A 57,028-nucleotide genomic window follows, 5' to 3' on the forward strand; every position below is an offset into this window, starting at 1 on the left:
GAACACGGCGGTGACCAGCAGCCAGAGCTGCGTGGCGCCCTTATTGTTCTTCTCCATGGCCAGCATCGAGAAGCCGTAGGTGATCGACGAGAACAGCAGCATGGCCGTGTTCAGCGCGACCAGCGGCAGGTCGAAGAGATCCTTCGGCCCCGGGCCGGCGGCAAAGCTGCCGCCGAGCACGCCATAGGCGGCGAAGAGCATCGCGAAGATGAGGCAGTCGCTCATCAGGTACATCCAGAAGCCCAGCATGGTGCTGCCGCCTTCGGGATGGTCGTGCTCGTCCAGGTCGTAGAACGCGGCCTGGAGTTCAGGCTGGCTCAGCTTCATTTCAGCAGTGGCAGTCATCGATCAGGCTCCCGCCGCTGCAAGCTTGCGCGTGCGTTCGGCCTCGGTCGCTTCGACCGTCTCGACCGGGATGTGGTAGTCGCGCTTGTAGTTGAAGGTATGGAAGATGGCGTAGCCGAGGATCCCGACGAACGAGACCGCCGCAAGCCACCAGATGTACCAGATCATCGCGAAACCGAGGGCGACCGACAGGCCGGCCAGGATCAGGCCCGTGCCCGTGCCCTTGGGCATGTGGATCGGACGGTAGCCGGAGGTCGGACGTTCCACGCCGCAGCGCTTCATGTCGTCCCAGGCGTCGATGTCGTGGACGATCGGGGTGAAGGCGAAGTTGTACTCCGGCGGCGGCGACGAGGTCGACCATTCCAGGGTACGGCCGTTCCACGGATCGCCCGTCTCGTCCTTCAGTTCCTCGCGCTTCCAGATCGACACCGCGAACTGGATGAGCATGGCGCCGATGCCGCCCGCGATCATCGCCGCGCCGAAACCGGCGATGACGAAGAAGATCTGCAGCGACGGATCGTCGAACACGCGCATGCGGCGGGTCACGCCCATCAGGCCCAGGATGTAGAGCGGCATGAAGGCGAACCAGAAGCCCGGAACCCAGAGCCAGAAGCTGACCTTGCCCCAGAATTCATTGAGGCGGAAACCGAAGGCCTTGGGCCACCAGAAGTTGATCGCCGCGAAGATGCCGAACAGCACGCCGCCGATGATGACGTTGTGGAAGTGGGCGATCAGGAACAGCGAGTTGTGCAGCACGAAGTCGGCAGGCGGCACCGCGAGCAGCACGCCGGTCATGCCGCCGATCGTGAACGTCAGCATGAAGGCGATCGTCCACATCATCGGCAGTTCGAACCGGATGCGGCCACGGTACATCGTGAACAGCCAGTTGAAGAGCTTCGCGCCGGTCGGGATCGAGATCACCATGGTGGTGATGCCGAAGAACGAGTTGACGCTCGCGCCCGAACCCATGGTGAAGAAGTGGTGCAGCCAGACGAGGTACGAGAGGATGGTGATGACCAGCGTCGCGTAGACCATCGACGAGTAGCCGAACAGGCGCTTGCCGCTGAAGGTCGAAGTGACTTCCGAGAAGACGCCGAACAGCGGCAGGATGAGGATGTAGACTTCCGGGTGGCCCCAGATCCAGATCAGGTTGACGTACATCATCGGCGAGCCGCCGAAGTCGTTCGTGAAGAAGTTGAAGCCGAGGTAGCGGTCGACCGTGAGCATCGTCATCACTGCCGTCAGCACCGGGAAGGCCGCGACGATCAGGATGTTGGTGCAGAGCGAGGTCCAGGTGAAGATCGGCATGCGCATCATGGTCATGCCCGGCGCGCGCATCTTGACGATGGTCGCGATCAGGTTGACGCCCGAAAGCAATGTACCGACACCCGCGATCTGCAAGGCCCAGATGTAGTAATCGACGCCGACCCAGGGGCTGTACGCGAGGTTCGACAGCGGCGGATAGGCCAGCCAGCCGGTCTGCGCGAACTCACCGATGAACAGCGAGGCCATGACCAGCACCGCGCCCGCCGTCGTCATCCAGAAGCTGAAGTTGTTCAGGAACGGGAAGGAGACGTCGCGCGCGCCGATCTGCAACGGCACGATGTAGTTCATCAGGCCGGTGACGAAGGGCATCGCCACGAAGAAGATCATGATCACGCCATGAGCGGTGAAGATCTGATCGTAGTGGTGGGCGTTGAGGTAGCCCTCGTTGCCGTTGAAGGCGATCGCCTGCTGGATACGCATCATGACCGCGTCGGCGAAGCCGCGCAGGAACATGATCAGGCCCAGGATCATGTACATGATCCCGATCTTCTTGTGGTCCACGCTGGTGAACCACTCCTTCCAGAGATAGCCCCAGAGCTTGAAATAGGTCAGCCCGGCCACAAGCGCCGCGCCGCCGAGGGCGACGACGACGAACGTGGCGAGCACGATCGGTTCCTGTGGCATGGCGTCCCACCACAGGCGGCCCAATAACGGGCTCCAGTGAGAATGGTCTACAACTTCCATTGTTCTATCAGTTCCGGGAAATCTGAGAGGAGTGCGCGGCGTCGTTGACGGCTACCGGCTCGGTCTTCGGTTTCGCGAGCGCCTGCTCGCCCTTGCCGAAGAGCGGCAGCGACTGCGGTGCCGCCATGCCGGCGCCGGTCAGCGAACGCAGGTTGTCCGGCGCCTTCACCGTATTGTCGGGCGCGGCGCCCGGCATCTGGCGGCAGAGCGCGCGAACCCAGGCCAGCTCGCGCTGGACGGCGGCGTTCGGATTGGCATTGGCCTTGGCGACGACATCGCGGCCATGCTTGTCGTAGGCGAGCATCTCGACGTTGCGGATGCCGGCCTTGCCCAGGCCGCCGCGCGCGTCGAGCGCCATCATTTCGCTCATGCACATCTTGCCGGGCTCGACGCACATGTCGACGATCGCGTCATAGAGATCGGGCGAGACCGTGGCGAAACGGGTGACCGGAACCTTCTCGCTCGGCTTTTCGAGCTGGAGATAGGCGGCGCGGTCGAGAATGCCGCCGTCCTTGTTGCCCTTCACCTCTGCCGTCCACTTGGCGAAGTCCGCATCGGTGACGGCATGCGTGGCGAAGCGCATGTTGGAGAAGCCGGCGCCGGAGTAGTTGGCCGAGAAGCCGACAGTCTCGATCGGCTTGTTGATCACGGCGTGCAGGCGGGTTTCCATGCCCGGCATCGCGTAGATCTGGCCGGCCATGGCGGGCACGTAGAACGAGTTCATCACGCTAGACGAGGTGATCTTGAAGTGAAGCGGACGGCCGGTCGGCACGACCAGCTCGTTTACGGTGGCCACGCCCTGCTCGGGATAGATGAACAGCCACTTCCAGTCGAGCGCGACGACTTCGACTTCCAGCGGCTTGGCACTGGCGGCGACCGGCGTCGTCGCGTCGATGCGGCCAAGGGTGCGGTAGGGATCGAGAAGGTGGGTCGTGACCCAGGTCAGGGCGCCGAGGCAGATGATGATGAGAAGCGGCGCGGTCCAGATCAGCAGTTCGAGCTGGGTCGAGTGATCCCAGTCGGGCTGGTAGACGGCCTCCTTGTTGGACGCGCGGTAACGCCACGCGAAAAGACACGTCGCGGCCATGACCGGAACGATGATGAGCAGCATCAGCAGCGTGGAGATGACCACAAGGTCACCCTGCTGACGCGCGACATCCCCGGCCGGGTTGAGCACGACGGTGTTGCAAGCGGAAAGCGCGCCAGTCAGGGACAAGGCGGCAAGGACTTTGGCGAGCGCGGTCAACTGCCGCGGCTTCGGTCTGGACTCGGGTGGGCGCATGGGTGGAGCGCCTAGGCCCATGCCGCGAGTGCGAACATAGGACATTTTGTCCAATCCCCTTGAAGGCCGGCAATGACGATACGCCCCCCTATATGTAGCCGGGCGTCTCGCGCGCCCGCCTTGATTCGTCCGCGTCCGGCAGGCTTTCCAGGGCCCGCCGCCCGCGGACCCGAAACGAAGGCCGCAGAATCGAAATGACCAGCACCCCCCAGCCCCGCGAAGCCCTGGGACTGCCGACGTTCAAGGAGCATCACCAGCCCTCGCCGGGTGAGATCGCCATCGGCGTGATCATCGGCCGAACCTCGGAGTTCTTCGACTTCTTCGTATACGCCATCGCTTCGGTGCTGGTGTTCCCGAAGCTGTTCTTCCCCTTCGTGGACGCGCTGACCGGCACCATCTACTCCTTCGCCGTCTTCGCGCTGGCCTTCATTGCCCGCCCGGTCGGCTCGCTGGCCTTCATGGCGCTCGACCGTGCCTATGGCCGCGGTACCAAGCTGACGATCGCACTGTTCATGCTCGGTGGCTCCACCGCGGCAATCGCGTTCCTGCCTTCCTATGAGTCGGCCGGCAGCAATGCGATCATCCTGCTCTGCCTGTTCCGCCTGGGCCAGGGCTTCGCGCTGGGCGGCACCTGGGACGGCCTCGCTTCGCTGCTGGCGCTCAACGCGCCCGAGCACAAGCGCGGCTGGTACGCGATGATTCCGCAGCTCGGCGCGCCGTTCGGCCTGATCGTGGCCTCCACGCTCTTCGCCTTCATGATCGCCGCCCTGCCCGCCGAGGACTTCCTCGACTGGGGCTGGCGCTATCCGTTCTTCGTGGCCTTCGCGATCAACGTCGTCGCGCTGTTCGCGCGCCTGCGCATCGTCGTCACCGAGGAGTTCGAGAACCTCTTCGCCAGCCGCGACCTTCAGCCGGTCAGCGTCGGCGCGACGCTTCGCACCGAGTGGAAGACCATCGTTCTGGGTGCCTTCGCCCCGCTCGCCAGCTTCGCGCTGTTCCACATGGTCACCGTGTTCCCGCTTTCGTGGGTCTTCCTGTTCACCCCCGATTCGCCGATCGGCTTCCTGCTGATCGAAGCGCTGGCAGCCGCGTTCGGCGTGGTCGCCGTGATCGCCTCGGGCCGGATCGCCGACAAGTTCGGCCGCCGCAACCTGCTCGGCACCTGCGCCGTCGCCATCGCCGTGTTCTCGGGCTTCGCCCCGCAGCTCCTCGATGCCGGCCCGGCAGGCGAGATCGCCTTCATGATCGTGGGCTTCATCCTGCTCGGCCTCGCCTTCGGCCAGTCCTCGGGCGTCGTCGCCTCGGGCTTCGCCAGCGAGCACCGCTACACCGGCTCGGCGCTTACGAGCGATCTTGCCTGGCTGTTCGGCGCCGGTTTCGCACCGCTCGCGGCGCTGCTGCTGTCGAGCAACTGGGGCCTGATCGCCTCGGGCGGCTATCTGCTCTCGGGCGCGATCGCCACGCTGGTGGCGCTCTGGCTGAACAAGGGTCTGGCCAGCCGCAACTGAGCGGGTCGCTGCCGAGGATGCCGATCCGGCATTCCGGTCCGAAACGAGAAAGGGGCGCTACGGCGCCCCTTTTTTTATGCGACTCGCCGGCAGGAAGGCTGACGGCGATGATCTCCCGGCGAATCGGCTGTTCTCAGCTTCTTACGGCGATGTTGATCATGTGTTCAAATAACGCCATGCCGTAGTTTGCACGAAATGAAGGCATTTCATTTGACAACTCAGGCGTTCAAACAGCACCTGATCCCGACAAGATAGCAAAGACATCGGAGGGAGAGTTCATGCGTGCGTTCAAGCAGCTTATGCTGTGTTCGGCGGGCCTGTCGGGCATCTGCGGCATCGGGTTAGGCGCCCCGGCACTGGCGCAAACGGCACCTGCGGCCGACGCCGGATCCGCAAGCGAAGCCAACGTCATCATCGTCCAGGCACGCCGCCGCGATGAAGACGTGCAGGACGTTCCCGCCGTGATCGATACCGTCACCGCCGACGAGATCGGCAAGCTCAACCTTCGCGACTTCCGGGAAGTCTCGACGCTGGCGCCGGGCCTCCAGCTCGACACCAACGCGAACGGCATCGGCGGCAACGCCAAGCTGCGCGGCGTCAACTTCGACGTGAACGCCAGCGGCAACAATCCCACCGTCGAATTCTACATGAACGACGCGCCGATCACCGCCGGCGTCGTGCTCCAGCAGATGTACGACATCGGCCAGATCGAAGTGCAGCGCGGCCCCCAGGGCACCCTGCGCGGTCGCGCCTCGCCCTCGGGCTCCATCACCGTCACCACCAAGAAGCCCGACCTCTATTCGCTGGGCGGCTTCATCGACATGACCGCCAACGACATCGGCACCCAGAACGTCAAGGGCGCGCTGAACATCCCGGTGATCGAAGGCATCGCCGCGATTCGCGCCGCCGGCGTCTGGGACGAAAACGAAGTGGACCGCGTCCGCTCGATATATACCAACCGCGATCCCTGGTCCCGCACCAAGAGCGGCCGTATTTCGGCGCTCGTGACCCCGACAGACTGGCTGCGCTTCGAAGGCACGTACCAGCGCCTCGACCGCGAACAGCGCAGCTACGACCAGATCGCCTCGTTCTCGGAAGTGAACCCGGACGCGCCCGCCAGCCCGGTCTACATCTCATCGAAGGACCGCCGCTCGAACTACGAGCAGCCGCGCCTCGTCAACCAGGCGTTCGACGTCTACAACTGGCGCGCGGAAGCGGCCCAGTGGGGCCAGCGCCTGATATACCAGGGCCAGTACTACAAGCAGAAGATCTTCTCGACCGAGAACTTCGATCGCGGCAATCGCTTTGCGGGCGACATCCTGCAGCAGACCAACACGCGCTCTACCTCCAAGTCGCATGAAATCCGCTTGCAGAACGAAGAACGCCTGTTCGACATGGTCGACTATGTCGTCGGCTTCTTCGACAGCCGCAACCAGCCGCACACCGATCTCACCAACCCCACCGCGGTAGCCCTGCCGGCCGCGCTCGGCGGCGGTCTGGCGCAAGTGGTGCAAACGCCGATCACCAGCCAGGGCAAGACCCACGAGCAGTCGATCTTCGGCAACCTCACCGTACACATCGGCGATTCCACCGAAATCTCGGGCGGTGCCCGCCACATCGACTATCAGGACGAGAGCCAGCTGATCGTCAACGGCGCAACGATTGCCAACAATGCCCAGAAGGCGAAGAAATGGATCTACAGCGGATCCATCAAGCACAACTTTACCCCGGACCTGATGATCTACGCCGCCACCGGCAGTTCGTGGCGCCCCGGCATCAACGTGGTGGGTGACTTCAACATCACGCCCTCGCCGCTGGAAAATTCGTTCCTGCAATTGCCGGCCGAGACTTCGGAATCCTATGAGATCGGCTTGAAGTCCACGCTGATGGACGGGCGCCTGCGCTTCAATCTCACCGGCTACCACCAGAAGTTCAAGAACTACCCCTACCGCGTGCCGGGATCGGGCGTGTTCTACGTCAACACGGTGGCCCTGCAGAACGCCAGCGGCGCGGTCACCGGTCTGGCGCAACAGGTCAACAACTTCAACTTCGTGGGCGCCGTGCCAGTCGAAGTGAACGGTGTGGAAGGCGACGTTTCGTTCGACATCACGCCGACATGGAAGCTCAATGCCTCGGCCAGCTACTCGCTGGGCAAGATCAAGAACGGCACCATCCCGTGCAACGATCTCAACGGCGATGGCGTGCCTGACGCAACCACCAACGCACCCAGCCTTGCGGAATTGCAGGCCGCCGTCGGCGCCGATAATATCGCCGCATGCCAGGTGAACCAGCGCGCCTCGTTCATGGCGCCCTTCTCGGCCACCCTCCAGAGTGAGTACTCTTTCCCGGCGTTCGGCGACACCGATGCCTATGTGCGCGGTCTCATGACGTACACCGGCAAGTCGCAGGGCGATCCGGGCAATGCCTGGGACGACGTGAGCGACTACGCCCTGGTCAATCTGTTTGCTGGCCTGCGTGCGCAGGACGGCGCGTGGGAAATCGGGTTCTACGCCAAGAACGTGTTCGAGACGACCAAGACCCTCACCCGCACCAATCCGCTGTTCACCGCCTATCAGCAGTTGGGCTTCGGTGGCATCCAGAATGGCGCGCCGGTCTTCACCGGGCCGACCGCGGCAACTTACACCAGCACCTACACCGGCGTGACGGTAACGGCGCCGCGTGAGTTCGGCATCAACGTCCGCTACGCTTTCGGCTCGCGCTGATCGGATTAGCCGGACAGGAAAGAGGGGCGGCAAGGATCACCTTGCCGCCCCTTCTTTTTGCCTGCCATCCCTGTCGGATCTTCTGCCCGTCAGGTCTGCTGCCAGCTTCCACCGAGCGCCCGGAACAGGTCCACTTGCGCGAAGGCCACCGCGCGGGTCGCCGCCGCATAGTCGGCCTCGGACTGGGCCAGCGTGCGCTGGGCATCGAGTACGTCGAGAGCATCGATCTGCCCCCTGCTCTCGCGCGCGAGGCTGACATTGGCGGCCCGCTCCGCCGCATCCCGCGCCGAGCCGAGCCGCTCCTTGCGCAACAGGGCATTGCGATAAGCCGAAAGGGCGGTCTCGGTCTCTTCCAGCGCCCGCAGCACCGTGCCGTCGAAGCTGGCGAGATCGGCCTTGGCATCGGCCTTGGCGCCGCCGATCCGGGCCCGGATCGCTTCCTGGTTGGGGAAAGCCCAGGAGATCATCGGCCCGAGCAGCCAGCGCAGCGGCCCTCCGCCGAACACATCGGTCACGCCGACCGCCGTGGTGCCCACCGAGCCGCCCAGCGTGATCTTCGGGTAGAGGTCCGCCGTCGCCACGCCCACGCGGGCCGTAGCGGCCGCCAGACGCCGCTCGGCCGCCTTCACGTCGGGGCGGCGCGCCAGCAAAGTGGCGCCGTCCCCCACCGGGATCGGCTTGCCGACGTCCGGCGTGGTCGTGCGGGTGCGCGCCGCCTCGGGCAGATCCTGCGGGGTCCGGCCCGTCAGGGTAGCGAGACGGAACAGCGCCGCGTCGCGCGCAGCCTGAAGGCTGGGGATAGCCGCCGCCTGCTGCTCGCGAAGCTGGGTCACCCGGATCACGTCGAGCTTCTGGTTGAGTCCCCGCTCGAAGCGGGCGTTGGTGATCCGCGCCGAACGGTCGAGCAGATCGACGGTCCGCTGGGCCACACCGAGCTGGTCGGCGGCGCTGGTGGCATCGACATAGGCCCGCACGGTGTCGGCCACCACCGTCACCCGCACCGCGTCGGCATCCTCCTGCGCGGCGGCGAGATCGGCGCGCGAAGCCTCGATCCCGCGCGAGACGCGCCCGAACAGGTCGAGTTCGTAGCTGACCGCGAACTCGCCGTCCACGCGGCGCCCCTCGCGGTCGAAGCCGGGAAGAACCTGCGCCTCGGAAACGCGGCCATAAGTGCCGGTGGCGCTTATGTCGGTCTGCGGGAGCCGGTCCGAACGCGAATCGCGCAGGCTGGCGCGGGCCTTCTCGATCCGCGCGACCGCCACCCGCACATCGGTATTGGCAGCGAGCGCATCGGCGACGAGACCATCGAGCACCGGGTCTTCGTAAAGCCGCCACCAGGTAGCGTCGGGCGCGGCGCTGGTCACTTCGGCGGTCTGGACGCCCACGAAGGGCGCCCCCGCCGCGACCGGCGGCGTCGGCGCGACATAGTCGGGTCCGACGGCGCAGGCCGAGAGGCTGGTCGCAGTGAGAAGTCCCACAGCGAAGGTTTTGATATTCATGGACATCATCGGTCCTTTCATTCCGCCGGGACGACCGCATGGCTGGCGTGCGGCTCCTTGGGCTTGCGCCTCAACGAGACCGCCAGCTTGCGGCAGACGACGTAGAAGGTTGGCGTGAACAGCAGGCCGAAGCCGGTAACGCCGGTCATGCCGAAGAACACCGCCGTGCCCAGCGCCTGGCGAAGCTCGGCGCCTGCCCCGCTCGCGATCACCAGCGGCACCGTGCCGAGGATGAAGGCCAGCGACGTCATCAGGATCGGGCGCAGGCGGGTGCGGGCCGCATAGACGGCTGCCTCCACCGGCGAATAGCCCCGTTCCTCTTCCGCCTGCTTGGCGAACTCGACAACGAGGATCGCGTTCTTGGCGGCCAGCGCGATCAGCACAACGAGGCCGATCTGGGTGAGGATATTGTTGTCCATCCCCCTGAGGTTCACGCCGAGCATGGCCGCGAAGAGGCACATTGGCACGATCAGGATGATCGACAGCGGCAGGGTCAGGCTCTCGTACTGGGCGGCGAGCACCAGGAAGACGAACAGTACCGCCATGCCGAACACGATTCCGGCGGTATTGCCCGCATGGGCCTGCTGGTAGGCGATGCCGGTCCACTCGGTGTCATAGCCGGTGGGCAGGGTTTCGCCCGCGATCTGCTCCATCGTCGCCAGCGACTGGCCCGAAGAGTAGCCCTTGCCGTAGCTGCCGTCGATTTCCACCGCCGGGTGCAGGTTGTAGCGCACCACGCGGTAGGGGCCGGTCTCGTCCTTGAAGGTCGCGACCGAGCCGACCGGCACCATCGCACCCGAATCGGAGCGGGTCTGGAGGTTGGCGATGTCCGCCGTCGATCCGCGATGCTCGGCATCGGCCTGCGCGGTGACGCGATAGGTGCGTCCCAGCAGGTTGAAGTCGTTGATGTAGGACGATCCGAGATAGACCTGCATCGCCTCGAAGACCTTGGCGGGGGAGACGCCCAGCATGTCTGCCTTGCGGCGATCGACATCGGCATAGACGCGCGGCGTGTTCATCGTGAACAGGGTGTAGACCTGGCTCAGTTCGGGGGCCTGGTTGGCCTTGGCGATCAGCGCTCCGGCAGCCTTCTGAAGCTCCGCGAGACCGCGTCCTTCCTTGTCCTCCACGACCATGCGGTAGCCGCCCGGAGGGACGATGCCGTTGATGGTCGGCGGCGGGATCAGCAGGACCTGCGCCTTGTCGTAACCCTGCATGGCGGCCTGGGCCTGGGCCATGATCCCCTCATAGGTCACGCCGAGAGCTTTCCGCTCCTCGAAGCTCTTGAAGGGGAAGTAGATGGCGGCGGCGTCCGGCGCGGCGGTCTGCGAGGGACCGTGGAAACCGGCGAACATCACCGCACCGCGCAGGCCCTTGACCGGCAGGATGCGCTTGGCGACTTCCTGCGTCACTTCGTCCGTGCGGTTCAGCGAGGAACCGGGCGGCAGGAAGATGGCGGCCAGGAAGTAGCCCTGGTCCTGGTTCGGGATGAAGCCCGCAGGCGTCGCCCAGAACATGCCCACGGTGGCGGCGATGAGCGCGGCATAACCGGCCATCATCTTCACCGGGCGCTTCACCAGCGTCAGCGTGAGACGGGCATAGCCGTCGCTCATCCGGTCGAAGCCGCGGTTGAACCGGTCGGCGGCGCCTTGCACCGCGCGCTTCCAGCGCGGGGCATCGGCGGGAAGTCCATGCTTTTCCTTCAGCAGGATCGCCGCCAGCGCCGGGGACAGCGTGAGCGAGAGCAGCAGCGAGATCGCCGTGGCCGTGGTGATGGTCACCGCGAACTGCTTGTAGAACTGGCCCGACATGCCGGTGATGAAGAGCGTCGGCACGAAGACCGCGCAGAGCACGAGGACGATGGCGATCAGCGCACCGGTCACTTCGTCCATAGAGCGGCGGGCTGCCTCCAGCGGAGACATGCCTTCCTCGATGTAGCGCTCCACGTTCTCGACCACGACGATGGCGTCGTCGACGACGATGCCGATGGCGAGCACCAGCCCGAACAGCGAGAGGTTGTTCAGCGAGTATCCGACCGCCGCGAGCATGATCGCGGTCCCGACCAGCGAGACCGGGATCGCGATGATCGGAATCACCGCTGCGCGCCAGTTCTGGAGGAACACGAGGATGACGAGAACGACGAGAATCACCGCCTCGAACAGGGTGTGATACACCGCGTCGATCGACTGGCCGATGAACTCGGTGGGATTGTAGATGACGGAGTATTCGAGGCCCTTGGGGAAGTGCGTGGCCACGTCGTCCATCTCGGCGCGCACGGCCTTGGCGGCGTCTAGCGCGTTCGAACCCGGGCGCTGGAGCACGGCGATTACGACCGTGGGCTTGCCCGAGAGGTAGGTGTTGGTGGTGTAGTCCTGCGCGCCCAGCTCGACACGCGCGACGTCGCGAACGCGGACCTGGCGGCCTTCGGCATCGGTACGCACGACGATGTCGCCGAACTGCTCGGGCGTGGTCAGGCGGCCCTGCATCTCGACGCCGACCTGATAGGCATTGCCGCGATCGTAAGGCGGTGCGCCGATCGCACCCGAGGAGACCTGCACGTTCTGGGCCTTGAGCGCGGCGACGATCTCGCCAGCGGTCAGGTTCATGGCGGCGGCCTTGGTGGGGTCGATCCAGATGCGCATGCCGTAGTCGCGCGAGCCGAACAGCTGCACGTCACCCACACCGTTCAGGCGGGAAAGGCGATCCTTGACCTGCGTCAGGGCATAGTTCGACAGGTAGTCGCGGCTGAACGTGCCATCCGGGGATTGCAGGTTCACGACCATCAGGAACTCAGGCGAGGTCTTGCGCGTCACCACGCCCATCGCGCGCACCGCGTCGGGGAGGCGCGGTTCGGCAATGGCGACGCGGTTCTGCACGAGAACCTGCGCGGCATCGAGATCGGTGCCGATCTTGAAGGTGACGGTGATCGTCACCTTGCCGTCGCCGGTCGACTGCGAGGACATGTAGAGCATGTCGTCCACGCCGTTGATTTCCTGCTCGATGGGAGCAGCCACGGTGTCGGCGACGGTTTCGGCGGAAGCGCCGGGATATTGGGCGGTCACCGTCACCGTCGGCGGGACGATGTCGGGATATTGGCTGACCGGCAGGCCGAAGAACGCAAGCGCGCCCACCACGGTGAGGATCACCGCGATGACGCCCGCGAAGATCGGCCGGTCGATGAAGAACCGGGAAAATCGCATGGGAATATGCCCCTCTCACGGGGAGCGGTCACTCAGGACGAGGACCGCTCCCCCGGTTGGGTGAATGTCAGTTGGCGAGCGTGGCCTGCGCCGCGACCGGCGCGCTGGGGCCAGAGACGGCAGTGGCCGCCTTGGGGTCCGCCGCGATCTGGCCGCGACGGGTATTGACCTTGGCCCCGGCAATCGCGGCCTGGTAGTTGGAGATGACGACGCGGTCGGTTGGAGCAAGGCCGGAGCGGATGACGCGAAGGCCGTCCACCAAGGGGCCGAGTTCGACCGGCTTGGCCGCGACCACGCTGTCCTTGCCCACCGTCAGCACCACCTTGCGCGCCTGATCGGACTGCACGGCATCGTCGGGCACCAGCATGGCCTTGACCGTGCCGCCCTCGGCCAGACGCATGTTGCCGAACATGCCCGGCGTCAGGAAACCGTCGGCATTGTCGAGCACGGCGCGCACGCGGATCGTGCCCGAACGCGGGTCGAGCCCATTGTCGGTGAAGTCCAGCTTGCCGTTCCAGCGGTACTGCGCCTCGTCCTGAAGACGGACCTGGACGTTGGCCGCATCCTTGTGCTCGGCCTTCTCGCGCTGGGTCTTGAGGAACAGCGCTTCGGAAGCGTCGAAGGTAAAGTAGATCGGGCTGACCGCATTGATCGTCGTCAGCAGGGTCGCCCCGGTGCCGTTCTCGCCCGAGACGAGGTTGCCCACGTCCACCCGGCGATCCGAGATGCGGCCAGAGATCGGCGCGCGCACGGTGGCGAACTCGACGTCGAGCGCGCGCTGGCGTACGCGGGCCTCCGCGCCTGCCAGCGCGGCGGTGGCGGCGCGGACCTTGGCGCGAAGCTGGTCCACTTCGCTGGCGGCCATGGCCTCGTCACCCTTCAGTCCGGCCACGCGGGCATAGTCCGACTTGGCGAGGACGACCGCGCTCTGGGCCGAGGCCACTTCCGCCTGCGCCTCGGCAAGTGCCGCGCGGTAAGGACGCGGGTCGACAGTGAAGAGCGGCTGTCCTTCGCGAACGAAATCACCGTCCTTGAAGAAGAGCTGCGTTATCGCGCCCGAGACGCGCGGGCGCACTTCCACCGATTTGCTGGGCGCGAAGCGGCCGACATAATCGTCCCACTCGGTCACGTCGCGTATCAGCGGATTGGCGGCCTGGACGACGGCGGGTGCCATCGGTGCCGCGTCGGCTTCGGAATGGCTGAAGGTCTTCCAGCCGATGCCCGCCACGGCGATCAGCGCGATGGCGGCGACGGCGGCCTGACGTCCGCGCCTCGGGCGACGCGAGGGGCTGGGATGCCGCTCAGCCTCCGCTTCCGCCGCAGCGAGGGTTTCTGGGGATACGGGGAAATTCACGCGGCAAGCCTCCGGAACGGGGCGCGCGAGCGCCCGATAAAATCGATGACGGCGCCGATCTTGGCTTCGCTATGACCGGCCACGCGCGCTTCCTTCATGACGGAAGCGGGCAACGTGTAACCATTGTGCCAGGCCTGCACGGCCAGGCGGCGCAGCGCTTCCAGCTGCTCGTTGGCGAGCATGGGCGAAGGCGGCTGCGGGCCGAAGATCAGGCGGGCGAACCAGCCGCGCTTGCGCTGCGGCCGGAGCGTGTCGAGGCTGTCCGTCCGTGCCAGTTCGACGATCCTGCGCTCGAAGCGCGACAGGGGATCGGCGGCGGCGACGACAGGCGTCTCGGGAATGGTGCGCCCGAAAGCGGCGGAAGTCGCGGGCAGCGCCTGGAGCGCTGCATCGGTGAAGTCGATGAAGGCCATGTTGTGTGCTCCCTGGAAAGGTGCCCGGCGTGCGCCCTCGGGACAGGAGGGGGAAAAAGGGCGCACGCCGGGGTCTTCCGGCGCAAGGGGCGTCGGAAAGTTTTCAGGCACAGCAGGACACCCTCCGGAATCGCATTCCGAAAACGCCAGCTGCACAGGTTCGTATTCTAGGAGTCACCTGCGGGGACAGGCGGCGCCGAGGGGAGGCCCGGTGGACCGGACCCTTGGGAACTTGGCCCCCGCTACTCCCTCAAGCGGCGAGTCGGGCTACCTCGTTCTGTACCAAGCGGTATATATTGCGGTGCGGTATCTCGTCAAGCGACTTTCTGTACCGCTTGGTAAGATTTGTTCGAAAGTGCCCATTTCAAGGGTCTGAACGCCGGTTGAATGGAATTTTTTCGAGCTTGCGAGCGCATGCGGACACCGCGGGCCTAGTAGGTTAGACATAACCGCATAGCGCCGCCTCACACACCGACGCATCCTGAACTTGTTTCAGGATCCATTTTGCCGCTCAGGCCAATGGTCGAGGTCGAGAGATGGATCCTGAAACGAGTTCAGGATGACGTGGCGGGTGACGGTAACGTTCCTCCCCGCCCTAACTAAAGGACTTACTTCCCCGGCCACATCGTCAGGTAGGTATCGACGACGCCCTTAAGTTCCTGCGCGCAGGAGCCGCCTTGCGCCTTCACCGACATGCCCTGGAGCACCGTGGTGAGGCACTGCGCGAGGCAGCGGGGATCGACGCTATCGGGCAGGTCGCCCTCGTCCTTGCCGCGTGCGAAGCGCTCGATAAGGGCATCCTCGGTGGCGATCCGGCGCTCGGTCACGAAATCGCGGATCGAGGGATCTTCCATCGTGCAGGTCACGGTGGACATGACGCCGAGGCAGCCGTGCGGATCGCTGCCGCCGCAGTGGGTGGAGATCGCGCCGGTCAGCAGCCGCTCGGCCACGCCGCGCGCAGTGGGGGCTTCCAGAGCCTTGCCGACATAGGCCAGCTTGTCGCGTTCGTAGAGGTCGAGCGCTTTCTTGAAGAGCGCTTCCTTGTTGCCGAAGCAGGCATAGAGGCTGGGCTTGGTAATGCCCATCGCCTCGGTCAGCTCCGCCATCGACGCGCCTTCGTAGCCGCGCTGCCAGAACACCCGAAGCGCAGCCGTCAGCGCCTCTTCGGGGTCGAACTCACGCGGACGACCGCGAGTCGTAGTGGGGGCCGAACATTTCATACCGGTCGGTATATAGGTAGCGCGACCCTGTCCGTAAAGTGTCACGCTCGATCATAGACCGAGCGTGAAACACACTGAACGGAGCCCTGCCCTCTTAACCGACGAACGCGCGTTCGATCACGAAATCGCCCGGCTTGGCGTTCGAACCTTCGGTGAAGCCCCAGGATTCGAGATCGGCCGAGAAGTCCTTGATCATGTCCATGGAGCCGCAGAGCATCACCCGGTCGGTTTCGGGATTGAAGCGCGCATCGCCCTTCAAGCCTTCGAACATGCGGCCGCTTTCGACCAGCGAGCCGATGCGGCCGGTGGTGTGGAACGGCTCGCGGGTGACGGTGGGCACATAGTGCAGCTGCACCAGCGCCTGCTCGGAAACCAGCGGATCCTCGGCCAGCTGGCTTTCCAGTTCCTCGCGGTAGGCCAGGTCGCTGACGCGGCGGACGCAGTGGACGACGATCACTTCGTCGTAGAGATCATAGACGTCCGGGTCGCGGATCAGCGACATGAACGGCGCCAGGCCGGTGCCGGTCGAGAGCATGAACAGGCGCTTGCCGGGCAGCAGCGCGTCGGTGACGAGCGTGCCGGTGGGCTTGCGGCCGAGATAGATCTGGTCGCCCGGCTGGACGAGCTGGAGGCGCGAGGTCAGCGGGCCGTCCTGTACCTTGATCGAGAGGAATTCGATTTCCTCGGCCCAGGAAGGGCTGGCGATCGAATAGGCGCGCAGCAGCGGGCGCTTCTCGCCCTGGAGGCCGAGCATGACGAATTCGCCCGAGCGGAAGCGGAACGAGGCCGGGCGCGACATCGTGAAGCTGAACAGGTGCTCGTTCCAGTGACGGACGGTGAGAACTTCCTCGACCGTCAGGGCGGCAGTGGGTTCAAGAGGGGCCAATACGGCCTGACCGTCGCTCATCAATTCATTCCTCGGGTGGTAAAGTGGTTAAGTCCACGGCTGGACCCAAACAGGCCGAGCGCCGCTTTCGCGCGCTGGCGGCGCATAGCAGATGCATTCGCAGGCGCAAGCGCCCGGTGCCGGAAGAGGCCGAAGGGGATCATGGCTTGAAGCGTCTGCCTAGTAGCGCGGCGCCGGCATCATGCAACGCAATTGCGTTTGCAGCGCCGAAAGCCTGGCTTGGCGAAAACCGCCGCATCAAGCACGGCTCGCTTTCGCGGTCGAATAGGGAAGCAGGCCGATTCATCATGGGCGACCTACTATTATTGATATCGAGTTTCAATAGCGATTGAAGGTGGCAAACTTACGCCTCGCCCTCGCCATTCAAGAAAATAGAACAAATACGACCAACTTATCCCAATTCCCGGAATGCCTGAAAGCGACGAAGAAAGGGGCACGCCCCGCAAACTTCTGAAAGTCACCGCCATGCCCCGCCTGCTCCAACCCTTTCACAACCGCGCCAACCGCCTTGCGGACATGGCCCAGCCCGTGATCCTCGCCATGGGAACGGCAGGCCTCACGGGTGGTGCCATGGCAGCCCTGGCGCTTGTCACGGACCGGGCGATCCATTCCCGCGCATCCGCGCGCTGAGGGATCGGATCACGGCTTTTGTTCTCCGCGTCAGAGGCTTCCCCCGAGAACGCGGACAGTCTATCTGTCCCCGCGCAAAAGCCACCATGCCTCCTGACGCGCCGCCTTTCCCTTCCCGATCGGGCCTTGAAGCGACTTTTCTCGAAAATCGGGACAAGCTGCTGCAATTCCTGCGCGCCCGCGGCGCCGGTGATGCCGCGGAAGACCTGGTGCAGGAGGTCTGGCTGAAGATATCACGCAGTACGCCGGGCCCCGTCGCTTCGCCCCTGTCGTATCTTTTTCGCACCGCCGACCTGTTGATGATCGACCGCTATCGCGCCTCGCGCCAAGCCGGTACGCGCGAGCGGGATTGGAACGAAGCCCATGCCGACGCGGCGGGCACGTCCCCCGAGCCGTCGGCCGAACGCCGCCTCTCGGCCGCGCAGGAGGCCGGGCGCGTGCTCTCGTTGCTGGACAGCCTCGGCCCGCGCGTATCCACGATCTTTCGCCGTCACCGGATCGACGGGATGGCGCAGAAACAGATAGCCGCCGAACTCAGCATCAGCCTCAGCACGGTGGAAAGCGACTTGCGCGTGGCCTACCGGGCGCTCGCCCAATGGAAAGAACGCAATGATGAGGGCTGACAGCGCAGAGGCTGGTTGCGGCAAGGCGCGGCCCGATCGTCTCCGTCTTCGCCGCAGAAGGAGCGCGCGATGAGTGATGACGACAGGATTCGAGCCGAAGCCCTCGATTGGGCGCTGGCCGTCGGCGACCCGGCCTTCGAGGATTGGGAAGGCTTCACGCGCTGGCTCGACCAGGATCCCGCCCATGCCCGGGCTTATGACCGCGTGGCCGCGGCCGTGGCGGAAGGTGCCGAGTTGATCGTCTCGACCGCACCCGCGAACGACGATGCCGCGCCTGCCGTCATGCCGCCGGCCGATAGCTCCCGCCGCCCGCGCCGCGCCTGGCTGGGTAGCGCCATCGCCGCCTCGCTCGTGCTGGCGGGAGGACTCTGGGCATGGCAGGCGGGAAGCCGCGATCTCTACCGGATCGAGACCGCGCCGGGCCAGGTTCGCACCGTGTCGCTGGACGCGCAGACCCGCGTGGACCTGGCGGGCGGCACCGCCATGGAGTTCGACCGCAAGGACGCGCGCTTCGCCAGACTGGAAAGCGGCCAGGCATTGTTCACCGTCCGGCACGACGAAGCCCGCCCGTTCCGCGTGACGGTGGGCAAGGACACGCTGCTGGACGTGGGAACCGTGTTCGACGTGCGCCATGACGGCGAGAATCTCCGCGTGGCGGTGGCGGAAGGGGCAGTGCGGTTCAATCCCGAAGCGCAGGATCTGCGGATCTCCCCCGGCGAATTGCTCGAACGCCGTGGCAGGACGGGGGACTATACCCTCGGCAGGATCGCGGCCGCCCAGGTGGGCGAATGGCGCGAGGGGCGGGTGACCTTCCAGGACACTCCGCTCGATGCCGTCGTCGCCGATCTGACCCGCGCCACCGGCGTGACTTATACCGTCGCGGCGGGCAGCGCGGACCGGAAGGTTTCCGGCTCGCTGCTGGTCGCGCCGCTGCGCGACGATCCGGCGGTGCTGGGCCCGCTGCTCGGCGTCCAGGTTCGCGCGGACGGTAAGCGCTGGATCGTCGGCGTGCCCTGAACGTGAAAGGCGCGGTCTGGCTTCTGGCGGCCGTCGCGGCCATGCCTTGTTCCGTCCTCGCCCGCGAGGCGGAAGTGATCACGCGCGCCGGTGCCGCCGGCGAGGCCGTCGTCGATCTGGCGAGGCAGACCGGTACCAGCATCGTCATCGCCGATCCTGCTGTGGCCCGGCGCACCATCCCCGCCATGCGCGGGCGCATGCCCGTGGCCGAGGCGCTCGCTCGCCTTGCGCGGGCCGCCGGAGCGCGGGCCGTGCCGGTCGGACGGTCGGCCTGGCGCCTTGAAGCGGCGAGCCCGCCGATGGCGGCCCAGCGCCCCGTTTCCGAGGCACACCGGCCTCCGGCCCCGCGCGCGCCCATCGAGACGCATGGCGAACCGATTTTCGTTCAGGCCACCAAGCGCGACCTTCGGGTGGAGGACGTTCCCGGCCAGCTTGCGATTCTCGATGGCAAGTCGCTGGAATCGGGCGGCGTGGGCGGCACCGAGAAGATCACGCGTCAGCTTGCAACGGTGTCTTCCACCCATCTCGGCAGCGGACGCAACAAGCTGTTCATTCGCGGCATCGCCGATTCCAGCTTCACCGGCCCGACCCAGGCCACCGTGGGCCAGTACCTGGGCGACATGCGCCTGACCTACAATGCCCCGGACCCGGACCTGCGCCTGTCCGACCTTGCCCGCGTGGAAGTGCTGGAGGGTCCGCAAGGCACGCTCTACGGCGCCGGATCGCTGGGCGGGATCATCCGCCTGGTGCCCAATGCCCCGGTCATGGGCGAGACCGGGGGCACGGTGATCCTCGGCGGCTCCATCACCCGCCATGGCGCCCCCGGCGCGGATGCCAGCGCTACGGCCAACCTTCCGATTGCAGGCGAGAGCGTGGCCCTGCGCGCCACTTTCGACAGCGCCACCTTCGGCGGCTACATCGACAAGCCCCTGCTCGGGCGCAGGAACGTGAACCGGTCCAACATGCTGGGCGGCAAGATCGCCCTGCGTGCCGAAGTCGCGCCGGACTGGACGATCGACGTGCTTGCCATCGCTCAGAGCACCGAGGCGGACGACAGCCAGTACGCCGACCGCAACGGCAAGCCCCTCGAAAGTTCGGCACGCGTTCCGGAGGGATCGAAGGCGGACTACACCCTCGGCCAGTTCGTCGTTTCCGGCCGCATCGGCGAGGTGAACCTGCGTTCCACGACGGGCCTGGTGGCGCAGGACTTGCGCGAGCACTACGACGCCAGCCAGTTTGGCAGTGACCCGCGCCTGTTCTCGCAGACGAACGACACCCGGATGATCGTGCACGAAACGCGGCTATGGCAAAGCGAACGCCACGGTTTCGGCTGGCTGCTCGGTGCCAGCTACACGCATAACCGCACGAGGCTGAACCGCGACTTCAGCAGCCCCGCCTTCGACATGCGCAAGGCGACGACGGGCGTGCGCAATACCATCGACGAGTTCACGGTCTACGGCGAGGCCAGCCTGCACCTCATGGGGCCGCTCACGGCCACCGGCGGCGGCCGTTTCACCCGCTCGCGGCTGGGCGGAGACGGTGAGGACATCGGCATGGCCATGGCCAGCCTCCTTTCCACGACCGGGGTCACGGCACGGCGGACGATGAGCCGGTTCCTGCCCTCGCTTGCGCTCAACGCGCGGTTCTCGCCGCAGGATTCGTTCTACTTGCGCTACCAGCAGGGTTTCCGCCCCGGCGGCTTCGCGATCGAGAGCAATGCGGTTCGCCGCTTCCAGAGCGATCGCACCGGCACGTTCGAGATCGGCGCCCGCCACGGCCGCGCCGGTGCCACGCCGTTCGACCTGGCGATGAGCCTGTCCTACACCCGCTGGCAGGATATCCAGGCCGATTTCATCGACGGCTCCGGGCTTCCCAGCACCGCCAATATCGGGGACGGCCAGGTCTGGTCCGCCAGCGTTTCGGCAGGCCTCCTGCTCGCGCCCGGCCTGCGCATGGAACTCGGCGCGACCTGGAACGAGAGCCGGGTGGACGAGCCCTCGGCGGCATTGGTGCAATATGTGCTGGCGCCGGTCGGGCTGGCTGCCGCCACGCTGTCGCGGGCGGACGCGCTGCGCTATGTCTCCGCTCGCGGCATGCAGGTGCCGAATATTGCCCGGTTTGCGGGTCATTCGGCGCTGTCCTGGACGCACGAGGTGCGCGGCGACTGGAGCGTGGGCGCCAATGCCTGGGCCAACTACATCGGCCGCTCGCGCCTCGGAATCGGCCCGGAACTGGGCGCGCCGCAAGGCGACTATTTCGACAGCGGCTTCGACGTGCGCCTGGGAACGGCGCAGCATGGTGTCACCTTGAGCGTCACCAACCTTGCCGACGTGCGCGGCAACCGCTTCTCGCTCGGCACCCCGTTCAGCACCGGCCGCGAGCAAGTGACCCCGCTGCGCCCCCGCACCCTGCGACTGGGGCTCGACGCGCGATTCTGACGGAACGCACGGCCACTCCGTAAACCTTCGTCACGCGAGCGATATTTTTTTCCAAGGCTGACGGCCAAGGGCTCCGTCTCAGGTCTCGATATCGACCTGAAGGGACGAAGATGCCTCGCTACCTGCTTGCCTCCACCGCGCTTCTCGCCATGGCGACCGCCGCTCATGCGGAGGACGTGACCACCAAGAAGACCACGCCGCTCCTCACCTCCACGATCAAGAACGGTGCGGCCGACGCGATCAACGTGACCAAGGACGGCTCGGTCGTCCTGACCGGCGGTACGGCGGTGACGATGGACAGCAACCACAACGTCGCCAATGCCGGCACCATAACGGTCGCCAATGCCAACGACGCGCGCGGCATCGTCGCCAATGCGGGTACCACCGGCGACATCGTCAACACCGGCACGATCACGCTGGACGAGCCCTATACCCCCACCGATGACGACAAGGACGGCGATCTCGACGGGCCCTTCGCGCTCGGTTCGAACAAGATCGGCATCCGCACCGAGGGCGACCACACCGGCAAGATCACCCACAGCGGCACGATCACCGTGGAAGGCAACGATTCCGCGGGGATCTCGCTGGGCGGCAAGCTCACCGGCAATTTCACCCATGACGGCAAGACCAGCGTTCTGGGCGACAACGCGATCGGCGTGAAGACCGGCCAGATCGACGGCAACGTCCGCCTTGCCGGCAGCGTCCAGGCGCAGGGCAAGAATGCGATCGGCGCCCAATTCGGCGGCGACGTCAACGGCGCCATGGTGGTGCAGGGCCAGATCGTCTCGACCGGCTACCGCTACCCCACCCCGCCCGCCGATCCCTCCAAGCTCGACGCCGACGATCTGCTCCAGGGCGGCTCGGCCATCGTCGTGGAAGGCAACGTCACGGGCGGCATCGTCCTGGCCGTCGCCCCCAAGGACAGCGATCCAAACAATGCCGACGAGGACGGCGACGGCATTCCCGATGCCACCGAAGGCGCCGCCAAGGTCGCGACTTACGGCAAGGCCCCGGCCATCGTGATCGGCTCGGCCTCCAGGGACATCGCCATCGGCCCGGTGGCGAGCACCGCCAGCAAGTTCGGCCTCCAGATCGACGGCACCGTGGAAAGCCACGGGCTCTACGCGGGCGTGGACGGCAACGGCGTGGCCATCGGCGGCCTCGGCGGCAAGGTGACGATCGCCAACGGCATCGGCATCGCGGGCGGCATCGCGGCAACGTCGAAGGACGCGGCGGCCACCGCCCTGCGCCTCGGCGCGGGCGCCAGCACCCCGCTGGTCCAGAACGCCGGCACCATCGCCGCCACCGGGGCGCAGGCCATCGCCGTTCGTATCGACGCGGGCGCCAGCCTGCCCACCTTGCGCAATTCGGGCACGATCAAGGCCGCCGCCGTCAACGAGAACGGCGCGGCCACGGCGATCAGCGACGCCAGCGGCACGCTGAACCTCATCGAGAACAGCGGCGCGATCTCGGCCACCGGCGCCAAGGCCGGCTCGGGCAAGAACATCGCCATCGACCTCTCGAATGCGGCCGGCGGCGTGACCGTGAAGCAAACCCAGGTCGGCGCGGGTTTCACCGCCCCTTCGATCGTGGGCGACATCCTGCTGGCAGGCGGCAACGACCTGGTGGACATCGCGGACGGCACCCTCACCGGCAACGTCCTGTTCGGCGGCGGCAACAACACTCTCGCCCTCTCCGGTGACGCGATCCAGACCGGCAACGTCACTTTCGGCGCCGGTTCGGACACGATGACGCTGGCCGGCACCTCGCGCTTCGTCGGCACGGCCGATTTCGGAGGCGGCGCCGATACCCTCACCCTCACCGGCACATCGGTGTTCTCGGGCGCGCTGGCGAATGCGGGCAACCTGGCGGTCAAAGTCACGGGCGGCATGCTCGACGTGAACCGGCCCGCCTCGATCGCCTCGCTCGACGTCGCCAAGGACGGCGTGCTGGCCGTGACGCTGAACAAGGCCCCCGGCCAGGGCTCTGCCTACACGGTCGCCGGCACCGCCTCCTTCGCGGACGGCGCCAAGCTTGCGATCAAGCTGGCCGACGTCTCGACGGCGGAAGGCAGTTATCAGGTGCTGACCGCAGGCTCGATCCAGGGCCGTGACAAGCTCAAGGCCGCGACCGAACTAGTGCCCTTCATGTTCAAGGCCACGCTCAACGATCAGGCAGCTGCCAACACCGTCGTCGTGGACGTGGCCCGCCGCACGGTGGCCGAACTGGGGCTCAACCGCTCGCAGGCGACCGCCTATAACGCCATCTTCGCCGCACTCGGCCAGGACGAGAAGATCGAGGACGTGTTCCTGGGCATCGCCGACGGCGACCGCTTCCGCCAGGCCGTGGGGCAGATGCTGCCCGATCATGCGGGCGGCTCGTTCGAAGGCCTCAGCCTCGGCACGCGCACCGTCGCGCGCCAGTTGATGGAGCCGATGAACCCGGTTTGGGGCGAAAGCCGGTTCAGCACGACCCTGAACCTGTCGTTCTGGGGCAGCGACAAGAAGAGCGGCGCCAGCGCAGCCTATAACCTCCAGGGCTACGCCATGTCGCTCGGCGCCGAATACCTCACCGCCATCGGCCGGTTCGGCGGCACCTTCTCGTACTTGTGGAACCGCCATACCAGTGGCGGCGCCAGCGAGATCAAGTCGAACTCCTTCGAACTCGCCGGCCACTGGCGCGGCCAGTTCGGCGCGGTGCAGGGCTTCGGCCGCGCCTCGATCGGTCGCTCCAACTTCGACAGCGAGCGCCAGTTCCTCGGCGCGATCGGCACGGAGAACGTCAGCCGCACGATCAAGGGCAAGTGGGACGGCACCTTCGTGACGGCTTCGGGCGGCGCTTCGTGGGAGGGCGGCGGCAGCCACTTCTTCTACCGCCCCGCCGTCACCGTGGACTACGTGCGCCTGAAGGAAGACGGCTATGGCGAGACCGGCGGCGGCAAGGCGCTCGACCTCACGGTCGCTTCGCGCACCAGCGACGAGCTGGGCGTGAACGGCGGCGTCACGCTGGGCATCGACTTCATGGGCATGCAGCGCCGCGACGAGAACTGGTTCCGTGTCGAAACCGAAGGCGGCTGGCGCGAGATCGTCAGTGGCGGCCTCGGTGCCACCACCGCGCATTTCGCGGGCGGCCAGAACTTCACGCTCGACGGCGACGAAGCAACCAGCGGCTGGTTCGCGCGCCTGCGTGCCATCGGCGGCACCCTGGGCCTGACCATGGGCGGCGAACTCTCGGCCGAAGATCGCCACGGCCACGTCAATCTGGCGCTGCGTGGGTCGGTGACCATCGGCTGGTGATTGGCGGCTGGTAAACCGGCTCTTCGAGAAAGGCTGGAAAAGCCACCGGCTACGGCGCCCCAGCCGGGCCGGTTGCCGCAGAGAGAGCGTCACCCCCACCCAACCCCTGCGCTCCCCGGCGCAAGGCGCTCCTTCCGCCCGGCCTCCGGCCCCGATCGTCTCCTGGCGATCGGGGCCGGACCCTTTTGACAGACCCTAACCGCGCGATCCGGCTCTTCCGGGCACTACTGAGCACAGGAGCCATTTCCCGTTTCGCGCGCTCTCCTATCGTCACGGTCGTTCAAGACCGGCAACCGCAGGAGAGAAGACATGAGCATCAAGGGTCAAGCAAAGGAAGCCGCCGGCTACGTGAAGGAAGAAGCCTTCGAGCACGGCACCTCGCCGGAGGCCAAGCAGAAGGCCCAGGAAGGCCGCGATCTTCGCAACGAGGGCCGCGTCGAGGATGGCAAGGCGCCGAAGACCAGCGCACCGGGCACCGACAAGCCCTGAACCGCATAGGCTTCAAGGCCTAGATGGGCGGCCGGGAAGGTTCCTCGATGGAGCTTCCCGGCCGCTCTTGCGTTCAATCCCCCATGATCACCGTCCATCACCTCGAAAACTCGCGCTCCCAACGTGTGCTCTGGCTGCTGGAGGAATTGCAGCTGCCCTACCGGGTGCAACGCTACCAACGGGACGAGCGGACCATGCTGGCCCCGCCCCAGTTGCGCAAAGTCCACCCGCTCGGCAAATCGCCGGTCATCGTCGATGAAACCGATGGGGCATCGCCGCGCACGATCGCTGAGACCGGCGCCATCGTCGAGTACCTCACCGAGCAGGCAGGCGGCAGGCTGGGTACCCCGGCCGGGCGCGAGGACGCCCTGCGCTATCGGCATTTCCTGCACTATGCCGAGGGATCGCTGATGCCGCCCCTGCTCGTGAAGCTGGTGCTGGGGCAGGTTCCGATCTTCGGCCGGATGGCGCAGAAGCGGCTGCAACCGATGATCGACGTCCATCTCGACTATGTCGAACAGGAACTTGCGCGCCGGGAATGGTTCGCCGGCGGGAGCTTCACAGCCGCCGACGTCATGATGAGCTTCCCGCTCGAAGCCGCCCATAGCCGCGCCGGGCTGGACGGGTCGCGCCCGGCGACGATGCGCTGGCTGGACCGGATTCACGCGCGCCCCGCCTACCAGGCCGCGCTGGCCAGCGGCGGACCGTATAAATACGCCTGATCCGACGAAGCGCCCGCTATTCCGCCGATGGCCGAATTGACAGCCGGCGACCGACCGGAGCAAAGCGGTACCCGGCGCGTTTCGATGCGTGACGATTTCGACAGGGGCAATTTTCAGATATGACCATCAACCGGGCGCGGGTCGAGAACGGGGGCCTGATCCTCTTTCTGGCCGCCATCACCATCGCTCTGATCCTGGTGGTGTCGAGCTTCCTTGGCGCGCTGTTGTGGGCGGCACTGGCCGCGCTGCTGTTTCAGCCGCTGTTCCAGCGCTTCCTCGCCCGCTGGCCCGATCGGCGCAACCTTGCCGCAGCGCTGACGCTGCTGGTGATCGCGGTGGCGGTCGTGATTCCGGCGCTGGTCGTGACCAGCCTGGTCGTGGAGCAGGCGGCCGGGGTCTATGCCCAGATGCGCGATGGCCAGATCGACTTCGCCAGGTACTTCCAGCAGGTTCATGACGCCCTGCCCCTGCGCCTCCAGAACATGCTCGACGGGTTCGGTTTCAATTCCTTCGAACGCGCCCAGGCCCGGATCAGCGAAGCGGTGAGCAACAGCGTCAGCGTGATCGCCAGCCGCGCCCTCGCCATCGGCGCCAATGCGGCGGCGTTCCTGCTCGCCTTCGGCGTCGGCCTTTACGTCACCTACTTCCTGCTGCGCGACGGCGAGCGGATCGGCCCGGCCATCGTCCGTGCGCTACCTCTGGAGCAGGGCGTGGCCAAGCGCCTGGCGGAACGTTTCGTGACGGTGGTACGGGCGACGATCAAGGGCAGCGGCCTCGTCGCACTCGCGCAGGGCGCGCTGGGCGCGGTCACCTTCTCGATCGTGGGCCTTCCGGCGGCATTGCTCTGGGGCATGCTCATGGCGATCGCGGCCCTGCTGCCCGCCATCGGACCCGCCATCATCTGGGGGCCCGTCGCCATCTACCTGCTGGCGACCGGCGCGATCTGGCAGGCGGCGGTGGTGGTCGGATCGGGCGTGCTGGTGATCGGCCTGGCCGACAACGTGCTGCGCCCGATGCTGGTCGGGCGCGACACCGGCATTCCCGACTGGCTGGTGCTGGTGACGACACTGGGCGGGATCGAACTGATGGGCCTTAGCGGCATCGTCGTCGGGCCGCTGGCGGGCGCCCTGTTCATGACCGGCTGGAAGATCATGACCGAAGAACGCGTCGGCCACGCGATTTAGGAGCAAGAGTCCGTTTGAAAAATGCCCGAGGGGCATTTTCGATGCGGCACCGGCCCGCTCTAAAACGTCGCGGCGGGCCGACCCGCCGCGACGCCTGCATTTCCGCTCCGGCTCAGTCCACCACGAAGCTGGTGGTGGCGATGCGGTGCAGCACGGCCACCTTGCCAACTGAAGTATCGAACGCGCCCTCGTCCTTCTGCGAGGCGGTCAGCAGATAGCGCCCCTTGCCCAGCATCGGCACCGTGACGGCACCCTTGGCATCGGTCTTGATCGACTTCGTCCACTTGTCGGGCGAGATCACCGTAACGGCCGCATCGGCCACCGGCTTGCCGTCGCGCACGACCACGAAGCTGTCTCCACCCGCACGAACGGGAGCGATCTCGAACGGCATGACCGCGCGCGCATCGGCGCGGCCGGCACGCGCGTAATAGGCCACCGCTTCCTTCTTGCCTTCTTCGCCCCAAGGCTGGAACACGCTGTCGTCATGGGCGCGGACGTCGCCCGCCGGCACCGCAACCTCGAGGTAGCCCGCCTTGCGCGCCATCGCCGCCGTGCTGGCGGGAACCAGCTTCGGCGCCTTGAGGTGATCGAACTCCGGATCCCCGCCGGCGGGCAGCGGTTCCGCCGGTTCGCCCAGATAGATCCGGGCAGGACCAGTGCCGTCGCGCTCGATCCAGACTTCGTGGGCCTGCGCGGCCGGGGCCAGAACGGCCAGCAGCAACGGGGCCAGATATAGTGCCTTCATGTCATCCTCCTGTTTGACGAGCGGAACTCAAGGGTAGGCGAAACGGAGCGTGGCGAACACCGTGCGCGGCGTGCCGAAGTAATTGCCGCGACCGGTGGACGAGATACGCGCGTAGTAGGTCTTGTCGAGCAGGTTGTTGACGTTGACCGAGAGCGAGATCTTCTCGTCGAACTCGTAGCCCGCGCGCAAGTCCACCACGGCATAAGCGCCCTGGCGAACGATGGAGGAACGCGTCACCAACGTCCCCGCCGCGTTGAAGACTGCCGGGTTGCCGCCATAAGTCGAACTGAACCAGGTCAGTCCGCCGCCCACGCTGAAACCTGCCAGAGCGCCTTCCGGAGCCTTGTAGTTGGTGAAGACCTTGATCGAGTGCTTCGGAATGATCGGCACCAGCGGCAGCCCTTCGAACTGCGCATTGGCATCTTCCAGATATTTGGTGCGCGTGAAGCTGTAGCCGCCGTTGATGCGCCAGCCGGGCAGGATCTCGCCCGCCGCCTCGGCCTCGAAGCCCCGCGCGCGCACCTTGCCGATCTGGAGCACGACAGTGGCGTCGTCGGGATCGTTGAACAGGCGATTGGTCTGCTCGATCTGGTATGCCGCCGCGCTCAGCAGCAGGCGATCGTCCATCAGCGAGAGCTTGGTTCCCACCTCGTACTGGGCGCCGAGCAGGGGTTCGATCTGCTTGCCATCGGGACGGCTGCGACCAGCAGGAGCTGCCTGGGGACTGAAGCTGTCGGCATAGGAGGCGTAGAGATTCCAGTCGCGCGTCACATCCCAGACCAGCCCGGCGTAAGGCGTGAACCGCGCCTCGATCGAATATCCGCCTTTCTTGCCGAGCACCGGAAGCAAGGTCTGGGTATCGGTATCCCACCAGGTCAGGCGCCCACCGCCGATCGCGGTCAGGCCCTCCACCGGGTTGAAGCGGAGCTGACCGTAGGCGCCGAATTGCGCGACGCGCGTGTCGCTGCCGCCGTAGTTCTGAGTCGCGGTCTGGCCCGGCGTTCCGCCCTGCACCGGGTAAGGCGGCAGCGGCCCATAGGGATCGAGCGGCGGCTCCAGCGGCGAGACGGGATTGTAGACGTCGATCTTCGCGTAGTTGGAAAGACGCGTGTAGTACGACTGATAGGAACTGTCCTGGTAATCGACGCCCAGGATCAGCGTATGATCGCGCCCGAACGCAGGGAAGCTGCCGACGGCGTTGAAGTCGAACGAATGCGATTTCATGAAGCTGTCGCCGCGATAGGCGATGTGGTTCGTCAGCCCGTTGGTCGCGGTGATCGGCTGGTTGCCGATGTAGCTGTAGATATCGACACGCTCGACGTCGGTGTACAACCCGCTCGCCCGGATCGTCCATCGATCGCTGATCTCGTGCGTCACGTCCGCGAAGACCGACCAGATATCGGACCGGAAGCGATTCCAGTCGGCACCAAGGTAGGTTGAACGCGGAATATCCAGCAGTTGCCCGTCGCTGCCGTCGAGCCCACCGATGATGCCGGGCAGACCCGACTGGATCGCCGGCTTGAAGCGATCGTAGGTAGCACCGAAGGTGAACGTCGTGCGCTCGCCGATGTCGACCTTGCCGACGCCGAACAGGCTGAGACGATTTCGATGCGCCACGTCGAAGAACTGGTCCTGGTCCTGCACCATGGCCCCTGCCCGCACCGCCACGCCCTTGGCGATCGGCGCGGAGATATCCAGTTCGCCGCGGAAGTTCTGATAGCTGCCGTAGCCAAGCGAACCCTGGAGCTTCAGTTCCTCCAGCGGTCGCTTGCGGACGAGGTTGATGCTGCCGGCGGGATTACCCGACCCGCTGAACAGCCCCGCAGGTCCGCGCAGCACTTCCAGGCGATCGTAGGAAAACAGGTCCGGCACCACTGCTGGGAAACCGAAAGACAGTGTCGGCGTGCCGTCGATCAGGTAATTGCTGATCGCGAAACCGCGCGACATGTAGGAAGGATCCTCGCTGCCCACGCCGGTTACGGTGATGCCCGGTGTCGCCGTAAGCGCGTCTTCGAGCGTGAACAGGTTCTGTGCCTGGATCTGCTCACGATCGACCAGCGTGACGGTGTTCGGAATATCCTTCAGCGGCGTCACCGTCTTTCCGACTTCCTCGCCGTAGCTCTTGCCGACGACGACGATTTCGGGACCGCGCTCGCCTGCCGCCTCTGCCTCTTCCGCCATCGCATAAGTCGGGCACAAGCAAAGCACGGCCACGCCAGCCATGCCGGCGCTATTCAAAAGTCTGGTTTTCAAGATGTCGCTCCCTGATTCGCCGGAGCCGATACCGCATAATGCTATCGCAAGTCACTCTCATTAACTCGCGGCACGTAACTTCTTCGCGGGTGGCGCACCTTTTCCCTGCCGAGACATGTTACGAGGAGCACGGAAGCAAAACGGAAGAGCCGATGGAACAGCGACAATTCGAGATCGAGGGAAGCCGGATCGCCGACATTCCCTCGTTCTACGCTGAGATCAACAGGCTGCTCATGGCAGATGAAAGCTGGCAACTCGCCGAAAGCCTCGACGCTCTGAACGACGTCCGCTACGGCGGCTACGGCGCGATCCAGGGTAGAGAACCGGTTCGCATAGTCTGGAAAGACATGTCCGCCACGAAATCCGCCCTGGGCCGCCCTGCAACATCGGCCTTCCTGAAAGCCAGACTTGCCACGAGAACGATGTTCAACGGCAGACCGATCGTCGATCAACTTGCTGCGTTCGAAAATGGAGAAGGGGCCACCTACTTCGACGTCATCATGGAAGTGTTTTCAGAACACCCCAACATCGAGATCGTACCGGCATGACCCGCAGGAATGCCACCTGACTGTTGGCGATAGCGATCGTAGACGATCAAGCTCTTGGCGGAGAGGGTGGGATTCGAACCCACGGTACGGTTGCCCGTACACTGCATTTCGAGTGCAGCGCATTCGACCACTCTGCCACCTCTCCGCTAGAGATGCGATAGCGACGGAAGGTCTCCGTCGGGTCGGGAAGCGCGCCGATAGCCCGGCTTGTGGGACTTGCCAACCCCCTCTTTTCAAAAAATGGGGATTGTCCACAAGGCTCGCTTGTGGGCACCTCGCAGGAAACCTATATTTCCAACATGAACAAGGCGTCTTTTTTTTCCCCGGCGGCCGGTCGCGTCATCGATGCACCGCTTGAAACACGCGCTCGATTCGGGATTGGGGATGTCGTTCGCCATCGAAACCATGACTTTCGGGGCGTGGTGTTCGACATCGATCCCGTGTTTGCCAATAGTGAGGAATGGTACGAATCCATCCCGCTCAACGTTCGGCCCAGGCGCGATCAGCCGTTCTATCACCTCCTCGCCGAAAACGAGGATTCCAGTTACGTGGCCTATGTAAGCCAGCAGAACCTCATGGCTGATGCCGAGGGCGGCCCGGTCGACCATCCTTCGCTTTCGCAGATTTTCGACGATTTCGACGATGGTCGCTATCATCTGCGGCGCGGCCTGACACACTGAAATAGCGGATTTACTTCGGCCCAAATGCCGGAAAACCCCGGTCGGATGATCCGTCGGGGGTTTTCCGGTGCCGCCTGGCGTAAGGGTCAGCCCTTGAGCTTCCAGCCCGTTCGCAGGATCATGTAGACGATGCCGGCAAGCACGAGGTCCAGCAGGCCCATTCCCAGGGCGCTATGCAGCACCGCCATGTTGGTATCGCCGATGTCGCTTACGCCCAGGAAGCCGAAGCGGAAGCCTGAAATCACATAGAAGAACGGGTTCAGGCGGCTGATCACCTGGAAAGCCGGCGCGAGGTTGTCGATCACATAGAACGTGCCCGATAGCAGCGAGAGCGGCGCGATCACGAAATTGGTGACGGCGGCGTTGTGATCGAACTTTTCGGCCCAGATCGAGGAAAGCAGGCCGAGCAGGGAAAGGAAGATCGAGCCGGTCAGGCCGAACCACACCACGGCCCAGGGGTGGGCCATCGACAGGTTCACGTCGGGCCACAGCAGCATTGCCGCCGTCAGCGCGAGGCCGACGAAGACCGCGCGAGTGACTGCCGCGCCCGTCATCGCCAGCATGAGTTCGCCTTCGCTCAGCGGCGGCATCAGATAGTCGATGATCGTACCCTGGATCTTGCCGGCCAGGAAAGAGAAGCTGGCATTGGCGAAGGCGTTCTGCATCATGCCCATGACGATCAGGCCCGGCGCCACGAAAGTCGCGAAATTCACGCCGAGCACTTCGCGGCCGCCGCGCCCGAGCGCCACGGTGAAGATCACCAGGAACAGCAGGGTGGTGATCGCGGGTGCCCAGATCGTCTGGGTCTGGACCTTGAAGAAGCGCCTGACCTCCTTCATATAAAGGGTCTTGAGCCCCTCCCAGTTCACCTGGTGGATCAGGGGTTCTCCCTTAGCCGGGAACTGGCGGGCCGAAATCGCGCCGGGAGCGATCCCGTCGGAAGACGGCAGTTCGGTCGAATTCGTTTGATCGGGCATGGACCGGCGAGTATCGGCTGCGGCTTTCCAAGGCAAGCCGCGCCACGGAATTTAGGGGCGATTCTCATGTCGTCCGGTAACGAGATGGAACACGAATGAGCTGGACGGACGAGCGGATCGAGAAGCTGACCAAGATGTGGGAGGGCGGTGCCACCGCCAGCCAGATCGCGGACGAGCTTGGCGGCGTCAGCCGCAATGCAGTGATCGGCAAGGCGCATCGCCTGGGCCTCAAGGCTCGCCCTTCCCCGGTCAAGGCGAACGAAAAGCCTGCGCGCCCCGCACCCGCGCCCAAGAAGCCCAAGCCGGTGGAAGCCGCGCCTGCCGCGCCGGCACCCAAGGCGGAAGCTCCGGTGGTGCGGGCCGCGCCGCCCCCCGCCGCCGCGCCTGCACCGCGCGCGCCCGAGCCTGCCGCTCCGGCTGTCGCGGCCGACGATGCCGCGCCGCCTGTCACGCCCCGTGGTCCGCGCGTGGTTTCGGTCGGCCCCGGCGGCTTCCTGCGCCAGGGCCCCGGCGATCAGCAGCAGCCGATCCCGCCCGCGCCGCCGCGCCGCCTGGTTCCGGCCAAGCCGAGCGCAGAGATCGCCGACAAGACCAGCCTGCTCGATCTGAACGATCGCGTCTGCCGCTGGCCGATGGGCCATCCCGGCGAACCCGACTTCCACTTCTGCGGAGACAAGGTGAACCCCGGGTTCCCTTATTGCGTCGAGCATTGCGGCCGGGCCTATCAGGCCCAGCTGCCGCGCGGCGCCCGCCGTCCTCCTCCGCCGCTGCCGTTCGGCGGCCCGCGGGTTCGCTGATCCCATGAACAAGGCGCGGCGCAAGGTTCCGGCAATCCGGCTCCTGGCCGCGCCACTTGTTCTTGCTTTTTCGGCAGCTGTCCCGGCATTGGCCCAAGACAGCCCGCCTGCTTCTTCGGCAACGGCTCCTCCGGCACCCGCCTCGCCCGCTCCGGCCGTGGCGACGTCTCCGGTCGAGCACGTCTATGTGGCGCTGACCACCAGCGCGGGCGTCATCGTGCTGGATCTCGACAAGACCCACGCTCCGCTGACGGTCGCCAACTTCCTCAAGTACGTGGACGGCAAGCGCTTCGACGGCGCGAACTTCTACCGCGCGATGCACCTTGATTGGGGCGATCAACCGAACGGGCTGCTCCAGGGCGGTCTCCAGGGCGTGAACGTCCTGCCGCCGGTAGCCCATGAGCCAACCAGCGCGACCGGCATCAGCCACAAGGCCGGAACGATCTCGATGGCACGCTTCGCACCGGGTAGCGCCACGGCCGACTTCACCATCATGCTGGGCGACATCCCCTCGCTGGATGCCAAGCCCGATTCCGACAACCCGGACCTCAAGGCAGGCTTTGCCGCTTTCGGCCATGTCGTCTCCGGGATGGACGTGGTGCGCAAGATCTGGGACGAGCCACGTTCCCCCACCAAGGGCGACGGCGTGATGAAGGGCCAGATGCTGGATCCGATGGTGAAGATCGTCAGCGCTCGCCGGATGGCCGCACCGCCGCGCCCCGCTCCGCCGGCTCCAACTCCGATCGCACGCTGAGGGCCCGGCCTTCCTGACCGAGGCGGTTTCGGGCTCCCCTTACCAAGAGTTCATCCCTGGGCGAGCGTTAGCAGCCGGGCGCAACCGGCTTTCCAGCAGGGTTGAGGCAATTCGATTATCTTGTAATTTCAACGTCGCACTTGACGCCTATTTCCTTCCCAGTCCTCCCTAGGGGCGGCGGTAAGAGAAGATTTACTATGTTTCCGATGGAATAAGGGAAATCCCTTAGTTGGTCCTGCTGACTCGGCCAGCCATTGCTTTTGCAGGGGTTGCGTAATTACCTCTCAGGTCCGGGGGCACGGACTGTATATTCGGTTCGATGTACTATTGAGAGTGCGATGATAGAAAATTTACCTTTCAATTGCGCCGGCGAAGCCGGTCCCAATGTCGTTTCGCACGAAGAATTCTGGTTTTCGCTGAAGGTAAGGGTCGATTCCACGGCCCAGCTTTGGCAGGCCGCCGCGCTTCGCTGCATGAGCCATTCGGACATGTCCTATGAAGACGTGGACGAATTGATCGGTCCCATCGACGATCCGTCGATCGCGGACTGCCTGATGATCCTGGCCTTGCCGGATCGGATACCCGGCTGCACGCGCCTGGACGTGGCCCTTCAGGCCTCGGAAAGCCCGGGCCTGGTGACCATGACCGGCAGCAACGACTGTCGCAGCACGGTGGGCCTTTCCTGAACGAAGTTCGCCCCTGAACCGCGATGGCGGTTCAGGGGCGAACTTTATCCGGATCGCAAGCAGGCCGTTCATCCCGGCCCGATGTGATCACCCGGCCGGGAAGAACGTGGACCTCAATCGTCGGTATTGGTGCCGGCCGCAGCGATGGCGACAAGGCCGGAGGCCGACATGCGGATGCCGTTCACGCCGAGCATGATGTTGGTCCCGTCGGTCACCACGTCGCTGACGACCGCGACCGAATTGATCGTGGTGTCCAGCTTGTCGCCGGCGGTATTGGTGGCCTCTACCGAAAGCGTATAGGCGCCGTTTTCCGCCTTCGTGCCGTCCGCCTTGGTGCCGTCCCACTTGTAGGTGCCCTGGCTGGCCGGATCGAGCTTGACGGTGTTCACCACCTTGCCGGCGGAATCCTTGATCGTGGCCGTGAGCGCGGACGGCGTTCCGTCGACGTAGTAGGTCCACTGGGCCGGAGCATCGCCCAGGCCTGCCACCGGCGAGTCGAAGCGCGCCTCGCGGCCGATATAGTTCGAAGCGGCCGACATCTGCTGCGATGCCAGCTGGCCCAGGATGTCGCCCAGCTTGCCGGTCTGCTGGATCGACTGTTCTACCTGCGAATACTGCACGAGCTGCTGGGTATATTCGGAAGTGTCCATGGGATCGAGCGGATCCTGATGCGTCATCTGCGTCGTCAGCAGCTTGAGGAACAGGTTGTAGTCGGCCAGCAGGCCCGAAGTGGATGCCGCGGTCTTGTCGGTCGTCGCCGTGGACGAAGTGCCTGAAACGGTTGTCATTGTGCTACTGCCTTATGCCATGAGATCGACATGGCCGCTGCTGCGCAGGGGCCGATAGATCGGGTCGTCGCTCCCGCCGAAGCCGTCTGAAAGGCCGCCGCCCTGGGACTGGTGTCCGGCCTGGTGCTGGCCTTGCTGGTCGCCCTGCCAGCGCCCGCCGCCCTGCCCGCCTGACCGGCTGTCGAAGCGCAGGGACTGGCCGTCGGAACGGACCCCGGCATCGGCCAGGGCGCGGCCCAGATCCGTGCTTTCCCGGCGCAGCATATCCAGCGAGGACGCGCTGTCGGCCGAGACGATCGCACGCAGGACGCCGTCGTGATCGAAGGAAAGCCGCACGTCGATCCTGCCCATGTGACGCGGGTCGAGGCGGATAAGCAGATCGTCGCTGCCCTTGTCGAGGGCGCGGGCGATCTCGACGCCGATGTCGTTGCCGAACTGTCCCTGCTGCACGGAAACCGTGGCGCTCTGCGCAGCGGTCTGCGGCGCCGGTGCGTAAGGCAGCGCGGCCGGACGGCTGGCCGTGCCTGTCAGCGTCTGGGTGAACAGGGGCGTGGACAGGCTGGTGTCGGTCGAAGAAGGGGCCTGATCCGGTGCAGCTTCGGCCGCACCGGCAGCGGTGGCTATCGTCCCCTGGCTGCGCGGGGCCGACGCCTCCGGTACGGCCTTTTCGAAGGCGATTGCCGCGGTACCGGCCTTCGCGGATTTGGCCGAAACCTTGCCGGCGCCCTCGCTCTTGTCCTTGGCGGCATCGCCAGCAACACCATCGTCAGCGACGTTCACGGCCTGCTGACCGACCGCGAGTTGCGGTTGCAACGAAGCGGCGGGCGCTGTCTGTGCGGTTTGCGGCACCTGCACCTGAAGGACCGGAACGATATCCGCAGCATCCGCCTCACCGTGTTTGGCGGCGGGAGCATCGGCATCGTCCGAAGCCTCATCCACGGCGATGGCCTGGGTTTCTCCCCCGGCATCGGCGCTTTCAGGCGAGGCGGCCTGTTTGACGAGTTCCGACAGGAGCGGTTGCCTTGCGGCGACCTGGGGCTTGATATGCTCGGCAACCGGCGCCTTGTCGGAGCTGCCCGCGTTCTCACTCGGGGCAGCAGATTGGTCCTTGCCCACCGGCTTTGCATCGGCAGCAGGGGTCTCTGGCAGCGCGGGCTCCGCCGCGACCTGCGGCAGTGGGGCCATCTCGCCCGTCAGGGTGTCGGCGGCGGTTGCCGGCATGACGGCCGGATCGGAAGCTGCCGCCTGCTCCGGGGCCGTCGAGCCTGCCGGGACGGCGGTCTTCGTCGGCGCCAGCCGGGCCGCGCCGAGCAGCGACTGGAACGATCCCGCAGCCGCGTTCACGCCTTTCAGGGCACCGGCCAGGCTGTCGGCCGCCGACGTGGGGCCGACAGCAGCAGCGGCCATCGGAAACAGGGAATTCACCGAAACCGGCATTGCAAGACGTCTCCCGGCCGACGAACAGCGGCCATCATGTCATCATAGAAGGATTGCGACCCAGCCGGTCGGCGATCCGGGCATTTGCGGCCATAATCAGCCGACATTTCCCAGGCTGCGCAGGCGGGCGCGCGGATGGATCTCGTTTTGCGACAGCACCACCGTGGCCGGGCGCACGCGCTCGATGATCGAGCGCACGAAGGGGCGCAGCGGTGGGCTCGTCAGCAGGCAGGGAATCTCGCCCTGCCCGGCCAGCCGGTCGTAAGTATCGCGAACCGATCCGATGAAGGCCTGGAGCTGCGAGGGCGCCATGGCCAGGTGGCGATCGTCGCCCTGCCCGACGATCGCCTCTCCGAAGGCTTCGTCCCATTCGCCGCCCAGCGTGACGATGGGGATCGTGCCGTCGAAGGTCTGCTGCGCCGAAATCTGGCGGGCGAGCCGGGCGCGGACATGCTCGGTCACTTGCGTAAGGTTGCCGGTCATCGCCGTCGCTTCCGCAATGCCTTCGAGGATCGTCGGGATGTCACGGATCGACACGCTTTCTGCCAGCAGGTTCTGGAGCACGCGCTGCACGCCGGAGATGGAGATCTTGGCCGGAATGAGGTCCGCGATCAGCTTCTCGGTTTCCTTATGGACTTCGTTCAGCAGCTTCTGCGTCTCGCCATAGGATAGCAGGTCGGCGATGTTGTCCTTGACGATCTCGGTCAGGTGGGTGGTGACGACAGTGCCGCAATCGACGACGGTCAGGCCCCGGAAGCCCGCTTCCTGGCGCATGTCGCGGTCGATCCACAGCGCGGGAAGCTGGAACACCGGCTCCTTGGTGGGTTCGCCGCGAATGCCGATGTCCTGCCCGGCGGCATTGATCACCAGCAGCTTGCCGATGCGCAGCTCTCCGCGCGCGATCTCGGTTTCCTTGACGAAGACGATATATTCATTGGGCAGCAGCGCCATGTTGTCCAGGATGCGGACGGAAGGCAGCACGAAGCCGTAGTCGATCGCCATCTGGCGGCGCAATGCGCGGACCTGGTCGTCCAGGCGCGGCTCGGCCTGGGAATCGTTGATCAGCGGCAGCAGGCCATAGCCCAGTTCGATACGCAGCGCGTCGATCGCCAATGTGCGCGAGATCGGCTCCTCGGCCTGCGCCTCCATCTGCTGTTGCTGCGCCATCGCCTCCTGCATGCGCTCCTGCGCGGCAGTGGCCTGCGCCTTGCGCGACATCGACCACGCCATCCATCCGCACATCCCGGCCATCGCCGCGAAGGGTATGAACGGCAGGCCCGGCATCAGCGCGAGCACGCCCATCAGCACCGCGACGATACCGAACGCCTTGGGATAGCGACCCAGCTGGTCGCCCAGCGCCGCGCCGGTCTTGCCGACGACGCCGCCCTTGGAGACGAGCAGACCGGCCGCCGTGGAGACGATCAGCGCCGGGATCTGGCTGACCAGGCCGTCGCCCACGGTGAGGATGGTGTAGGTGGTGAAGGCCTCCCCGAACGGCACGCCGTGGATGGCGACGCCGATGATCAGTCCGACCACGATGTTGATCGCCGTGATCAGCAGGCCGGCAACGGCATCGCCCTTCACGAACTTCGAGGCACCGTCCATGGCACCGTAGAAGCCGCTCTCCGCCTCGATCTCGGCGCGGCGCTCGCGCGCCTGCGTCTCGGTGATCGTGCCGGCATTGAGATCGGCATCGATCGCCATCTGCTTGCCGGGCATGGCATCGAGGCTGAAGCGCGCCGCCACTTCGGCGATGCGGCCCGCGCCCTTGGTGATGACCACGAAGTTGATGACGATCAGGATCGCGAAGATGGTGAGGCCGATGACGGTCTCGCCGCCCATCAGGAACTCGCCGAAGGCCGCGATCACCCCGCCGGCCGCATGGTGCCCCTCATGCCCGTGGCCCAGGATCAGGCGCGTCGAGGCAAGGTTGAGGCCGAGACGCAGCATCGTCACGATCAGCAGGATCGTCGGGAAGCTGGACAGTTGCAGCGGCTTCTCGATGAACAGCGCCGTCATCAGGATCAGCACCGATGCGGTGATCGACAGGGCCAGGCCCATGTCGAGCATCCAGCCCGGCATCGGCAGGATCAGCATGCCGATGATCGCACTGACGCCCAGCGCCAGCGCGAGATCGCGGCTGGGGCCGAGGCGCGTCAGGAACTGGTCCAGCCTTGCAGAAACGATTGCGTTCATCGGGTCACCGGATGCCTATGGGTCAGTGGTGTCGGATCAGGCCGGGAGGCACCGGAACGCCGTCGGACAGGAACGTGCGCAGCTTGTTGCGCATGGTCCGGACCGAGATGCCCAGCATCGAGGCCGCATTGGTGCGGTTGCCCCGGCAATGTTCGAGAGTCTTGAGGATCAGTTCGCGCTCGACGTCGGCAATGTTCTGACCGACGAGTTCGGAAACGGCCATGCCCACTGACGGACCCACCGAAACCATATCGTCGGCCCGCTCGCCGCGCAGGCGGGCGAGGACGTCCTCCAGGTTCACGGCGATATCTACGACCACGAGATCGGCGCGCGCGCGGTGCCAGTCCTCGAACACGGTGGAGTTGGCAGTGCCCACGGCGATGCTGGCGGGCGAGCCGCGCACCATCTCCACCGCAAGGCCCATCGCGTTTCCGAGATCGCCGACCAGCATGAGCCGCGTGGGATCGTGTTCGGATGGAGGCATCATGCCTCCTGCCGGACGATTTCGGTGAGCGTGATGCCCAGCGTGCTGTCGATCAGCACCACTTCGCCGCGCGCGATCAGGCGATTGTTGACGAAGATGTCCACCGGCTCGCCCACGCGGCGGTCGAGTTCGACCACCATGCCGGGCTTGAGGCGCAGCAGATCGCCGATATCCATCCGCGACCGGCCCAGCACGGCCTGGACCTTCACCGGCACGTCGAACACGGCCTGGAGATCGTCCGGGGTGGGCGGCGTGGTGGGGCGCGGCGGGATCGCCTGCTCCTCGAAGTTGCCGTCTGCGGGAATTTCGTCGGACAGGTGAGCAGGCGCCAGTTGGCGCGGCTCGAGCTCGTCGCTCATGGTCATACCTTTCAGCTGTTCATCCATTGACGGATTACGGATGCGGATTCTGCGGGACTGGCCGAGATGGCGTCACCGATGCGGCGCAGCGCCGAGAGCTTGATGCGCCCGTCCACTTGCGCCAGCGCGATTTCCTGATCGAGCATCTCGCCCTCGGCCGCGCGCTTTTCCTCAAGCTGGCGCATGGCGTCCTCGTCGCCCTCGGCGGCACGCTCGTTGAGCGCCATGAGTTCGGCGTCGTCCGCAGTCAGGCGCTGCTCCACCACGCCCTCGACCAGTGGCGGCGGGGCCAGCTTGGGCTTGAGCATCTTGATGGCGAAGAGGATCACGCCGCCCACGATCAGCACCTTGAGAACGTCGAAGATGCGCTCCCAGGTCAGGCCGAAGGGCAACCCGCCGTCCGCGCCGTCGAGGTCGGTCGGCGCGTTGAAGGCCATGTTCTCGACCACCACGCTGTCGCCGCGTTCGGCATCGAAGCCCACCGCGTTCTCGACCAGGCGCTGGAGGCGCTGGACTTGCGGCGCGGGCAGGCCCTGCGGCCCGCCGTCCACCATGACCGCCACCGTCAGGCGCTTTACCTGGCCCGGCGTGCGGACGGCAACCTTCTGGGTGCGGCTGTTCTGGTAGGTGACGTCTTCCGATGTCTCGTTCTGGGCCGAGCGACGAGCATCGCCGCCGCTGCCGTTCACGTTACCCTGGTTGTCCGGCAGCTGCGCGCCGACCGTCACGCCGTCGGCACCGGCGGAGTTCTCATCGCTCTGGTTGCTGGATTCGACCGTCGTTTGATGCGCGATGACCTGGGTGTCGGGATCGAAGACTTCCGATTCCTCACGCACCTGATCGCGTTCCAGCACGGCGGCCACTTCGGCGCGGACTTTGCCCTGGCCGACGATCGGCTCGATCATGCCCTCGATTTCGCTGCGCAGGCGCGCTTCCACGGCAGTCTGGCGGTCTTCGAGATTGCCTGCCCCGGCATCGCCGCCCTCGCCCGCCCGCGCCAGCAGCGCGCCGGTCTGGTCGACGATCGAGACGGCCTCGGGATTGAGATCGGGAACGGCGGAAGCAACGAGGTAGCGGATCGCCTGGATCTGCTCGCCGGAAAGGCGACCGTTGGTCTTCACCGTCACCGAGGCACTGGCCTTGCGCGGTTCGGTCTCGAACATCGCACGCTCGGGCATGACCACGTGGACACGGGCCTTGCTGACTTTTTCGAGGCTCTCGATCGAGCGGACCAGTTCGCCTTCGATGGCGCGGGTCTCGTTCAGCTTGGCGCGCGAGGAGGATATGCCGAAAGGCTCTTCAGCGTCGAGCACTTCATAGCCGATCTTGCCGCCCAGTTGCTCGGAGGCCATCGACATCCGCAGCTGCGCCAGCTTGTCGACCGGCGCCATCACCGCGGTGCCGTCGGCGGAGATCTGGAAGGGGACGTTCTGCCCCTTCAGCTTCTCGGTGATAGATTGCGCCGCCGATGGGTCGAGATCGGTATAGAGATAGCCCATCTCGGCCGCAGGGGTGCGGAAGGCCATCCATCCGAGGCCGACCAGCAGGGCCAGGGCCACGCCGCCCATCAGCAGGGCCCGGCGGGGGCCGATCTGCTCGATAAAGTTCCGCAACGGGTTCAAAAGTCGCCTCTTGTGTCAGCGGCGTCACCCCCTGGTGTCGCCCCTGACATTATAGGATAAGAAGCTAGGCAACTCTTGCCGGGAACAGGAAAAGTTTACGCGGCGTCTTCCCGGCCGGCTGCGGTTCCCAGAACACCGGCGAGTTCGGCCATGACGGCGGCGCGACGCGACGCGGCGTCCACGTTGAGACCGCCTTCCGCCCAGCCGATATGGGCATCGCCGAGGGGCAGCGTCTCGTCGTCGACCACCACGATGGACATCGAGCGGCGCTCGCGCGCGCGGCGATCCTCCACCAGACGCTCGATATCCTCGCGCATGGCGGGATTGGCGCGGATCGACAGGGCGGTATCGCGCGCGACCTGATCGAGCGCACGGGTCAGCGCCTCATCGATGGCGCGCGCCGGCTGTGCGGTAATGGCATGTCCGGCCAGCAGTTCGGCGGCCTGGAGCGCGATCGCCCCGGCTTCCGCGATGACCTGGTCCATCACCGCATCGAAGCGGCGCTCGACATCGTCGATCGAGGCATGAAGCGCGTCCGTGGCAGCGAGCATGGCTTCCGCCCGCTCGCCCCGCGCCTGCTCCAGCCCTGCCTCGAAGCCATCGACGCGAGCCCGTGCAAGCTCGGCGACGTGATCCTCATGCAGGCGCTCGATCCGGGCCTGGAGTTCCTCGACATGTTCACGCAACTCGTCGTGCCGCCGCTCGTCGACGGCCGGCTGCTCACTGTTAGGGAATCGAAATATCCTGTCGAAACCGAATGGCTGAATGGTCATGGGATCCTCCATCATCGCCGCACCCTCGGAATTCGCACGACCTTCCGGCCGTTCGTCGCGGACATTGCACCGCAACGTGTGAAACAGTTCTGAATCGTTCAGCCGATACGCCATTGGCTTCCCCAAATGGCAAGCTCGCGACAATAGCCGCGAGCGCACCGGATACCGGAATCTTTCCCGCCTGCCCAGCCACTTGGCCTGCACGCGCGGAAGTTTAAGCGGGCCATCGCACCGATCAATAGATCATCGCATCGTCGCTCTTGGGATCGACCAGCATGATCTCGCCGCGATCTCCAAGCGACTTGGCCAGACGCACCAGTGCGGTCTGCGCTTCCTCGCATTCGCGCGCGCGGACCGGTCCCATGGCGGCCATGTCGTCGCGCATCAGCTTGGCGGCGCGCTCGGTCATGGCGTTGAAGAACATCTTCTTCATCTCTTCCGGCGAGCCCTTGAGTGCCAGTGCCAGTTCGCGCTTGTTGCAGTTGCGCACGATCGTCTGGATCGCGCCCGGCAGCAGGTTGCCCAGATCCTCGAAAGTGAACATGAGCGCACGAATGCGTTCGGCCGATTCCGGCGCCTTTTCGTCGAGTGCGCCGAGCATGGCTTCCTCGGTCGAACGATCGAGCGCGTTGAACAGTTCGGCCATGGTCTCGTGCGGATCGCGGCGCTGGGCACGCGACAGGTTGGTCATGAACTCGCTCTTGAGCGTCTGCTCGACCTGGACGATCACGTCCTTCTGCACCGTATCCATCCGCAGCATGCGCATGACCACATCGGTGGCGAACTCGCGCGGCAGTTCCGACAGCACGCGCGCGGCATGATCCGGCCGCAGCTTGTGCAGGATCACCGCAACCGTCTGCGGATATTCGTTCTTGAGGTAACCGGCGAGCACAGCCTCGCTGACGTTGGACAGCTTGTCCCACATCGTGCGACCGGAAGGACCGCGAATGTCCTCCATGATCTCCTTGACGCGATCCGCCGACAGGATGCCTTCCAGCAGCCTTTCGGTGGTTTCGTAGGAGCCATGCAGCGACGCCATGCTCGATACTTCGCCGGAGAACTGCACCAGCAGATGCTCGACCACGACCGAGGGCACCCGGCCGAGCTGCGCGATCGTGGAGGACAGCTCCTTGATCTCGTCGGTGTTGAGCTGCTCCCAGATCGGACCGCCATGGTCACGGCCAAGCGCCAGCATCAACGCCGCAGCGCGCTGCATTCCCGAGTATTTCTTGAGTTCCGGCGGCTCAACCACCGCGGCCATCATCGTCACTTCGATACCCCCGAAAAATTGCTCGATCCCGCACGGTCTGGGCGCTGTTCCCTCTATTTATAGGAGGAAGGCGCGTGCCGCCACCCGATGGAGACAGAATTGGCGATAAATTTAAACAATGGGTTGATCGGCCTGTCTGTTCTGGGCGGCACCAGCGCCTATTCCGCGCTTTCGACCTCGCTGGCGACTCTGGACAGTGCAGCCGTGATGAAGGCGAAGAAGGCTTTCACCCTCGCCGTCCCGGAAACCACACCGCCCTGGCAGGAAGATGCGGACACCCGACCGGTGAGCAGCCAGATCCAGGCCATCAAGAAGATGCTGTCGATCGTGGACACGACCAAGGACAGCAACCTTGAGGATCTGCCCGACGTGCAGACCGCCTTCACCACCTACAAGGCGCTGGACAGCCTGCGCATCCTCGCGGAGAGCGCGGCCAAGGCCACCACCTCCTCTTCGGAACGCGCATCGCTGCAAAAGGCCTTCGCGAAAGGCCTGGCTGATCTCCAGTCCTATCTGGGATCGGCCGCGACCGACCTGCTCAGCATGAATTTCGGGACGCCTTCCAGCGTCGCGACCACGGTCGGCACGAAGCCTGCCGGGATCACCACCAAGATTGCCGGCGAAGGCGTTTCCAAGACCCGTGACGCGGCCATTGCCGGAATGACCGGCAACGAAGTGCTGCAAATCAAGCTCACGCGCGGCACGACGTCCGAGACGGTGCAGGTGGACCTGTCGCAGACGACGCAGCCGCCGACGCTGGATTCGGTCGCCGCCGCCATCAACGCGGCCATCGGTGCGACGCAATCGACGGACACCAGCGGCAATCCCGTCGTCGATGCGGACGGCAACCCGGTCAGCAAGTGGAAATCCTCCTTCACCGTCGAGAAGAACGACGGCAAATGGGGCCTGGTCTTCAATCCCAGCGGCATCGAAAAGGTCGCCATTGACCAGGTCGGCGCCGAGGACGCGCTGATCATCGCCAGCGGCGAGACGGCGAGTTCCGCGCCCACCGCAGCCCGCATCTATCGGGTGGAGGATCTTGAGGGCTCACTCTCCTGGCAGCGCCTCAACAAGATCAACGCCGTGGACACCGCCGCGACGGCAACCGCGAAAGCCGTCGCCGCCGCGCGGGCCGCTTCCACCAAGACCACGACAACCAGCTCCACCGATACCACCGAGCCGGACTACACCGTCGCCGCCGCCACCGAGGCCCGCGCCGTGGTGACCGACGCCGAAGGGTTCAGCTACGTCGTCGGGACGACGGCGGGCGATCTCGGCTCCAACCTCTCGGACGGCGCCAACGACCTGTTCCTCACCAAGGTCGACAGCGAAGGCAAAGTCGTATGGCAGCGCAGCCTCGGCGCGGCCGGTACTGCCGAAGGCGCGGCCGTCACCATCGGCGCCAATGGGGATATCGTCGTCGCCGGCACCGTGAGCGGCGCCTTCAGCAACAGCGACGACAGCCAGACCGACATGCTCGTGGCCCGCTTCAGCGCGGCCGGCAGCGAATTGTCCAGCACCGTGATCCGCCAGGTCGGCAACGAAACCGCCAGTGCCGTGACCGTTGGCGACGATGGCAGCATCTACGTTGCCGGCAGGGCGTCCACGGGCGGCGGCGACGCTTTCGTCGCCCGGCTGGACGCCACCGGCAAGCTGCAGGAACGTCGCATCATCGACAGCGGCGGCTCGGATTCGATCTCGTCGCTGGCGATAGACGGCTCCGGCAATCTCCTGGCGCTGACCAACGAGAAAGGCGTGGCCACCGTCCGCCGGCTCGACGCCTCCTCATTGAGTACCGACCTCGGCTCTATCTCGCTGGGCAACGTCACCGCCCGCGCCATCGCGGTTTCCGACAGCGGCGAAATCGCGGTGGTCGGCTCGACCAGCTCTCCCGCCAGCGGCAGCCAGGTCAATGGCATGAGCGGCGGGCAGGATGCCTTCGTCACCCGGATCGACGCGGGCCTGACGACGGCCTCCACCACCTACATCGGCACGTCAGAGACCGATCAGGCCGACAGCGTGGCCTATGTCAACGGTACGCTCTACGTAGGCGGCCGTACCGCCGGAGCGCTTGACGGGACCAGGTCGGGCACCGTGGACGGCTTCGTCGCGCGCATCGATTCCGCCAGTGGCGCAATCGAGAAGATTTCCCAATGGGGACTGCCCAGCGGGAAAGCCGAGCCCGTGAAGATCTCCGTCGCCACGGGCGGTTCCACCGTGCTCGGCGCGCTGGGCCTCAGCCGGGGCACGATCAACCAGCAGGAATCGACCACCCTGACGTCGCAGACCAGCCTGCGCGCCGGAGACCAGTTCACCATCCGCGTCGATGCCGGGGCCGTGCGCACGATCACGATCGATGCGGAAGAGACGATGGCCACGCTGTCGCACAAGATTTCGCGGATCACCGGTACCAAAGCGACGATCACCACGCCCAAGGTGGACGGCGAAACCACGCTGCGCATCCAGGTCAAGTCCGGCTTCAAGATCGAGCTGGGCGCCGGGGCGGACGGCAAGGACGCCTTGTCCAAGCTGGGCATCGATCCGGTCCGGCTGGTCGCGTCCAAGACGCCGGTGAAGGATGCGCCGAAAGTGACGCCGGGCGGCGTCTACAGCCTCAATCTCTCGCTTTCGCTGAGCCTGACCGACGCCAAGACCGCTGCCGCGGCGGTTACCAAGGTCACGGCCGCGCTTTCCATGACCCAGTCCGCCTATCGCTCGCTCTACTGGGATTCCGGCAAGGCCGCGCAGGTGGACGGCACGCTCGCCACCGGTGCCGGCTCGGCCTACCAGCAGAAGCAACTCGCCAACTACCAGGCCGCGCTGTCGCGCCTTTCCGGTTCCTGAGGTAATCTTTCATGTCATCTCTTCCTCCTATTTTCGACGGCATGGGCCAGGCCATGAAGTTCATGGCCGGCCACCAGCGGGTGATCGCCGAGAACATCGCCAACAACGAGACGCCGGGGTTCAAGGCCCGCACCATGGAGGCGCCGGACTTCTCCTCGCTCGTTTCGCAATATGGCCAGGCGAACGGCGCGCCCCGCGTTTCCCGCCCTCGCGTGGAACTGTCCGGCGGCATGACCGCTCTGGGCGCGAAGCCGCCTCAGGCGGGCAGCCACATCGTGCTGGACGGCGACACCACGGAAACGAAACCTGACGGCAACAACGTCACTCTTGAAGATCAACTTCTCAACCTCGGCCAGGTGCAGGCCGATTTCGCGGCCATGACCAATCTCTATCGCAAGCAGATCGGCCTGATGAAGGCGGCGCTGGGGCGCGGCTGACCCTGACGGTCGGAGCCTGCCGCGCGCCGGCAGGTTTCGCAGGTAGACCTCGCAAGTGTTTCAGGGGGCCGCCGTCCTTCGCGGGCGCGGCCCCCTTTTGTTTTTGCGGATACCGTCCGCGTGCCGGGCGCCGCTCTACCTCTTTAGGATTAGCGCAACGCCCAGCCGATACCGATAGCCGTCACGCCTCGACAACGCCGCTGCGTTCAGCCTGACTTCAAGTTGCCAGGCGCTAATCCTAAAAATGAGGAAGGGGATTCTGATAGGAGGAACCAGATAACGTCGAGAACGTTCTGGCTACAACCTACTTAAGTTTCAGCTTCTTAAATTGGATATCACAGGCAGGTCGTTACTCGCCTGGGTATTCCAAAGCAGGAGGAAATTTTTTCCTGCAATGAAGCTGAAATTTCCCGGAAACACGACAAGAGTACCCGTTATGGTGCAAAATAGGAAGGATACTAGTGGAAGTTATTGCCGCCCTCCACGATCCGACCCACTTTGGTACGATATACATAATGGATTATTGACCAACCGTCCGTTCCATGGAACAAAATCCACATCCACAGCTAAATTAAGAGCTTCAATGACCCAAAAACCGCTTGGATCGCATAAGCGGACTGGGAAGGCGCTTGCCACGGCGCCGACCGCTATCGAGATCGATGCTTATCGCACGCTCGTCTTTCCGAACCGCATCCGGAAATTTCGCAAGCAGTTGAATATTGGATCACTGCTGGAGTTGTCGGATAAGCTTCCGACGATCACTTATATTCGCCTTTCGAAGATCGAGCGGGGCGAAATATTCTCCCGTGCGGCAGAACTGCGGGACATTGCCACCGCGCTGGGCATCGACCCCGAAGAACTGCTGATCGACATCGACGATCCGGAGTTCGACATCGCTGCCTGGGCCGATCCGCTCCACGGCAACGATCGCACCGATCCCGAAGCGGAACGTTTCGCGGTCCTGCTGGCCGCCGCGTTGCGCAACCGGCGCGGGTCGGATGACGCACTGACGATCGCTGCGCTGGAACAGGAATATGGGATTGCCCCGGTCATCCTCTCCAGGATCGAAAACGCCCTAAAGCCTTACGACCGCTGGAACGATGACGTTCGTGGATCGCTGCGCCGTCTTTTCGCCGCTTCCAGCGACGCCGATCTGACCGCGATCGTGCAGGAAGCGCACCAGCGCGGGGATCTCGACGCAGCGCTGCCGCTGGTGGCAAATCCCGAGCTTCGCATCGCCAAGTCCCGCGCCCGCATCGCCGCTCTTCGCGAAGAGCTTCGCCAGGGGCAGGACGCCGTTGCCCCGCCCGCCGGTAAGGGCATGCCGCATCCGCTCTTCGATCGGGGCACTGCAAGGCTGAAAACGGCAGCGCCGGAAGCCAAGCCTGCCCCGGAGAGCGCGCCCGTCGAAGCCGCGCCCCCCGAAGCCGCTCAGCGCCTGCTGCCGGTCTATGGCAGTCCCCTTCCGGAAGGCCTGATCGCGCGCACTCCGACCGAAGACCAGGTAGAAGCCCCGCGCAATGCCGGACCGCGCGCCTATGGCCTGCGGCTTGGCCGTCCCACACTGGGCGCCGGGCTGCCGGGGCGATCGATCCTCATCGTCGATCCCGATCGGTTCCCCTCTGCCGGTGGCCTCGCCGTCGTCACCGAAGGACAGGGCCTGCGCGTGCTCTCGGTAACTCTGGATCGCCATGGCCGCATGCTCGGCTATAGCGAGAATCCGGATCTGGAAGTGGCGATCGACGAACGCGATCCGGCCGACCTGGCCACTGTACTGGCAGCTGTTTTCGAATAGGCGTCTTCGAATAGATGACAGCAATTGACATGTCGCCCGGACCGCAGTCCCCGCCGGTGCGATATAATGGGGTGTCAGACGTCCGGAAAGCACGATGCGCACACCCAGACCGTTCAAGCCGAATGGAGAGCGGCCCCCGCCGCGATCCACGGCCCGCTCATCGGCACGGCCTGTCGCCCCCCTGCGGGTAGCTCCGTTGCGCCTGATCGAGCAGGCCCTGCAAGACCTTCGCGCCGGGCCGGCTGACGGCAATCACGCCTCTTCGCTGCACACCGGACCGATTTCGATGCTCCTGGTGAATCTCGATCGCTTCAAGCTGGTCAACGATCTCTGCGGCCATCTGGCCGGCGACATCCTCATCCACGTCGTGCACGAACGCTGCTCCCGCTTTCTGCCCGCGTCGCAGGTGATCCACCTGGGGGCGGACGAGTTCGCGCTCCTACTGCCTGACCGGGCGGCTCAAGCTGCCGCCGAGCAGATCGCCGGCCAATTGCTCAAGGCCATCGCGGAGCCTGTCAGCCGTGGCCGTCATATCGTCCACCCAACAGCCTCGATCGGCATCGCGACCGATCTCCTTGGCGAGGATCCCGGCGCGGAACTGCTGCGCGGCGCCTCGATCGCCCTCTCCCAAGCCAAGGAGGCCGGCGGAGATTGCGCGCGAAGCTTCGTCCCGGAAATGCTGGCCCACCTCGTAGACCGCGCGGCGCTGGAAGAAGATCTGCGCGGCGGCTTGCAGCGCGGTGAACTCGTGCCGCATTACCAGCCCATCGTTGCCCTTCCCTCCCGCGAGATCGTGCGCTTCGAGGCGCTTGCGCGCTGGGATCACGCCCGCCAAGGCCTGCTCGGCCCGGACTGCTTCCTGCCGCTGGCAGAGGACGTCGGCCTTGACGACGAACTGCTCTATACGATGTTTCGCCAAGCCTGCCGCGACGCCTGCGGCTGGGACGAGGGCATCGGCCTCTCGCTCAATCTGGCCCCGCGGCAGGTCTGCGATCCCGGCATCGCCACGCGATTGCTGCGCATCGTCTTTGCCAGCGGCATTAGGCCCAGCCGGATCACCGTGGAAATCACCGAGAACGCTTCGGTGGAGGACGTCGAGGCGGCGCAGGCCACCTTGGCGGCGCTGCGGGAAGCGGGCATCGGCGTGGCTCTGGACGATTTCGGCGCCGGCTACGCCAGCCTCGCTCGAATCTGCGCGCTGCCGCTGGACATGATCAAGATCGACCGCACCCTGGTCCAGTCGCTCGACAGCGATGCGGGGTGCAAGTTGGTGAAAGTGGTCGCCGATCTGGGCCGCAGCCTCGGGATGCCGGTTACCGCCGAAGGTATCGAGACGGCGGAGCAGGCGCTTCGCCTCCACGAACTGGGATGCGCTTTCGGGCAAGGCTACCTGTTCGGCCGCCCCGCCTCCGCTGCGGACACTGCCGTTCTCCTGGCGCGCGGCAACCCTTTGTAGAAACGATGAAGGGCTCCCGGCGATCGTGTCGCCGGGAGCCCTTCACGCCTTGCAGCCCCCCGCAATCGGTATCAGGCGATCAATATTCGGTGTTGAACGAGATCGGCGTCGTCAGGTCCAGGCGCGCGATGTCGCCTTTCGCCCCATAAGTGTAAGTGCGGTTGCCCGAGAGCCGCTTGGCTTCATTGGCGATGGCACCCATCATCTCCATCGAAAGGTCGATCTGCCGCTCCAGCAGCGCCGAGTTCACCATCGAAGCGGCGCGCAGTTCGCCCAGCGCTTCGGCCAGACGTTCCCGCGTCTCGTCGTCCATCTGATCTGTCCATTCCGGATCGAGCCGGTTGCGCCGCGCGAGCACTTCCTCCAGCGACGCCACCAGCCGCGTCTTGGCGGCCGCCAGTTCGGCCAGATCGAGCGCGCGCTCGCGGCCTTCCAGGCGCTCCGTCTCCTCGCGCATGACCATAGACAGCGAGGTCATGATCTCGATCAGTTCATCGGGCATGGCCGCTACCTCCCTGCAGGCGGATGATCTGCGCTTCCACGGCCGAGGCGATGCCCAGCCCCTTGCCTTTCGCGATCTGGTTGCCGATCTGCTCGGCCAGCACGCCGCGGAACATCTCCTCGCCGTGGCCGCCGTTGAAATCTTCGCCCTGTTCGACGGTCTCCAGCATGATCTTGGTGATCTGCCCGGCAAAGACGCCTTCGAAATCGCGCGCCACCTTGGCGGGGCTGCGGTCCGGCGCCTGGACGACGGGGCGGGAAGGAAGCGAGGGAAGAACCGGATCTGCCATCTTTACTGTACCGCTATTTCGGCCTGAAGCGCGCCCGCCGTGCGCAGCGCCTGCAGGATGGTGATGAGGTCGCGCGGGCTGACGCCGAGCGAGTTGAGACCGGCGACCAGGGTCTGGAGCGAAGTGCCGCTGTTCAGCACCGCCAGATGCGCGCCGCTGCCGTCGTCCGCCTCCACGCGGGTGCGCGGCACCACGGTGGTCTCGCCATTGGAGAACGGCGCGGGCTGCGAGACGATCGGCGTCTCGGTGACGCTGATCGTAAGGCCGCCCTGGGCGATGGCGACGGGGCTGACGCGCACGTCCGCACCCATGACCACGGTGCCTGCTGCCTCGTTGATGACGATGCGCGCGACCTGGTCCACCTGCACCGGCAGGTTCTCGACGCGAGTGATGAGGTCGATCACCGAACCGCCGGCGGGATTGATCTCCACCGTGCCGGGATCGAGCACTTGCGCGGCGCCGGGGGCCTCCTGGTTGATGGTTGCGGCGATCTGGCGCGCCGTGGTGAAGTCCGGGTTCTTGAGCGCCAGCTTCAGCGTCTGGGCCGAGCGCAGGTCGTAGGGAACCTCGCGCTCGACGATGGCGCCGCCGGCGATGCGCGCCGTGGTCATGACGCCCCGGCTCAGCTTCGCGGCCGCGCCCTGCGCCTTGAAGCCGGACACGGCGACCGGCCCCTGCGCCACCGCATAGATCTCGCCATCGAGCGCGCGCAGCGAGGAGACCAGCAGGATGCCGCCCTGCAGGCTGGTGGAATCGCCCAGTGCGGAGACCTGCACGTCGATCGTCGAACCGGCGCGGGCGTAGGGCGGCATGGTGGCCGTCACTGTCACCGCTGCCACGTTCTGCGTCAGCATCTGCGTCCCGCGAATGTTGACGCCCATGCGTTCGAGCATGGCCTGGAGCGTTTCCTCGGTGAACGGCACGTTGCGGATACGGTCGCCGGTGCCCTGAAGACCCACGACCAGCCCGTAGCCCACCAACTGGTTCGGCCGCACGTTCTCGACATCGACGATGTCCTTGATGCGCGGCTGCGGGCCCGCCAGCGCCACACCGGGCGCAAGCAGCGCGGCACCGGCGGCCAGCGCCAGCAGGGATCCGTGCATCCTCGATTTCAAAGGCTTTGGCATCACTGACCTTATAGGATGGTTGCTGAGGCGGACGGCGGAATGACGCGGCATTTTCACCTCACTTCCGCCCGGTCCGGGCAAGCCGCATGACGTAGCCGATGATCTCGGCAACGGCGGCGTAGTGTTCGATCGGGATCGGCCGGTCGATATCGACCGCGGCGTAAAGCGCGCGGGCGAGCGGCGGGCTTTCGACGATCGGCACCTTGGATTCGGTGGCGATCTCGCGAATGCGCAAGGCGATGGCGTCCACGCCCTTGGCCACCACCACCGGCGCGGCCATGGCGCCGTGATCGTACTTGAGCGCGATGGCATAGTGCGTGGGGTTGGTGATGATCACGCTGGCCTCGGGCACCGCCGCCATCATCCGCTTGCGCGAACGCTGCATCTGGATCTGGCGGATCTTGGCCTTGATCTTGGGATCGCCGTCGCTCTGCTTGTGCTCGTCCTTCACTTCCTGAAGCGTCATCATCATGCGCTTCATGAAGGCGCGGCGCTGGTAGATGAAATCGAACAGCGCCAGCGCCAGGACCAGCAGCATCACCGCGCGGATCGCCTCGAACGCCATCTGTCCCGCCGCCGCGCCCACCGCGCCCGGCGCGAAGCCCACAAGCTGATCGAAGCCGGTCATGCGCGGCTTCAGCACCAGGAACACCACCAGGCCGATCGCGCTGAACTTGGCGAGCGTCTTGGCGAACTCCACCAGGGCGCGCATCCCGAAGATGCGCTTCAAGCCGCTGGCGGGATTGAGCTTGGACCATTTCGGCTTCAGCCGCGACCAGCTCAGCGTCACGCGTCCCTGGAGAAAGATGATGGAGACGGCGCAGGCGAACAGCACGCCCAACACCGGCAGCAGAGAAACGATGAAATGGCGCGCCACGCCGGTCATCAGGTTCTGCGCGCCGGCGGAATCGAGCGAATAGTCCTCGGCGCTGCCCCAGAGGCGCGTCATCATCATGCCCAGGTGGCGGATTGCGGAGATGCCGACCCAGCCGGTGACGATCAGCGCGCCGGCCATCATCGTGGCGTGGCGCACTTCCGGCGCCATCGCCACTTCGCCGCGCTTGCGCGCATCCTCCAGCTTCTTCTGGGTCGGCTCGTGGGTCCGCTGGTCCTTGTCGCTCTCGGCCATGGCGTCAGAAACTCCATCCGTTCTGCATGAAGCTGCCCATGGCAGTAGCGAATGCGGTCAGCATCGTGCCGAGCGTCATGGCCAGCACCGAAATGCCAAGCAGCAGGTTGAGCGGCTGGGTAATGAAGAACACCTGGATCGAAGGCGCCACGCGCGCTGCCAGGCCAAGCCCGACATTGAACAACGCGCCGTAGAGGATCAACGGCGCGGAAAGGCTGACTCCAAGCGCCATCGCCTGCCCCGTGACCTTCACCGCGAGGTCGGCGAACTGCGCGGCGGGCGGCAGGCCGCCGACCGGAAATACGGAATAGGACTGGAAGATCGAGGCGATCCACAAGTGATGGACGCCCAGGCTCATGCAGACGATGATCGCGGCGATGCCGAACAGGCGCGACAGCAGCGGCGCCTGGCCGCCCATCGACGGGTCCGCAACGAGCGCCGAGGCAAGGCCCACCTGTTGGCTGGCGATGGAACCGGCGATCGCGGCGGCGCTGAACAGGATCTTCACGATCATGCCCATGGCGATACCCACCAGCATTTCGCCGATCACCAGCAGCGGTAGCGATGCCTCGGACTTCACGGCAGGCGCAACGTGTCCCTGAAGCATGCCGTAAAGCCCGAGCGTGAAGCCCAGCGCCATGACCAGCCTGATCTGCGGCGGGATCGTGTCCTCCGAGAAGGCCGGCAACAGCATGATCACCGCGCCGACCCGGCAGAACAGGATCAGGAACGTCGCCGCGTCGATCGGCAGCGCCGCCAGCGAGGCGATATCGAGAGAGGCGCCGCCCATCGCGTCAGCCAGTGACTATGGCGTCGGCGATGCGGTCCATGAAGGCACCGAGAGCGTGCCCGATCATGGGCAGCGAGAGCAGCATCACCACCCCCAGCACCAGGATCTTCGGCACGAAAGTCAGCGTCATTTCCTGCACTTGCGTAAGCGCCTGGAGCAGGCCGATGACGACGCCGACGATCAGCGCGGCGCTCAGCATGGGGCCGGCAATGGTCAGCACCAGCACCAGCGCCGCGCGCGCGATCTCGATGGCTTCGGGTGAGGTCATGACGGACGACTTTCCCTTGAACTTGCTCTAGATCTGCATCCGCATGATTTCGGAATAGGCGTTCACCACGCGGTCGCGCACGGCGACGACGGTATCGAGCGCGGTTTCCGCCGCCCCGATGGCCGTCACCACGTCGATCAGGTCGCCCTTGCCCGCCACCTGCTTGACGCTTTCCGCCTCGGCGGTGCGCAGCGAGGTGGAGGCGTCGGTGACCATGGATTCGACCATGCCGGCGAAGTTGCCGCCGGTGCTGCCGCTCGCCGCGGACATGCCGCCGGCCATGTCGCCAAGACCGGTGAGGCCACCGGTCGAGGGTGCAGCCGTCTTCATCGCGCGGCCATAGGCGGCCGCGGCGTCAAGTGCTCCGATTGCCATGGAACTGTTCCTTACTTGAGCAGGTCGATCGTGCGCATGGTCATGCCGCGCGCGGATTCGATCGCATTGAGATTGGCTTCGTAGGATCGCTGCGCCGCCTTCATGTCGGCGGCCTCGATCAGCGGATTGACGTTGGGCTGGCTGACATAGCCTTGCGCGTCGGCGGCCGGGCTGCCCGGCTGATAGACGCGCCCGAACTGGCTCTTGTCGCCTTCGATCGACTTGACGGCCACCTGGGTGGCGCCGCTGGCGCGATCGACTTCGGCAGTGAAAGTGGCCACCCGGCGGCGATAGGGATCGGCATCCGGCGTCTTCGCCACGGAGTCCGAGTTCGCCAGGTTTTCCGCGATCACGCGCATCCGCAGCGACTGGGCGCGAAGGCCCGATGCCGAGACGCCGATCGAGTTGTTCAATTCCATCAAGACAGCTCCTGCCCTGCCCTTGCGGCAGTCAGCATTCTTATAGGCATTTTTTGCCTAGCTCGACGTGATCCTATAAAATTAATTCCTATAAGCAGGCTTGAAAGGAGACGCGCCATGTCCGTCCTCGAAGGCATTCCCATCGACATGTCGATCGTACTCGGATCGACCAGCATCCCCATCCGCCAGGTTCTCAAGATGAGCCGCGGCGCGATGATCCCGCTCGACTGCGGTCACAACGATCCCACCCGCGTCTACGTGAACGACCAGCTGGTAGCGGAAGGCAAGATCCTGATGAACGGCGAGATGATGTCGCTGGAGATCACCAAGGTCGTCGAGCGCGAGCGCTGAGCGAATGGACTTCCTCTCCCTCCTGCGCACGATCGGCGCGCTCGGCGTGGTGCTCGGCATGCTTGTCGGCGCACTATGGGTGGTGCGCCGCTACGACCTGAAGCTGCCGCAGAAATGGCTGAACGGACAGCTTTTCGCGGGCCTCGGCGCCGATCGCTCCGACCGGCGGCTTGAACTGATCGAGCGCCTTGCCATCGATCCGCGCCGCTCGGTCGTCCTCATCCGCCGCGACTACCGCGAGATCAGCTTGCTGATCGCGCCCGAAGGCGTCGTCATGCTCGATTCCGCGCCGTGCATCGGTCCGGTCACTCCGAAAGCTCCACCGAAAGCCCCTTCCGATGCATAAGCGTTACGCCGTCGCCGCCGCACTTTGCGGGGCGGCAATTCTTGCCGTATTGCCCGAGGCCGCCATGGCCCAGAAGGCCGCAGGCGCGCTCGGGGAAGGCGCCATGTCGGGCCGCGTGATCCAGCTCGTCCTGCTGATGACCGTGCTGAGCCTGGCACCCGGCATCCTGATGACGATCACGTCCTTCACCCGCATCATCGTCGCCCTGTCGCTGCTGCGCTCAGGCCTGGGCGTACAGGGCGTACCGCCGAACCCGGTGGTGATCAGCCTGGCGCTGTTCCTCTCGTTCTTCGTCATGGCGCCCACGTTCGACGCGGCCTGGAAGGACGGCATGGTTCCCTACAACCAGGGCCGCATCAACGAGATGCAGGCGCTCGATCGCGCGAGCAAGCCGTTCCACACCTTCATGCTGAAGCAGGTCCGCGACGACGACGTGAAGCTGTTCGTCCAGCTTTCCGGCAAAGTCCCCGCCTCGCGCGCGGAGCTGCCGATGACGACGCTGATGCCGGCGTTCATGATCTCGGAACTGCGCCGCGCGTTCGAAATCGGCTTCCTGCTGCTGCTGCCGTTCCTGGTGATCGACCTTGCCGTAGCGGCCGTGCTGATGGCCATGGGCATGATGATGCTGCCGCCCGCAACGATCTCGCTGCCGATGAAGATCATCTTCTTCGTGCTGGTTGATGGCTGGGCGCTGATCGCGGGGTCGCTGGTGAAGAGTTTCGGCGGGCCGGGATGAAGGAAACCTGGCCAGCGGTCCCGGACTTGATCCGGGACCGCTGGCAATACTTTAGGCACGAAACCTCGGCAGGGCGCCCTGCCGAGGTTTGGGCTGGTCACGACCAGCGGTCCCGGATCAAGTCCGGGACGACGGGACTCGGGCCCTCAAGCGCCGTAGCGCAGCGATCGGTTGATCAGCCACGCCCCGAAGTCCGCAAAGGCGAGCGGTTCCAGGAACGAGAGGCCATAGGCGCCCTCGCCCACCCAGCGCACGGCCGCCTCGCGTTCGCCCAGACCGGGAACGATGAAGCGGACGATGCTGTCGCGCTCGATGCGCAAGTCCGCGAAAAGACGCGCCCCGCCCTGCGACAAGTCGATCAGCCGCACCTCGTGGCGTTGATGCGCGACCAGCAGTTCGGCGCGGCAATCGACATCGAACCGGGGCCCCCGGGCGATCCCTTCCGGCCCTATGCGGTTGGCGACATGGCCGAGCAGTTCGGCAACGTCGACCGGACCGTCGAATTCCATGCCGATCCTGCCATTGAGCGACCAGCGCACGCGGCCATGCAGGACGTCGCCCGCCTTCAGCCTCACCTCCACCTTGTCGTCGACGCCGAAGGTGCCGTGGACTTCGGCCATGAGGCCATGGTCGGAGATGTTGCGGATACGGCAGATCGTCTCGCCGGACCGGCCGGCGAGCTTGCCGATGAGCAGGATCGTGGTGACGCGAGGTCCGCGCGGCATCCTGGCGGACGCATCCGGCATGGCGAAAAGGGATGCGGGGCCGGAAGCCGGGCCGGAAGCGGGATTCGAAAGAGGCATCGCGTCCTTTCTACCCCCACTCAGACCGGCGAGGCCTGGGTGACGACCACCCGGCGGACGAGATCCTTGCCGTAGACTTCGACGGCTGCATCCATGACCACGCGGCGGAACGCCTCGACACCGGGCACCATG

The 57,028-nt window shown here is 65.5% G+C and carries 53 protein-coding genes and 1 tRNA gene (2 of these 54 cut by a window edge); 23 read left to right on the top strand and 31 right to left on the bottom strand.

Features of this window, described 5'->3' with window-relative positions:
• The 3 genes in view from cyoC to cyoA are tightly spaced (at most 21 nt apart) and all read right to left on the bottom strand, a layout consistent with a single transcriptional unit that may run on beyond the window.
• Positions 1-327 carry the 5' portion of a cytochrome o ubiquinol oxidase subunit III gene (cyoC, locus tag RT424_RS00880; RefSeq protein WP_404914568.1) on the bottom strand. It extends 291 nt beyond the left edge of the window, so only the first 327 of its 618 coding nucleotides appear in the window; the start codon lies at positions 325-327; the stop codon falls past the left edge of the window.
• 21 nt (positions 328-348) lie between these two features.
• A complete protein-coding gene (gene cyoB, locus RT424_RS00885) occupies positions 349-2,355 on the bottom strand; it encodes a cytochrome o ubiquinol oxidase subunit I (RefSeq protein ID WP_313433796.1) in 2,007 nt (668 codons plus the stop codon).
• A 7-nt stretch (positions 2,356-2,362) separates the two neighbouring features.
• The gene (gene cyoA / locus RT424_RS00890; protein WP_313433797.1) at positions 2,363-3,637 is read right to left on the bottom strand and encodes a ubiquinol oxidase subunit II; all 1,275 of its coding nucleotides are present in this window, start codon (positions 3,635-3,637) and stop codon (positions 2,363-2,365) included.
• Between the two features lie 194 nt (positions 3,638-3,831).
• Between cyoA and RT424_RS00895 the strand changes: the two genes are divergently transcribed.
• Together RT424_RS00895 and RT424_RS00900 are read left to right on the top strand one after the other, a co-directional pair.
• A complete protein-coding gene (locus RT424_RS00895) occupies positions 3,832-5,145 on the top strand; it encodes an MFS transporter (RefSeq protein ID WP_313433799.1) in 1,314 nt (437 codons plus the stop codon).
• 278 nt (positions 5,146-5,423) lie between these two features.
• A complete protein-coding gene (locus tag RT424_RS00900) occupies positions 5,424-7,868 on the top strand; it encodes a TonB-dependent receptor domain-containing protein (RefSeq protein ID WP_313433801.1) in 2,445 nt (814 codons plus the stop codon).
• 89 nt (positions 7,869-7,957) lie between these two features.
• Here RT424_RS00900 and RT424_RS00905 read toward each other — a convergent pair whose 3' ends face one another.
• The 6 genes from RT424_RS00905 to RT424_RS00930 form a co-directional block, all read right to left on the bottom strand.
• Positions 7,958-9,367: a TolC family protein gene (locus RT424_RS00905; protein WP_313433803.1), complete on the bottom strand. Its 1,410-nt coding sequence runs from the start codon at positions 9,365-9,367 to the stop codon at positions 7,958-7,960.
• Between the two features lie 17 nt (positions 9,368-9,384).
• Positions 9,385-12,567, bottom strand: coding sequence for a multidrug efflux RND transporter permease subunit (locus RT424_RS00910; protein ID WP_313433804.1), 3,183 nt, complete (start codon positions 12,565-12,567; stop codon positions 9,385-9,387).
• Between the two features lie 67 nt (positions 12,568-12,634).
• A complete protein-coding gene (locus tag RT424_RS00915) occupies positions 12,635-13,921 on the bottom strand; it encodes an efflux RND transporter periplasmic adaptor subunit (RefSeq protein WP_313433805.1) in 1,287 nt (428 codons plus the stop codon).
• Positions 13,918-14,334 carry a hypothetical protein gene (locus RT424_RS00920; protein WP_313433807.1) on the bottom strand — a complete coding sequence of 139 codons (417 nt, stop codon included), beginning with the start codon at positions 14,332-14,334 and terminating at the stop codon, positions 13,918-13,920. The genes RT424_RS00915 and RT424_RS00920 overlap by 4 nt, the downstream gene beginning before the upstream one ends.
• Positions 14,335-14,942: 608 nt before the next feature.
• A complete protein-coding gene (locus RT424_RS00925; RefSeq protein ID WP_313433809.1) occupies positions 14,943-15,554 on the bottom strand; it encodes a TetR/AcrR family transcriptional regulator in 612 nt (203 codons plus the stop codon).
• Positions 15,555-15,648: 94 nt separating this feature from the next.
• Positions 15,649-16,461, bottom strand: a complete 813-nt coding sequence (locus RT424_RS00930; RefSeq protein WP_313433810.1) for a ferredoxin--NADP reductase — start codon at positions 16,459-16,461, stop codon at positions 15,649-15,651.
• Positions 16,462-16,869: 408 nt separating this feature from the next.
• Here RT424_RS00930 and RT424_RS00935 point away from each other — a divergent pair, with 408 nt between their 5' ends.
• From RT424_RS00935 to RT424_RS00970, 8 genes are all read left to right on the top strand, one after another.
• Positions 16,870-17,091 carry a hypothetical protein gene (locus RT424_RS00935; protein ID WP_313433812.1) on the top strand — a complete coding sequence of 74 codons (222 nt, stop codon included), beginning with the start codon at positions 16,870-16,872 and terminating at the stop codon, positions 17,089-17,091.
• 86 nt (positions 17,092-17,177) lie between these two features.
• On the top strand, positions 17,178-17,714 hold the full coding sequence (locus RT424_RS00940; protein ID WP_313433813.1) for an RNA polymerase sigma factor: 537 nt from the start codon (positions 17,178-17,180) through the stop codon (positions 17,712-17,714).
• A gap of 69 nt (positions 17,715-17,783) precedes the next feature.
• The gene (locus RT424_RS00945; RefSeq protein ID WP_313433815.1) at positions 17,784-18,731 is read left to right on the top strand and encodes a FecR domain-containing protein; all 948 of its coding nucleotides are present in this window, start codon (positions 17,784-17,786) and stop codon (positions 18,729-18,731) included.
• 41 nt (positions 18,732-18,772) lie between these two features.
• Positions 18,773-21,169, top strand: a complete 2,397-nt coding sequence (locus tag RT424_RS00950) for a TonB-dependent receptor domain-containing protein (RefSeq protein WP_313433817.1) — start codon at positions 18,773-18,775, stop codon at positions 21,167-21,169.
• 110 nt (positions 21,170-21,279) lie between these two features.
• Positions 21,280-24,465 carry an autotransporter domain-containing protein gene (locus RT424_RS00955; protein WP_313433819.1) on the top strand — a complete coding sequence of 1,062 codons (3,186 nt, stop codon included), beginning with the start codon at positions 21,280-21,282 and terminating at the stop codon, positions 24,463-24,465.
• Positions 24,466-24,774: 309 nt separating this feature from the next.
• Positions 24,775-24,954, top strand: a complete 180-nt coding sequence (locus RT424_RS00960; RefSeq protein ID WP_313433820.1) for a hypothetical protein — start codon at positions 24,775-24,777, stop codon at positions 24,952-24,954.
• A gap of 83 nt (positions 24,955-25,037) precedes the next feature.
• Positions 25,038-25,676, top strand: a complete 639-nt coding sequence (locus tag RT424_RS00965) for a glutathione S-transferase (protein WP_313433821.1) — start codon at positions 25,038-25,040, stop codon at positions 25,674-25,676.
• A gap of 119 nt (positions 25,677-25,795) precedes the next feature.
• The gene (locus RT424_RS00970) at positions 25,796-26,860 is read left to right on the top strand and encodes an AI-2E family transporter (RefSeq protein WP_313433822.1); all 1,065 of its coding nucleotides are present in this window, start codon (positions 25,796-25,798) and stop codon (positions 26,858-26,860) included.
• 112 nt (positions 26,861-26,972) lie between these two features.
• Here RT424_RS00970 and RT424_RS00975 read toward each other — a convergent pair whose 3' ends face one another.
• Positions 26,973-27,605: a DUF4198 domain-containing protein gene (locus RT424_RS00975; RefSeq protein ID WP_313433824.1), complete on the bottom strand. Its 633-nt coding sequence runs from the start codon at positions 27,603-27,605 to the stop codon at positions 26,973-26,975.
• A gap of 27 nt (positions 27,606-27,632) precedes the next feature.
• Complete coding sequence (locus RT424_RS00980; RefSeq protein WP_313433826.1) at positions 27,633-29,828, bottom strand: TonB-dependent siderophore receptor; 2,196 nt, start codon at positions 29,826-29,828, stop codon at positions 27,633-27,635.
• A 119-nt stretch (positions 29,829-29,947) separates the two neighbouring features.
• Here RT424_RS00980 and RT424_RS00985 point away from each other — a divergent pair, with 119 nt between their 5' ends.
• Positions 29,948-30,406: a ribonuclease inhibitor gene (locus RT424_RS00985; protein ID WP_313433827.1), complete on the top strand. Its 459-nt coding sequence runs from the start codon at positions 29,948-29,950 to the stop codon at positions 30,404-30,406.
• A 55-nt stretch (positions 30,407-30,461) separates the two neighbouring features.
• On the opposite strand, the gene RT424_RS00990 is transcribed toward RT424_RS00985, so the two are convergent.
• A tRNA-Ser gene (locus tag RT424_RS00990) sits at positions 30,462-30,551 on the bottom strand.
• A gap of 154 nt (positions 30,552-30,705) precedes the next feature.
• Between RT424_RS00990 and hspQ the strand changes: the two genes are divergently transcribed.
• Positions 30,706-31,086: a heat shock protein HspQ gene (gene hspQ, locus RT424_RS00995; protein ID WP_313433933.1), complete on the top strand. Its 381-nt coding sequence runs from the start codon at positions 30,706-30,708 to the stop codon at positions 31,084-31,086.
• Between the two features lie 86 nt (positions 31,087-31,172).
• On the opposite strand, the gene RT424_RS01000 is transcribed toward hspQ, so the two are convergent.
• Entirely contained in the window at positions 31,173-32,063 is an 891-nt protein-coding gene (locus RT424_RS01000; protein WP_313433828.1) for an ABC transporter permease, read from the bottom strand.
• Positions 32,064-32,158: 95 nt separating this feature from the next.
• On the opposite strand from RT424_RS01000, the gene RT424_RS01005 reads away from it, so the two are divergent.
• From RT424_RS01005 to RT424_RS01015, 3 genes are all read left to right on the top strand, one after another.
• The gene (locus RT424_RS01005; RefSeq protein WP_313433830.1) at positions 32,159-32,860 is read left to right on the top strand and encodes a GcrA family cell cycle regulator; all 702 of its coding nucleotides are present in this window, start codon (positions 32,159-32,161) and stop codon (positions 32,858-32,860) included.
• A 4-nt stretch (positions 32,861-32,864) separates the two neighbouring features.
• Positions 32,865-33,614 carry a peptidylprolyl isomerase gene (locus RT424_RS01010; protein WP_313433831.1) on the top strand — a complete coding sequence of 250 codons (750 nt, stop codon included), beginning with the start codon at positions 32,865-32,867 and terminating at the stop codon, positions 33,612-33,614.
• Between the two features lie 338 nt (positions 33,615-33,952).
• Positions 33,953-34,300 carry a hypothetical protein gene (locus RT424_RS01015; RefSeq protein ID WP_313433832.1) on the top strand — a complete coding sequence of 116 codons (348 nt, stop codon included), beginning with the start codon at positions 33,953-33,955 and terminating at the stop codon, positions 34,298-34,300.
• Positions 34,301-34,413: 113 nt separating this feature from the next.
• On the opposite strand, the gene RT424_RS01020 is transcribed toward RT424_RS01015, so the two are convergent.
• The 7 genes from RT424_RS01020 to RT424_RS01050 form a co-directional block, all read right to left on the bottom strand.
• Complete coding sequence (locus tag RT424_RS01020) at positions 34,414-35,088, bottom strand: flagellar hook capping FlgD N-terminal domain-containing protein (protein WP_313433834.1); 675 nt, start codon at positions 35,086-35,088, stop codon at positions 34,414-34,416.
• Positions 35,089-35,100: 12 nt separating this feature from the next.
• The gene (locus tag RT424_RS01025; RefSeq protein WP_313433836.1) at positions 35,101-36,495 is read right to left on the bottom strand and encodes a flagellar hook-length control protein FliK; all 1,395 of its coding nucleotides are present in this window, start codon (positions 36,493-36,495) and stop codon (positions 35,101-35,103) included.
• Between the two features lie 126 nt (positions 36,496-36,621).
• Positions 36,622-38,721, bottom strand: coding sequence for a flagellar biosynthesis protein FlhA (flhA, locus tag RT424_RS01030; RefSeq protein ID WP_313433837.1), 2,100 nt, complete (start codon positions 38,719-38,721; stop codon positions 36,622-36,624).
• Positions 38,722-38,743: 22 nt separating this feature from the next.
• Positions 38,744-39,205: a helix-turn-helix domain-containing protein gene (locus tag RT424_RS01035; RefSeq protein ID WP_313433838.1), complete on the bottom strand. Its 462-nt coding sequence runs from the start codon at positions 39,203-39,205 to the stop codon at positions 38,744-38,746.
• Positions 39,205-39,564, bottom strand: a complete 360-nt coding sequence (fliN, locus tag RT424_RS01040) for a flagellar motor switch protein FliN (protein WP_313433840.1) — start codon at positions 39,562-39,564, stop codon at positions 39,205-39,207. The genes RT424_RS01035 and fliN overlap by 1 nt, the downstream gene beginning before the upstream one ends.
• An 11-nt stretch (positions 39,565-39,575) precedes the next feature.
• Positions 39,576-41,186 (bottom strand): flagellar basal-body MS-ring/collar protein FliF, encoded by a 1,611-nt coding sequence (gene fliF / locus RT424_RS01045; protein ID WP_409521412.1) that lies wholly within the window; start codon positions 41,184-41,186, stop codon positions 39,576-39,578.
• A 95-nt stretch (positions 41,187-41,281) separates the two neighbouring features.
• Entirely contained in the window at positions 41,282-41,737 is a 456-nt protein-coding gene (locus tag RT424_RS01050) for a FliH/SctL family protein (RefSeq protein WP_313433841.1), read from the bottom strand.
• On the opposite strand from RT424_RS01050, the gene RT424_RS01055 reads away from it, so the two are divergent.
• Positions 41,711-42,052, top strand: coding sequence for a hypothetical protein (locus RT424_RS01055; RefSeq protein ID WP_313433842.1), 342 nt, complete (start codon positions 41,711-41,713; stop codon positions 42,050-42,052). The genes RT424_RS01050 and RT424_RS01055 overlap by 27 nt on opposite strands.
• 142 nt (positions 42,053-42,194) lie before the next feature.
• Here RT424_RS01055 and fliG read toward each other — a convergent pair whose 3' ends face one another.
• Complete coding sequence (gene fliG / locus RT424_RS01060) at positions 42,195-43,223, bottom strand: flagellar motor switch protein FliG (protein WP_409521416.1); 1,029 nt, start codon at positions 43,221-43,223, stop codon at positions 42,195-42,197.
• 105 nt (positions 43,224-43,328) lie between these two features.
• Between fliG and RT424_RS01065 the strand changes: the two genes are divergently transcribed.
• The 4 genes from RT424_RS01065 (at position 43,329) to RT424_RS01080 (ending at position 49,761) form a co-directional block, all read left to right on the top strand.
• Positions 43,329-46,073, top strand: coding sequence for a hypothetical protein (locus tag RT424_RS01065; protein ID WP_313433845.1), 2,745 nt, complete (start codon positions 43,329-43,331; stop codon positions 46,071-46,073).
• An 11-nt stretch (positions 46,074-46,084) separates the two neighbouring features.
• The gene (locus RT424_RS01070; protein WP_313433847.1) at positions 46,085-46,510 is read left to right on the top strand and encodes a flagellar biosynthesis protein FlgB; all 426 of its coding nucleotides are present in this window, start codon (positions 46,085-46,087) and stop codon (positions 46,508-46,510) included.
• Between the two features lie 736 nt (positions 46,511-47,246).
• Positions 47,247-48,305, top strand: a complete 1,059-nt coding sequence (locus tag RT424_RS01075) for an XRE family transcriptional regulator (protein WP_313433848.1) — start codon at positions 47,247-47,249, stop codon at positions 48,303-48,305.
• Positions 48,306-48,399: 94 nt separating this feature from the next.
• Positions 48,400-49,761 (top strand): bifunctional diguanylate cyclase/phosphodiesterase, encoded by a 1,362-nt coding sequence (locus RT424_RS01080; RefSeq protein WP_313433849.1) that lies wholly within the window; start codon positions 48,400-48,402, stop codon positions 49,759-49,761.
• A gap of 79 nt (positions 49,762-49,840) precedes the next feature.
• On the opposite strand, the gene RT424_RS01085 is transcribed toward RT424_RS01080, so the two are convergent.
• The 8 genes from RT424_RS01085 to flgC form a co-directional block, all read right to left on the bottom strand.
• Positions 49,841-50,263 carry a flagellar biosynthesis protein FlgN gene (locus tag RT424_RS01085; RefSeq protein WP_313433850.1) on the bottom strand — a complete coding sequence of 141 codons (423 nt, stop codon included), beginning with the start codon at positions 50,261-50,263 and terminating at the stop codon, positions 49,841-49,843.
• Positions 50,253-50,552, bottom strand: a complete 300-nt coding sequence (locus RT424_RS01090; protein ID WP_313433853.1) for a rod-binding protein — start codon at positions 50,550-50,552, stop codon at positions 50,253-50,255. Before RT424_RS01090 ends, RT424_RS01085 begins: the two co-directional genes overlap by 11 nt.
• A 2-nt stretch (positions 50,553-50,554) precedes the next feature.
• Complete coding sequence (locus tag RT424_RS01095) at positions 50,555-51,655, bottom strand: flagellar basal body P-ring protein FlgI (RefSeq protein WP_313433855.1); 1,101 nt, start codon at positions 51,653-51,655, stop codon at positions 50,555-50,557.
• Positions 51,656-51,737: 82 nt separating this feature from the next.
• Positions 51,738-52,808: a flagellar biosynthesis protein FlhB gene (flhB, locus tag RT424_RS01100; protein WP_313433856.1), complete on the bottom strand. Its 1,071-nt coding sequence runs from the start codon at positions 52,806-52,808 to the stop codon at positions 51,738-51,740.
• A 4-nt stretch (positions 52,809-52,812) separates the two neighbouring features.
• Positions 52,813-53,598 (bottom strand): flagellar biosynthetic protein FliR, encoded by a 786-nt coding sequence (gene fliR / locus RT424_RS01105; RefSeq protein WP_313433858.1) that lies wholly within the window; start codon positions 53,596-53,598, stop codon positions 52,813-52,815.
• A 4-nt stretch (positions 53,599-53,602) separates the two neighbouring features.
• A complete protein-coding gene (locus RT424_RS01110) occupies positions 53,603-53,866 on the bottom strand; it encodes a flagellar biosynthetic protein FliQ (RefSeq protein WP_313433859.1) in 264 nt (87 codons plus the stop codon).
• Positions 53,867-53,893: 27 nt separating this feature from the next.
• Entirely contained in the window at positions 53,894-54,241 is a 348-nt protein-coding gene (locus RT424_RS01115) for a flagellar hook-basal body complex protein FliE (protein WP_313433861.1), read from the bottom strand.
• An 11-nt stretch (positions 54,242-54,252) separates the two neighbouring features.
• Complete coding sequence (gene flgC, locus RT424_RS01120) at positions 54,253-54,660, bottom strand: flagellar basal body rod protein FlgC (protein WP_086491344.1); 408 nt, start codon at positions 54,658-54,660, stop codon at positions 54,253-54,255.
• A 117-nt stretch (positions 54,661-54,777) separates the two neighbouring features.
• On the opposite strand from flgC, the gene RT424_RS01125 reads away from it, so the two are divergent.
• From RT424_RS01125 to fliP, 3 genes are read left to right on the top strand one after another with little or no spacing between them, the layout of a single operon-like run.
• Positions 54,778-55,011 (top strand): FliM/FliN family flagellar motor switch protein, encoded by a 234-nt coding sequence (locus RT424_RS01125; RefSeq protein ID WP_021233034.1) that lies wholly within the window; start codon positions 54,778-54,780, stop codon positions 55,009-55,011.
• 4 nt (positions 55,012-55,015) lie between these two features.
• Positions 55,016-55,357, top strand: coding sequence for a flagellar biosynthetic protein FliO (locus RT424_RS01130; RefSeq protein WP_313433866.1), 342 nt, complete (start codon positions 55,016-55,018; stop codon positions 55,355-55,357).
• A complete protein-coding gene (gene fliP, locus RT424_RS01135; RefSeq protein WP_313433867.1) occupies positions 55,350-56,093 on the top strand; it encodes a flagellar type III secretion system pore protein FliP in 744 nt (247 codons plus the stop codon). The genes RT424_RS01130 and fliP overlap by 8 nt, the downstream gene beginning before the upstream one ends.
• Positions 56,094-56,239: 146 nt before the next feature.
• Here the strand turns inward: fliP and RT424_RS01140 are convergent, their stop codons facing one another.
• Together RT424_RS01140 and RT424_RS01145 are read right to left on the bottom strand one after the other, a co-directional pair.
• Positions 56,240-56,818, bottom strand: a complete 579-nt coding sequence (locus RT424_RS01140) for a PilZ domain-containing protein (protein ID WP_313433868.1) — start codon at positions 56,816-56,818, stop codon at positions 56,240-56,242.
• 98 nt (positions 56,819-56,916) lie between these two features.
• Positions 56,917-57,028 carry the 3' portion of a hypothetical protein gene (locus RT424_RS01145; RefSeq protein ID WP_313433870.1) on the bottom strand. Its footprint extends 326 nt past the window's final position, so 112 of the gene's 438 nt are visible here — the last part of the coding sequence; its start codon lies off the right edge, out of view; the stop codon is at positions 56,917-56,919.

Source organism: Novosphingobium sp., assembly GCF_032093395.1.
Taxonomy (GTDB): domain Bacteria; phylum Pseudomonadota; class Alphaproteobacteria; order Sphingomonadales; family Sphingomonadaceae; genus Novosphingobium.

Bases quoted from the DNA above. Each gene is read 5' to 3' on its own strand.
- cyoB (WP_313433796.1), bottom strand. From the start codon at position 2,355: ATGGAAGTTGTAGACCATTCTCACTGGAGCCCGTTATTGGGCCGCCTG.
- cyoA (WP_313433797.1), bottom strand. From the start codon at position 3,637: ATGCGCCCACCCGAGTCCAGACCGAAGCCGCGGCAGTTGACCGCGCTC.
- RT424_RS00895 (WP_313433799.1), top strand. From the start codon at position 3,832: ATGACCAGCACCCCCCAGCCCCGCGAAGCCCTGGGACTGCCGACGTTC.
- RT424_RS00900 (WP_313433801.1), top strand. From the start codon at position 5,424: ATGCGTGCGTTCAAGCAGCTTATGCTGTGTTCGGCGGGCCTGTCGGGC.
- RT424_RS00905 (WP_313433803.1), bottom strand. From the start codon at position 9,367: ATGAATATCAAAACCTTCGCTGTGGGACTTCTCACTGCGACCAGCCTC.
- RT424_RS00910 (WP_313433804.1), bottom strand. From the start codon at position 12,567: ATGCGATTTTCCCGGTTCTTCATCGACCGGCCGATCTTCGCGGGCGTC.
- RT424_RS00920 (WP_313433807.1), bottom strand. From the start codon at position 14,334: ATGGCCTTCATCGACTTCACCGATGCAGCGCTCCAGGCGCTGCCCGCG.
- RT424_RS00925 (WP_313433809.1), bottom strand. From the start codon at position 15,554: ATGAAATGTTCGGCCCCCACTACGACTCGCGGTCGTCCGCGTGAGTTC.
- RT424_RS00930 (WP_313433810.1), bottom strand. From the start codon at position 16,461: ATGAGCGACGGTCAGGCCGTATTGGCCCCTCTTGAACCCACTGCCGCC.
- RT424_RS00935 (WP_313433812.1), top strand. From the start codon at position 16,870: ATGCCTGAAAGCGACGAAGAAAGGGGCACGCCCCGCAAACTTCTGAAA.
- RT424_RS00940 (WP_313433813.1), top strand. From the start codon at position 17,178: ATGCCTCCTGACGCGCCGCCTTTCCCTTCCCGATCGGGCCTTGAAGCG.
- RT424_RS00945 (WP_313433815.1), top strand. From the start codon at position 17,784: ATGAGTGATGACGACAGGATTCGAGCCGAAGCCCTCGATTGGGCGCTG.
- RT424_RS00950 (WP_313433817.1), top strand. From the start codon at position 18,773: ATGCCTTGTTCCGTCCTCGCCCGCGAGGCGGAAGTGATCACGCGCGCC.
- RT424_RS00955 (WP_313433819.1), top strand. From the start codon at position 21,280: ATGCCTCGCTACCTGCTTGCCTCCACCGCGCTTCTCGCCATGGCGACC.
- RT424_RS00960 (WP_313433820.1), top strand. From the start codon at position 24,775: ATGAGCATCAAGGGTCAAGCAAAGGAAGCCGCCGGCTACGTGAAGGAA.
- RT424_RS00965 (WP_313433821.1), top strand. From the start codon at position 25,038: ATGATCACCGTCCATCACCTCGAAAACTCGCGCTCCCAACGTGTGCTC.
- RT424_RS00970 (WP_313433822.1), top strand. From the start codon at position 25,796: ATGACCATCAACCGGGCGCGGGTCGAGAACGGGGGCCTGATCCTCTTT.
- RT424_RS00975 (WP_313433824.1), bottom strand. From the start codon at position 27,605: ATGAAGGCACTATATCTGGCCCCGTTGCTGCTGGCCGTTCTGGCCCCG.
- RT424_RS00980 (WP_313433826.1), bottom strand. From the start codon at position 29,828: ATGGCTGGCGTGGCCGTGCTTTGCTTGTGCCCGACTTATGCGATGGCG.
- hspQ (WP_313433933.1), top strand. From the start codon at position 30,706: ATGAACAAGGCGTCTTTTTTTTCCCCGGCGGCCGGTCGCGTCATCGAT.
- RT424_RS01000 (WP_313433828.1), bottom strand. From the start codon at position 32,063: ATGCCCGATCAAACGAATTCGACCGAACTGCCGTCTTCCGACGGGATC.
- RT424_RS01005 (WP_313433830.1), top strand. From the start codon at position 32,159: ATGAGCTGGACGGACGAGCGGATCGAGAAGCTGACCAAGATGTGGGAG.
- RT424_RS01010 (WP_313433831.1), top strand. From the start codon at position 32,865: ATGAACAAGGCGCGGCGCAAGGTTCCGGCAATCCGGCTCCTGGCCGCG.
- RT424_RS01015 (WP_313433832.1), top strand. From the start codon at position 33,953: ATGATAGAAAATTTACCTTTCAATTGCGCCGGCGAAGCCGGTCCCAAT.
- RT424_RS01020 (WP_313433834.1), bottom strand. From the start codon at position 35,088: ATGACAACCGTTTCAGGCACTTCGTCCACGGCGACGACCGACAAGACC.
- RT424_RS01025 (WP_313433836.1), bottom strand. From the start codon at position 36,495: ATGGCCGCTGCTGCTGTCGGCCCCACGTCGGCGGCCGACAGCCTGGCC.
- flhA (WP_313433837.1), bottom strand. From the start codon at position 38,721: ATGAACGCAATCGTTTCTGCAAGGCTGGACCAGTTCCTGACGCGCCTC.
- RT424_RS01035 (WP_313433838.1), bottom strand. From the start codon at position 39,205: ATGCCTCCATCCGAACACGATCCCACGCGGCTCATGCTGGTCGGCGAT.
- fliN (WP_313433840.1), bottom strand. From the start codon at position 39,564: ATGAGCGACGAGCTCGAGCCGCGCCAACTGGCGCCTGCTCACCTGTCC.
- RT424_RS01055 (WP_313433842.1), top strand. From the start codon at position 41,711: ATGAAGCGCGTCCGTGGCAGCGAGCATGGCTTCCGCCCGCTCGCCCCG.
- RT424_RS01050 (WP_313433841.1), bottom strand. From the start codon at position 41,737: ATGCTCGCTGCCACGGACGCGCTTCATGCCTCGATCGACGATGTCGAG.
- fliG (WP_409521416.1), bottom strand. From the start codon at position 43,223: ATGATGGCCGCGGTGGTTGAGCCGCCGGAACTCAAGAAATACTCGGGA.
- RT424_RS01070 (WP_313433847.1), top strand. From the start codon at position 46,085: ATGTCATCTCTTCCTCCTATTTTCGACGGCATGGGCCAGGCCATGAAG.
- RT424_RS01080 (WP_313433849.1), top strand. From the start codon at position 48,400: ATGCGCACACCCAGACCGTTCAAGCCGAATGGAGAGCGGCCCCCGCCG.
- RT424_RS01085 (WP_313433850.1), bottom strand. From the start codon at position 50,263: ATGCCCGATGAACTGATCGAGATCATGACCTCGCTGTCTATGGTCATG.
- RT424_RS01090 (WP_313433853.1), bottom strand. From the start codon at position 50,552: ATGGCAGATCCGGTTCTTCCCTCGCTTCCTTCCCGCCCCGTCGTCCAG.
- RT424_RS01095 (WP_313433855.1), bottom strand. From the start codon at position 51,655: ATGCACGGATCCCTGCTGGCGCTGGCCGCCGGTGCCGCGCTGCTTGCG.
- flhB (WP_313433856.1), bottom strand. From the start codon at position 52,808: ATGGCCGAGAGCGACAAGGACCAGCGGACCCACGAGCCGACCCAGAAG.
- fliR (WP_313433858.1), bottom strand. From the start codon at position 53,598: ATGGGCGGCGCCTCTCTCGATATCGCCTCGCTGGCGGCGCTGCCGATC.
- RT424_RS01110 (WP_313433859.1), bottom strand. From the start codon at position 53,866: ATGACCTCACCCGAAGCCATCGAGATCGCGCGCGCGGCGCTGGTGCTG.
- RT424_RS01115 (WP_313433861.1), bottom strand. From the start codon at position 54,241: ATGGCAATCGGAGCACTTGACGCCGCGGCCGCCTATGGCCGCGCGATG.
- flgC (WP_086491344.1), bottom strand. From the start codon at position 54,660: ATGGAATTGAACAACTCGATCGGCGTCTCGGCATCGGGCCTTCGCGCC.
- RT424_RS01125 (WP_021233034.1), top strand. From the start codon at position 54,778: ATGTCCGTCCTCGAAGGCATTCCCATCGACATGTCGATCGTACTCGGA.
- RT424_RS01130 (WP_313433866.1), top strand. From the start codon at position 55,016: ATGGACTTCCTCTCCCTCCTGCGCACGATCGGCGCGCTCGGCGTGGTG.
- fliP (WP_313433867.1), top strand. From the start codon at position 55,350: ATGCATAAGCGTTACGCCGTCGCCGCCGCACTTTGCGGGGCGGCAATT.
- RT424_RS01140 (WP_313433868.1), bottom strand. From the start codon at position 56,818: ATGCCGCGCGGACCTCGCGTCACCACGATCCTGCTCATCGGCAAGCTC.